Source organism: Agrobacterium tumefaciens (assembly GCF_013318015.2).
GTDB lineage: Bacteria > Pseudomonadota > Alphaproteobacteria > Rhizobiales > Rhizobiaceae > Agrobacterium > Agrobacterium tumefaciens.
In genome coordinates, this window is sequence record NZ_CP115842.1 from 2,056,431 (window position 1) to 2,107,500 (window position 51,070).

41 protein-coding genes and 1 pseudogene (1 of these 42 running past the window's edge) are annotated in these 51,070 nt (G+C 58.1%); 20 read left to right on the forward strand and 22 right to left on the reverse strand.

Annotated elements, in window-relative coordinates:
• The 3 genes from ehuR to G6L97_RS22800 all read right to left on the reverse strand — a co-directional run.
• Positions 1 to 460 carry the 5' portion of a MocR-like ectoine utilization transcription factor EhuR gene (gene ehuR, locus G6L97_RS22790; protein ID WP_174003851.1) on the reverse strand. 989 nt of this gene lie to the left of the window's left edge, so the window shows 460 of its 1,449 coding nt (coding positions 1–460); its start codon is at positions 458 to 460; its stop codon lies off the left edge, out of view.
• A gap of 159 nt (positions 461 to 619) precedes the next feature.
• Positions 620 to 2,023, reverse strand: coding sequence for an aspartate aminotransferase family protein (locus G6L97_RS22795; RefSeq protein ID WP_013761006.1), 1,404 nt, complete (start codon positions 2,021 to 2,023; stop codon positions 620 to 622).
• Positions 2,024 to 2,037: 14 nt separating this feature from the next.
• Positions 2,038 to 3,516, reverse strand: a complete 1,479-nt coding sequence (locus G6L97_RS22800; RefSeq protein ID WP_025594823.1) for an NAD-dependent succinate-semialdehyde dehydrogenase — start codon at positions 3,514 to 3,516, stop codon at positions 2,038 to 2,040.
• Between the two features lie 120 nt (positions 3,517 to 3,636).
• Here G6L97_RS22800 and G6L97_RS22805 point away from each other — a divergent pair, with 120 nt between their 5' ends.
• The 3 genes and pseudogenes from G6L97_RS22805 (at position 3,637) to G6L97_RS22815 (ending at position 6,692) form a co-directional block, all read left to right on the forward strand.
• On the forward strand, positions 3,637 to 4,104 hold the full coding sequence (locus G6L97_RS22805; protein ID WP_019566776.1) for an Lrp/AsnC family transcriptional regulator: 468 nt from the start codon (positions 3,637 to 3,639) through the stop codon (positions 4,102 to 4,104).
• Between the two features lie 305 nt (positions 4,105 to 4,409).
• Positions 4,410 to 4,983, forward strand: a pseudogene (locus G6L97_RS22810) (SRPBCC domain-containing protein); the annotation flags it as partial.
• Between the two features lie 572 nt (positions 4,984 to 5,555).
• Positions 5,556 to 6,692, forward strand: coding sequence for a polysaccharide biosynthesis/export family protein (locus G6L97_RS22815; RefSeq protein WP_174003853.1), 1,137 nt, complete (start codon positions 5,556 to 5,558; stop codon positions 6,690 to 6,692).
• Positions 6,693 to 6,703: 11 nt separating this feature from the next.
• Here G6L97_RS22815 and G6L97_RS22820 read toward each other — a convergent pair whose 3' ends face one another.
• The 14 genes from G6L97_RS22820 to tssA all read right to left on the reverse strand — a co-directional run bounded on the left by G6L97_RS22820 (position 6,704) and on the right by tssA (position 25,368).
• Positions 6,704 to 7,591: a protein kinase domain-containing protein gene (locus tag G6L97_RS22820; RefSeq protein ID WP_026331016.1), complete on the reverse strand. Its 888-nt coding sequence runs from the start codon at positions 7,589 to 7,591 to the stop codon at positions 6,704 to 6,706.
• The gene (tagF, locus tag G6L97_RS22825) at positions 7,581 to 8,993 is read right to left on the reverse strand and encodes a type VI secretion system-associated protein TagF (RefSeq protein WP_025594822.1); all 1,413 of its coding nucleotides are present in this window, start codon (positions 8,991 to 8,993) and stop codon (positions 7,581 to 7,583) included. Before tagF ends, G6L97_RS22820 begins: the two co-directional genes overlap by 11 nt.
• An 82-nt stretch (positions 8,994 to 9,075) precedes the next feature.
• On the reverse strand, positions 9,076 to 12,555 hold the full coding sequence (tssM, locus tag G6L97_RS22830) for a type VI secretion system membrane subunit TssM (protein WP_025594820.1): 3,480 nt from the start codon (positions 12,553 to 12,555) through the stop codon (positions 9,076 to 9,078).
• Entirely contained in the window at positions 12,552 to 14,063 is a 1,512-nt protein-coding gene (tssL, locus tag G6L97_RS22835; RefSeq protein WP_013760997.1) for a type VI secretion system protein TssL, long form, read from the reverse strand. The genes tssM and tssL overlap by 4 nt, the downstream gene beginning before the upstream one ends.
• Complete coding sequence (tssK, locus tag G6L97_RS22840) at positions 14,060 to 15,400, reverse strand: type VI secretion system baseplate subunit TssK (protein WP_013760996.1); 1,341 nt, start codon at positions 15,398 to 15,400, stop codon at positions 14,060 to 14,062. The genes tssL and tssK overlap by 4 nt, the downstream gene beginning before the upstream one ends.
• Positions 15,390 to 16,595, reverse strand: a complete 1,206-nt coding sequence (locus G6L97_RS22845; RefSeq protein WP_013760995.1) for a type VI secretion system-associated FHA domain protein — start codon at positions 16,593 to 16,595, stop codon at positions 15,390 to 15,392. Before G6L97_RS22845 ends, tssK begins: the two co-directional genes overlap by 11 nt.
• A 6-nt stretch (positions 16,596 to 16,601) precedes the next feature.
• Complete coding sequence (gene tssG, locus G6L97_RS22850) at positions 16,602 to 17,606, reverse strand: type VI secretion system baseplate subunit TssG (protein ID WP_174003855.1); 1,005 nt, start codon at positions 17,604 to 17,606, stop codon at positions 16,602 to 16,604.
• 9 nt (positions 17,607 to 17,615) lie between these two features.
• Positions 17,616 to 19,397 carry a type VI secretion system baseplate subunit TssF gene (gene tssF, locus G6L97_RS22855; protein ID WP_111783910.1) on the reverse strand — a complete coding sequence of 594 codons (1,782 nt, stop codon included), beginning with the start codon at positions 19,395 to 19,397 and terminating at the stop codon, positions 17,616 to 17,618.
• On the reverse strand, positions 19,390 to 19,899 hold the full coding sequence (gene tssE / locus G6L97_RS22860) for a type VI secretion system baseplate subunit TssE (protein ID WP_013760992.1): 510 nt from the start codon (positions 19,897 to 19,899) through the stop codon (positions 19,390 to 19,392). The genes tssF and tssE overlap by 8 nt, the downstream gene beginning before the upstream one ends.
• On the reverse strand, positions 19,892 to 20,713 hold the full coding sequence (locus G6L97_RS22865; RefSeq protein WP_019566786.1) for a type VI secretion system accessory protein TagJ: 822 nt from the start codon (positions 20,711 to 20,713) through the stop codon (positions 19,892 to 19,894). Before G6L97_RS22865 ends, tssE begins: the two co-directional genes overlap by 8 nt.
• Positions 20,710 to 22,104: a type VI secretion system contractile sheath large subunit gene (tssC, locus tag G6L97_RS22870; RefSeq protein ID WP_065661993.1), complete on the reverse strand. Its 1,395-nt coding sequence runs from the start codon at positions 22,102 to 22,104 to the stop codon at positions 20,710 to 20,712. Before tssC (G6L97_RS22870) ends, G6L97_RS22865 begins: the two co-directional genes overlap by 4 nt.
• A gap of 55 nt (positions 22,105 to 22,159) precedes the next feature.
• The gene (gene tssC, locus G6L97_RS22875) at positions 22,160 to 23,641 is read right to left on the reverse strand and encodes a type VI secretion system contractile sheath large subunit (protein ID WP_004431481.1); all 1,482 of its coding nucleotides are present in this window, start codon (positions 23,639 to 23,641) and stop codon (positions 22,160 to 22,162) included.
• Between the two features lie 96 nt (positions 23,642 to 23,737).
• Positions 23,738 to 24,247: a type VI secretion system contractile sheath small subunit gene (gene tssB, locus G6L97_RS22880; protein ID WP_111783908.1), complete on the reverse strand. Its 510-nt coding sequence runs from the start codon at positions 24,245 to 24,247 to the stop codon at positions 23,738 to 23,740.
• A 65-nt stretch (positions 24,248 to 24,312) separates the two neighbouring features.
• Positions 24,313 to 25,368 carry a type VI secretion system protein TssA gene (gene tssA, locus G6L97_RS22885; RefSeq protein ID WP_111783907.1) on the reverse strand — a complete coding sequence of 352 codons (1,056 nt, stop codon included), beginning with the start codon at positions 25,366 to 25,368 and terminating at the stop codon, positions 24,313 to 24,315.
• A gap of 220 nt (positions 25,369 to 25,588) precedes the next feature.
• On the opposite strand from tssA, the gene tssH reads away from it, so the two are divergent.
• The 12 genes from tssH (at position 25,589) to G6L97_RS22945 (ending at position 36,554) form a co-directional block, all read left to right on the forward strand.
• The gene (gene tssH, locus G6L97_RS22890) at positions 25,589 to 28,258 is read left to right on the forward strand and encodes a type VI secretion system ATPase TssH (RefSeq protein WP_174003857.1); all 2,670 of its coding nucleotides are present in this window, start codon (positions 25,589 to 25,591) and stop codon (positions 28,256 to 28,258) included.
• Positions 28,259 to 28,315: 57 nt separating this feature from the next.
• Entirely contained in the window at positions 28,316 to 28,792 is a 477-nt protein-coding gene (locus G6L97_RS22895) for an Hcp family type VI secretion system effector (RefSeq protein ID WP_004431488.1), read from the forward strand.
• 108 nt (positions 28,793 to 28,900) lie between these two features.
• Positions 28,901 to 29,290, forward strand: coding sequence for a Rap1a/Tai family immunity protein (locus tag G6L97_RS22900; RefSeq protein ID WP_013760986.1), 390 nt, complete (start codon positions 28,901 to 28,903; stop codon positions 29,288 to 29,290).
• Positions 29,291 to 29,301: 11 nt separating this feature from the next.
• Positions 29,302 to 29,802, forward strand: a complete 501-nt coding sequence (locus G6L97_RS22905; protein ID WP_013760985.1) for a type VI secretion system amidase effector protein Tae4 — start codon at positions 29,302 to 29,304, stop codon at positions 29,800 to 29,802.
• Between the two features lie 13 nt (positions 29,803 to 29,815).
• On the forward strand, positions 29,816 to 31,969 hold the full coding sequence (gene tssI, locus G6L97_RS22910; RefSeq protein WP_127966610.1) for a type VI secretion system tip protein TssI/VgrG: 2,154 nt from the start codon (positions 29,816 to 29,818) through the stop codon (positions 31,967 to 31,969).
• Positions 31,966 to 32,442: a hypothetical protein gene (locus tag G6L97_RS22915; protein WP_139104368.1), complete on the forward strand. Its 477-nt coding sequence runs from the start codon at positions 31,966 to 31,968 to the stop codon at positions 32,440 to 32,442. Before tssI ends, G6L97_RS22915 begins: the two co-directional genes overlap by 4 nt.
• Positions 32,439 to 33,404 (forward strand): hypothetical protein, encoded by a 966-nt coding sequence (locus tag G6L97_RS22920; RefSeq protein ID WP_019566792.1) that lies wholly within the window; start codon positions 32,439 to 32,441, stop codon positions 33,402 to 33,404. The genes G6L97_RS22915 and G6L97_RS22920 overlap by 4 nt, the downstream gene beginning before the upstream one ends.
• A gap of 6 nt (positions 33,405 to 33,410) precedes the next feature.
• Positions 33,411 to 33,944, forward strand: a complete 534-nt coding sequence (locus G6L97_RS22925; RefSeq protein ID WP_174003859.1) for a hypothetical protein — start codon at positions 33,411 to 33,413, stop codon at positions 33,942 to 33,944.
• A gap of 127 nt (positions 33,945 to 34,071) precedes the next feature.
• Positions 34,072 to 34,338, forward strand: coding sequence for a PAAR domain-containing protein (locus tag G6L97_RS22930; RefSeq protein WP_020700639.1), 267 nt, complete (start codon positions 34,072 to 34,074; stop codon positions 34,336 to 34,338).
• Between the two features lies 1 nt (position 34,339).
• Entirely contained in the window at positions 34,340 to 35,557 is a 1,218-nt protein-coding gene (locus tag G6L97_RS22935; RefSeq protein ID WP_019566794.1) for a hypothetical protein, read from the forward strand.
• Positions 35,554 to 36,102, forward strand: coding sequence for a hypothetical protein (locus tag G6L97_RS22940; protein WP_013760978.1), 549 nt, complete (start codon positions 35,554 to 35,556; stop codon positions 36,100 to 36,102). Before G6L97_RS22935 ends, G6L97_RS22940 begins: the two co-directional genes overlap by 4 nt.
• A 2-nt stretch (positions 36,103 to 36,104) precedes the next feature.
• Positions 36,105 to 36,554: a hypothetical protein gene (locus G6L97_RS22945; protein WP_013760977.1), complete on the forward strand. Its 450-nt coding sequence runs from the start codon at positions 36,105 to 36,107 to the stop codon at positions 36,552 to 36,554.
• Between the two features lie 429 nt (positions 36,555 to 36,983).
• Here the strand turns inward: G6L97_RS22945 and G6L97_RS22950 are convergent, their stop codons facing one another.
• The gene (locus G6L97_RS22950) at positions 36,984 to 37,262 is read right to left on the reverse strand and encodes a hypothetical protein (protein ID WP_013760976.1); all 279 of its coding nucleotides are present in this window, start codon (positions 37,260 to 37,262) and stop codon (positions 36,984 to 36,986) included.
• Between the two features lie 397 nt (positions 37,263 to 37,659).
• Between G6L97_RS22950 and G6L97_RS22955 the strand changes: the two genes are divergently transcribed.
• Positions 37,660 to 38,460 carry a hypothetical protein gene (locus G6L97_RS22955; protein ID WP_233284974.1) on the forward strand — a complete coding sequence of 267 codons (801 nt, stop codon included), beginning with the start codon at positions 37,660 to 37,662 and terminating at the stop codon, positions 38,458 to 38,460.
• Between the two features lie 39 nt (positions 38,461 to 38,499).
• On the opposite strand, the gene G6L97_RS22960 is transcribed toward G6L97_RS22955, so the two are convergent.
• Positions 38,500 to 40,485, reverse strand: a complete 1,986-nt coding sequence (locus tag G6L97_RS22960) for a DKNYY domain-containing protein (protein WP_174003863.1) — start codon at positions 40,483 to 40,485, stop codon at positions 38,500 to 38,502.
• Positions 40,486 to 40,627: 142 nt separating this feature from the next.
• Positions 40,628 to 41,725: a hypothetical protein gene (locus G6L97_RS22965; protein ID WP_233284975.1), complete on the reverse strand. Its 1,098-nt coding sequence runs from the start codon at positions 41,723 to 41,725 to the stop codon at positions 40,628 to 40,630.
• Between the two features lie 658 nt (positions 41,726 to 42,383).
• Here G6L97_RS22965 and istA point away from each other — a divergent pair.
• A complete protein-coding gene (istA, locus tag G6L97_RS22970; RefSeq protein ID WP_174004805.1) occupies positions 42,384 to 43,937 on the forward strand; it encodes an IS21 family transposase in 1,554 nt (517 codons plus the stop codon).
• Positions 43,938 to 43,954: 17 nt separating this feature from the next.
• A complete protein-coding gene (gene istB, locus G6L97_RS22975) occupies positions 43,955 to 44,731 on the forward strand; it encodes an IS21-like element helper ATPase IstB (protein ID WP_174004807.1) in 777 nt (258 codons plus the stop codon).
• Positions 44,732 to 44,777: 46 nt separating this feature from the next.
• Here istB and G6L97_RS22980 read toward each other — a convergent pair whose 3' ends face one another.
• Positions 44,778 to 45,371 carry an MgtC/SapB family protein gene (locus tag G6L97_RS22980; protein ID WP_272438507.1) on the reverse strand — a complete coding sequence of 198 codons (594 nt, stop codon included), beginning with the start codon at positions 45,369 to 45,371 and terminating at the stop codon, positions 44,778 to 44,780.
• Positions 45,372 to 45,452: 81 nt separating this feature from the next.
• Positions 45,453 to 49,202: a Ti-type conjugative transfer relaxase TraA gene (traA, locus tag G6L97_RS22985; RefSeq protein WP_174003880.1), complete on the reverse strand. Its 3,750-nt coding sequence runs from the start codon at positions 49,200 to 49,202 to the stop codon at positions 45,453 to 45,455.
• Between the two features lie 408 nt (positions 49,203 to 49,610).
• Between traA and G6L97_RS22990 the strand changes: the two genes are divergently transcribed.
• Positions 49,611 to 50,537 (forward strand): nucleotidyltransferase and HEPN domain-containing protein, encoded by a 927-nt coding sequence (locus tag G6L97_RS22990; RefSeq protein WP_065705535.1) that lies wholly within the window; start codon positions 49,611 to 49,613, stop codon positions 50,535 to 50,537.
• 187 nt (positions 50,538 to 50,724) lie between these two features.
• Positions 50,725 to 51,033, forward strand: coding sequence for an anti-sigma factor antagonist (locus G6L97_RS22995; protein ID WP_065688621.1), 309 nt, complete (start codon positions 50,725 to 50,727; stop codon positions 51,031 to 51,033).
• Positions 51,034 to 51,070 lie beyond the last annotated feature (37 nt).

Consider the following 51,070-nt stretch of genomic DNA (forward strand, 5'->3'; position numbering starts at 1 on the left):
GGCAGGGGCGCATGAAGCCAGAATTGTCACCATCGGCCATCTCGCGAAGAATGGCGCGCGAGGCATTTTCATGGTCATCGAGGTAAACGCCGCGGATGATGGATAGATCGAGCACCTCGGTTGGGCTGTGATCAAGCATCATACGACCTGCCCGCTCCGTCACCCGCGTCTTCACGAAGGTTCCGCGGCCAATTTCGCCGCTGAGATAACCAAGCCGCTCCGCCTCCTTGTAGGAAAGGCTGACCGTCTGGACAGAAAGGCCGAGTTCGCGGGCCAGATCGCGGTGTGTCGGCATGCGGTCCATCGGCTTCAGAACGCCAGCGTCGATATCAGCTATGATGCGTTCCGTCAGTGCGGAATGTTTCGTTTCGCCTTTCTGCTTGGCTAGCGTCGGTCGCCATGCCACCGGTCTCATTGGGGAAACTGGATCTGGGCTGGGTGAATTGGCTTGACGACGCATGAAATTGTCTCGTTTTCGACGAAGGTAATTTCATGACATTATGCATGCTTCTATGAAAAGATGAAGCCTTATGCAGCGTAGACAGCAACTGCGCTGCAAAGAGGCGCAGTTGCTGTCGAAATGAGCAGCATTTGCGACGTTGAAAACTGAAGCTGCCGATCAGATTTTCTCGCCGGCCTGGACCAGATCATCCATGACACTGCGGACAGCGGCTTCAGCAATGGCGATGATCTCGTCGACTTCCTCCCGGGTCGTAACGAGCGGCGGTGCAAAGCCCAGAATATCGCCATGCGGCATGGCGCGTGCTATGAGACCGCCGTTGCGCGCTGCCTTGGAAACGCGTGCACCCACCGTGAGTTGAGGGGCAAAACGCGTCTTTTTTTCCCGGTCCGCCACGAATTCGATAGCGCCCATCAGTCCCACGCCGCGCACCTCGCCGACGATCGGAAGCTGGGCGAACTTCGCCTTCAGTTGTTCCTGGAAATAGCTGCCAACGGCTCGTGCATTGCCTGGCAGGTCTTCCTTTTCGACGATGTCGAGCACGGCGTTTGCAGCCGCCGCTCCGATAGGATGGCCGGAATAGGTGTAGCCGTGGGAGAAGGCGCCGACGCGATCCGCGCCTTCTTCCATCACCTTGTAGACTTTCTCCCCGACGATAGCGCCGGAAAGCGGGAAATAGGCCGAGGTCAGGCCTTTAGCGACGGTGATCAGATCCGGCTCAATGCCATAATGCTGTGAACCAAACATCGAACCCGTGCGGCCGAAGCCGGTAATAACCTCATCGGCAATCAACAGGATATCGTATTTTTTGAGAACCTCCTGAATGGCCGGCCAATAACCTTCCGGCGGCGGTGTGATACCGCCCGTTCCGAGCACCGGCTCGGCGATGAATGCACCAATCGTGTCCGGTCCTTCGCGCAGAATAAGCGCGTCCAGCTCTTCCGCGCGCCGCCTCGAAAATTCCAGCTCCGTCTCACCGGCTTCTGCGCCCCAATAGTGATGCGGAACGCCTGTATGCAGGATGCCGGCCCGTGGAAGGTCCATATGGTCGTGATAAAAACTCATGCCGGTCATTGAGCCGGAAACCACGGTGCAGCCGTGATATCCCCGTTCGCGGGAGATGATTTTCTTCTTTTGCGGCTTGCCGCGCAGATTGTTGTAATACCAAACGAGCTTGGCCTGTGTCTCGTTGGCGTCTGACCCTGACATGCCGTAGAAGACCTTGCTCATTTTGCCTGGTGCCATTCTGACGAGGCGATCGGAAAGGATGGCCAGCTCATCCGTCGTGTGGGCGGCATAGGAATGATAATAGGCAAGGCGGTAGGCCTGGCGTGAAATCGCCTCAGCCACCTCGGTACGTCCATAACCGACATTAACGCAATAAAGACCGGCGAAACCGTCGATCAACTGCTTGCCGTGCGCGTCCTGAATGCGGATGCCCTTGCCGGTTTCGACAATGGTGGGCTCGCCGAGTTTGCCGCTGGCAAAATCCTTGAGCTGCGTGAAAGGGTGCAAAACGGCGTTTCGATCCATTTCCGCAATATTCTTGACGTCGATTGTCATAGGCGAGTTCCTTTTCACGCAGCTAAGTTGCCGAAGCAGACATATTTGGGTTCGAGATATTCCATGAGACCATGACGCGAGCCCTCACGACCAAGGCCGGACTGTTTCCAGCCGCCGAAGGGAACGGGCGCGCCGGTAAATTTCGGCGTGTTGACGGCTACCATGCCATATTCCAGTTGATGCGTCAGACGCATCGCCCGGCCGAGATCGTTGGTGTAGAGATAGGCCGCAAGCCCCATCTCCGTCGAGTTGGCGCGTCGCACGACCTCCCGCTCGTCATCGAATGGCAAGATCGCGGCCACAGGACCGAAGGTCTCCTCCCGCGCGATCAGCATGTCGTCCGTGACATCGGCCAGCACGGTCGGGGTGACAAAATTGCCGCCGAGCGGACTGTCCTGCCCGCCGCAGATGAGCTGTGCACCGGCAGAGAGGGCCTGCGCGATTTGCTTGCGGCACTTTTCAGCGACGGAGGGGCGTGTCATCGGCCCTATATCGATGCCAGCCTCGAAACCGTGGCCGACCTTGAGTTCGGCACTTGCCTTGCCGAACTGACTGACGAAGCGGTCATAAATACCTCGCTGGACGTAAATCCGGTTGGCAGCGAGGCAGTCCTGCCCCGATGTTGCGAATTTCGCCCCGATGCAACCTTTTACGGCTTTGGAGACATCGGCGTCGTCGAACAGGATGAAGGGCGCGTGACCTCCAAGTTCCAGCGAGGCCTTCTTGATGGTCGCCGCCGATTGCGCCAGCAAAATACGACCGATTTCAGTCGAGCCGGTAAAGGAAAATGCGCGCACATCGGTGTGTTGCAACAGGCGATGCGCAAGTGGTGCGGCGTGACCAGTGATGACCTGGAATACGCCGGCGGGCATTTCAGCTTCCTCAGCGAGCTTTGCCAAAGCGAGCGCCGAGAGGGGTGTTTCAGGCGCCGGTTTGACGATCATTGTGCAGCCAGCGGCAAGCGCTGCGCCCGCTTTGCGGGTGATCATAGCAGAGGGAAAGTTCCACGGCGTGATGGCCACGGTGACGCCTAGCGGCTGCATCTGGACCGAGACACGGCTGTCGGGCAAATGGCTCGGTATCGTCTCGCCGTAGGCGCGCTCGCCTTCGCCGGCAAACCAATCAAGGAAATTGGCAGCGTAAGCAATTTCACCAAGCGATTCCGAGAGTGGTTTGCCCTGTTCGGCCGTCATTATGACGGCGAGATCATGCGCGTTGTTGCGCATCAACTTGCCCCATTCGCGCAAGATCTGCCCGCGTTCGGTTGGAAGTTTGTCGCGCCAATCTGGAAAGGCATTTTTCGCGGTACTGACGGCATCATCCGCATCCTCAAGCGAACATGCCGCCACACCGATGAGATCTTCTCCGGTCGCCGGATCAATGACACTGAGCGTTTCATCGCGAGCAGCCCAACTGCCATGGAGAAAAGCGCGTCGCTCGATCAAATCGGGCCGCCGCAGGTTTTTTAATGCAGTGCTTGCAATACTTCTCATATGGAGCTCCCGGTAGATTTACAGGGAGACTAATCAAGCGCATTGAGCGGTTGACTGCGTTAATTATATCGTTCAAGCCGGAATTTCGCTTATTTTAGGTTCCGTACGCAGGATTTGTGCATGAATACTCTCGATAGAGCGGACAAGGCGTTGCTTGAGGCCGTTCAAAAAAACAATCGCCTTACGTCGGAAGAGCTGGCGCAACTCGTCAATCTTTCACCGACCGCATGCCAGCGGCGCCTCAAACGTCTGCGCGAAGATGGCGTCATCGAAGCGGATGTCGCCATCGTGTCGCCGAAGGCCGTTGGGCGCGGCATTACCATGATCGTGCTCGTTTCACTGGAGCGCGAACGCGCCGATATTGTCGATCGCTTCAAGGCGGCCATCCGCGCGACCCGGGAAGTGATGATCGGATATTATGTGACGGGAGATGCCGACTTCATTCTGGTCATCACCGCCAAGGACATGGAGGACTATGAGGCCTTTACCCGGCGGTTCTTTTACGAAAACCACGATATCAAGGGCTTCAAGACCATGGTCGTCATGGACCGGGTAAAGGCCGGATTTTCCTTTCCGATCGAGGTTTGACGACTTGCGGTTCACAGATCTCGCCACTAGACGTCCGGGGTGGTTGAAAAGGCTGATGAGTGTTTCCTGAGACCTCTCTACCCATCCAGACCTCGCAGTTAACCCTTCGCCGTTTTGAGCCTACGGATTTCGACGCCTATGCCACGTATCACAGGCGCGGCGACGTCTATCGTTTCCTGTACGCCTCGCGGAAAAATTGACCCTGGTTGGGGCAGGTTAACACGCTGATCAATTTGCCGTTTCTTCGGCGTGGCGGGGGTCAGCCTCTCGCGCCATGGAGGGGTCAAATCCCACGCTGAAACACATTTCAGGCTGTTAAAGAGCGTAGCCGCTTGACCGTAACGGAGCGGCTTTCCTCGCTGGCGGAGGATATGCGCGATGGCTATCAACAAGGTTTCAGTGCCGGTCTCAGCAATCTGGCCAGCGTGGCCGGGCGAACCATGGTGCTGGAGCGAACGATGAAGGTGCCGCGAAACATCGTCTGGAAAGGCTGGATGAACAAAGAGGCGCTGCCACAATGGCGGGGTCCTGACGGCTTTTCCCGCCGCATGAAGAGCATTGACCGGCGGACCGGCGGCGCATGGGTCTTTGACATGATCGGCCCTGGCGGAACAGTCTTTCCGAACCATCATCGTTATGTCGAGGTCCGGTCCGAAGAGAGGATCGCCTATACGCTGCTATGGGGCGAAAACGGGCCACAACATGCCGATGCGTGGGCCTGAAGATCAGGATGGCACGACGAAAGTTGTGCTGGGCATGGTGTTCAGCACGGAAGCCGAGTTCCAGCGAGCGAAGGGTTTCGGTGCCGTGGAACTGGGTCAGCAAACGCTGGCCAGGCTGGAGCGCTTTGACTCCTCTGCAGCGATCCTATCGCCTTGAAAAAGTTGTTCCGCGCTGTACACAGCAACTGGACCCGTTTGAGCCGCGCCAGGGAAGCTCGATAAAATCATCAGAACCAGTGCGGGGTGGCGGAGATCGTGGGAAAGCCACACGAACGCCAAAACAAGCGGCTGCAATTAGAGGCGAGTTCCTTGATAAGGAAACGGCTTCCATCGGCTCAACGGGTTTTTGTCAACTGTGTATAGGGGAGCAAGTTTGCTGCGGCAGACAGTCTTTTTCTGTCGGTGATGGCATTCCAACGATGTAAACAGGAAACAAGTGCTCGGGATCGTTTTGAGGGCGGGCTGATTTCGGCGCTGCGGGATTGTTGAAAGCCTTGGCTCCTGCATGCGGTTTGGAGAAGCCAATTGCCGCCACCGGAGTCGTTGTCCTGCTTATTTCTCATCGGTGCATTCTAGGAGTTTGCTTCGGCCGGATCCAAAAAGGTTGCGGAATGGTCACACCCTTTCTTTCGACAGAAGGTTTTCCATAAATTGCAACCGCTAAAGTTGTTGCGATGACGTGTCGGGATGATATCTCTGCGTCAGGTTGAATCATTGAGGGGACGAGGGATGAAAAAGTTGGGGGCGATTTTGCTGATGGCTCTTCTGAGCGCATGTGCAAAGCCATCTGACGGACCGACCGCAGGCAATATCCGGTCTGCGACTTTACCGCGAACCAACGAGAAAATCCCCGTCATCGAGCTGGCTAACGCATCGGCAGCCACGGTTTCCGCCGCAAGCACACAGAACGCCTCCGGGCCCGGCCTTACCGCGCTTCGCAACACCGGTTACAACTCCCAGAGATTGCGGCGCGGCGACGTTATCGACATTACCGTGCTGGATACGGGAGAAGACGGACTTTTCTCCCCGACACAGAGCAAGACGCTTAATCTCGGCCGCTTTACAGTGGATCAGAGCGGCGCGGTGAATATTCCATTTGTTGGCAAACAGAGAGTTGTTGATTCCACACCGGAAGGGCTGCAATCGCAGGTCGTTGCCGGCCTCAAGGGGTCGGCCGTGAATCCGCAGGCCGTCGTTACTGTCGTTGATAAGCCGACGAGCGCCGTCATGCTCAGCGGCGCGGTGAAAAATCCCGGAAAGATCGTGCTCACCGCCCGGCAGGAGCGGGTGCTCGATGCGCTCAATCAAGCAGGTGGCCCTACTGTCGCTGCGGGCGCGGCCACGGTCACCGTCGTTCGCGGCTCGCAAAGGGCCAGCGTGCCTCTTGACCGCGTCATGCGAGAAGACCGTCAGAACATCCGCCTGTCACCGGATGATCAGATCATGATCGATGGCGACGCGGCGAGCTACACCGCACTCGGTGCCTTCAAGAGTGCCGGTGAATTCCAGTTTGAAGCCGGAAAGCTGACCCTTGCGCAGGCCGTCGGCCGCGCCGGTGGCTTGCTGGATGACCGCGCAGACGCGCGCAATGTCTATGTCTTCCGCAATGAGATTGTTCAGGTTCCAGCCGCAAGGATACCGGGCGCGAAAGGCCCGGTCGCGACGGCCACGACCATGCGGCCTGTGATATATCACGTCAACATGCGCGACGCTTCCAGCATCGCACTCATGCAGCTCTTCCAGATGCAGAAGGGCGATGTGCTCTATGCCAGCAACGCGCCGCTGGTGGATTCGGCCAAGCTGCTGACCGTGTTCCAGAAGAGTGTGCCGACTGCGGCGGCGCCGCTTCCCGGCGGCGGCAACTGACCAATGAGGCGTTACAGAAGCTGTAAAGCTTCCATTGCCGATTGTGGGCGCAAAGCGGGATCATAATGGCAACAGGCGTCCGCAAGATCTGCGAGGCATTGCGGTGATTGTGCCTTATCCGTCTCGATTAGCCGCCTGGCGAGCCTTCCCACGGCATATATATCCTGATCCGGCTTTGCAGGTGCGCCTTGCATTTGTTCCGGCGGCGAAAATTCAGTTGAGGCAGCAAAGCGCAGGCCCTGTCCGGCGTGTTTACGACCAATCTGCAGGGCGATGCCGAAGTCGCCCAGTCTTGCCGTTTCGAACTTACCATCCGACAGCAGAATATTGGCGGGCGTGACGTCGCAGTGCACATATCCAAATGCATGCACTGCACTCAGCGCTTGCAGCACGCGGCGAAGGATCACGATCGCCTCCGAGGCGGCAATCGGTTGCGCAGATATGATCGATGCCAGTGAGTGCGCAAACCACGGCTGCAACAGACCCGGCCGACCATCGGGTAACCGCAAAAGGGCGGACGTTTCCACAAGGCAGGGATGGCGCAGCGCGAGCCCGATCTCGGCCTCGTCCCATAAACGGTGCAGCAAAACGGTGTCGTCCCTGCGGGCAGGTGGCGCGGTTTTAAGCGCGTGCAGCGAGCCGAGATCGCGGTGGCGCAATTGGAGCAAAAGTGTCGTCTCGCTCTGGTAAGCTGTGAAATTCACGGCAAAGCTGTCCGCAATCCAGTCCGGTTTTTCGCCAGAAATATCTGGTAATTTTCGATCCAGCGCATTTCGGATCTGGTCGATCAGGTCTTGCTGCTCCTGATAGCTTCTTTGCCGCGTGCCCTCATGGCGGATGCTTCGCCAAAGGTCGGAAAAGCGTGCGGCTACCTCCGGATAGGCAAGTTCATTGTTCACGCCGGTTTCCAATCACAATAGCGCTTATATTCTCGCGGGCGTTTTCGATGAGAGCTTCCTGGACCAGGGCATTGGCGCAATCCTTGACCGGGGTGTTGAAGACGATCTCGGCGATGGCGCGGTCCCGGAGGATCTGCACCAGCGGGTAACTGCACAGCAGGACCCTGTCCTGCAAACCCCACTCCTCGAAAACGATGTCCGGCCGGAACTGCTGGGAAAGCCCGACACATTGCGAGAGTTGCTTTTTCATGCCGACAACGACGTGATCGCGCGAAAGCTGGTGCATGGTGCCGTTTTTCAGGAGATAGGCGCGCGCATCACCAGACCACAGGACGCTCAGCCTGCGCGAGATGATCGAAGCTATGACGACGCTGGCCATCGGCCTGACATCGGCACCGGTCGTCTGGCGGGAGAGGAGCAGGCTGTTGATGGTGCCAAGCCTTCCCCTGATCTGTTGCGCCATCATCTCCGGGTTTTCGGCATCTGGCGTTTCCGCAAGAATATTCGTGGCGAGACGGGCGGCCTCTGCAGCGCTGTGCGAATCACCTTGGCCATCCGCTATGGCGAAGAGGGAAGGTGTCTGGGAAACGAAAAGAGCGTCCGCATTCAGGGAAAGCCGCGTTCCAGGGTGTGTGGCATAGCTGTAGGTCACAGATGACGGCTGTTCCGCTGCCGGCGCAGGCGCTGGCGCCACGGGCGGCATTTGCTGTTTTGTTTCCTCCGGCGCCGTTGCTGGAATTGGCGCTGGCGTTGAACGGTCCTCGCCGCCTTTGCCCGGCATGTCGCTAAAGAGGCGCACGAAATCGGAGGCTTTGGGTTTGCCGTCAAATTTGAGGCCGCGGGCACGACGGCTGACCGGGTCGATATACCACCAGAGGCTCGTCGGCATACGGCCGCGCACCATTTCCGGCACATCCTCCTCTTCCCGCGATTTTGGCAGACGTAGTTTTTTGATCGAAGTAATAAACCGGGAGATGTCGAAATCGCGGGTCATCGATGTCTCCGCCAGCGCCTCCGCGGCCATGAACCAGGTGTCGTCGAGATAGAGGCTTCGTGGATGTTCGCGGAAGCCATTGAGCTGCGCGATGATGGCGAGCGGATATTTGCGTCCCACCCGGTCCGCACTCGGCACCAGTACACCGACATAGGCGCAGTTTCCCCATATGCCGCGCTCAATGATGAAGCGTATGGGTGGCGACGAAGAGAATATTTCGGGCCATCGGCCCGTAAACATATCCGCACCGGCGTACATGCCGGATCGCATCCAGCCGTCAAAGGTACCGATCAATTCCCGCTCGAGCCCATCGGAGATGAAATCGCCATGACTTGGGACCTTGCCGAAGAAACCGATGCGATCGCTTTCCGTCGCTGTTTGCGTGGACCTTGATGCCTGATCGGCCATCAGTTGCGATGACCCGCTGTCTTTATCGTGCCTGCCTTCATTCTAATCCCCTCCTTTGAAACATCAGCATTCCGGTCCGTCACTAGAACTGCGCGGGGCAGGCGAAGCTGGCAATTGCATCCAGCTTGAACGGGTTGAGAACCGAGCCGAACTGAATATCGAATTCGGCAGCCTGTCCGCCATTCTCAAACCGCACCCTCAGCAGATCATCCGACTGGTTCTCGATATCGGCACCGTCAAACAGCCGGAAGGGCGACCAGTCGCCATTTTCGGTTTTGGCCTGCTGCCAGCCGCCGGGCTGGAAGGCGATGCGCGACAGGCTTGCCGTGTTTTCGCGCGAAGGCCAGGTGATCGATTTCGCCTGGACCGGACCATGATAATAAACGACCCGCTCGCCCTCAATCTCCAGCATTACCGCGCTGGATGCATTGGTAAGGGAGACGGGTTTGACATTGATCGAAACCGCCGGCGTTTCGCTACCATTCGGGAAAAAGGCGCGCGAGATCTTGTCGGCATTTTCGAACTGGGCGACGGCGCTGCTGGGAAGGCCGGCCGCGCCAAAGGTACCCTTCCAGCTCCATGGGGTCGTCGTCTTGTCGACAAACGGTTCCATGCGCTGTTTGAAGAAACTCTGGAAAACCCCTGCCGGCCCGAAGAGACGCGTGAAATCCGCAATGGCGACATCGCGCGCGGAAGTCCGGTCGAAGGGATAACGACCGGTGACGATCGAAGAGCACAGGGAGGCTGAATCTGATGCCCAGAGTTCGGCAATGCGGCTGCGAGCGGACTTCACCGCGAGCGAGCCGACATCCGCTGCCACGCCTGCCACCCAGACGTCGAGCGGTGCCGGCAGTTCGCGGGCCTGCTGCAGCAGGTCCTGATTGGCCTTGGTGAGCTGGCTGTCCACGTCGAACACCTTGGCGACTTCATCGGAGGTTGTTGCCGAGCGGGCAAGCTGTTCGTTCAGCAGCTTGAAATGCGCGAGCAACTGTTCCGATGGCGAACCGCCGGTCTTGTCGCCATTGGCCTGCTCGCCCGTTGTGGCTGCGTCTTTCGTCGCCAGGATGTCGCGCAGTCTCGCATAGGGATCGGACGCATTCACCGAGGCCGCCAGAACGGCTGTGGTTGCGTCGCCTTCCGCAGCGGAGGCGAGGGTGTTGGGGTTTGCTCCGGGGCGGAGATCGGTCGCCTTCGCGATCGATCTGGCAGCCTCCATCACGATATTGCGCTCATTGGCAAGCGCGCGGGTCGTTTCCACTGCGTCGCCGAGGGTCTGGGACGGTTTGACCCGAAGGTCGGCCAGCATATCAACCCATTTTTTCTCAAAACGGTCGAAATAGATTTGTAGCGTGGCCTGCGCCACCTGCTCCACAGTCGCGCCCTTGATGGCATCATCAGAACCACGCACCCAGCCTTCGGAAAGTGCGATGCGGGCGGCATGAGCGACTTGCGGAATGACGACACGGTGATATCCATCCGCAGTGAATAGGCCCTCTATGCCCTCCACCATAGGCGCTTTGCTGCGACGCTCGAAAGCACGCTCTCCAAGAGGACCGAAAGCCGTCGCGGGTGTCCATTCCATCAGTTCGCGCACCTGTGGAAGACCCGCGAGAATATCATAGGCGCGTGTGCCGATCGCTTGATCGCGGACCGTTTCGCGGGCGGTAGCGATGAGCCGCGCATCGAGCTCGATCGGGGCAAGCACGCCGTCGGCCAGTGCCATTGCGTGCTGGTCAAGCGCTTCTCGCACCGCTGCCCGTCCATCACCAGGGTAAAGCGATGCGAACATCAGATGCGTCTGCACGGTCAGGAAATCGCGGTCCAGTGCACCCATCCCGCCCAGCATTCCATAGAGTTTCAGCGAATTGAACGTGCGGGTGACATCCTTTTCTTCCTTTAGCTGCTTTTGCAGCTGCACGATCATGCGCGGCAGCAGCAGGGCGTTGAGCGCGCGCTGATAGGCATCACGCTGGCGCCCGGCAATCTTGTCTTCCTGATCGAGACCGAAGCTGACATTCCACATGCGTTCGCGGGCAAAGCCGGAATTGGCATCGCGCAGATTGTCGAGCGCGGGGAGGATGCGCAGGAAATCGGCATCTGCGACCTCTCGTACGGGAATTCCCTGAACGAGTTGCTCATAAGCGCCAAGTTTGCGATCCGCTTCGGCGAGCGCCTGTGTATTGGCGAAATAGGTGAAAATCCAGCCAGTAAAGACAATGGCGACCGCGGCGGCGGATGCGCCATAGGCAATGCGCCGCACCAGCAATTGCCGCCCGGAAAGGCGTTTGTCGCGCATCACCAGTGCGGCTTCGGGGAAGATGACGTCCTTGAACAGCCGCGAGAGGAAGTAGCTCCGGCGGGTTCTGGGGGATGCGGGAGATCTTTCCGTTTCCGGCTGCGTTCCCGACGCGAGATAAACGCCGCGCAGAAGCGGCGCCTCAATGAGCGGCGAACTTGCGCAAAGCTCGGCAAGGGCTTCGTGCAGCCGGTCTTTCAGCCGCGCCAGCTCGGCCGGAAAACGGAAGATGCGTCCGCGTATCTCCGCATTCTGTTCCTGCTGCAGGCGTTCAATCAGCATGGCATCGACCCGCTGCTGCAGCAGCTCGAATTCTTCCGTCAGGCGCTGCGGCAGGTTCTCGGCGGAGTAGCTCTCATCCAGCTTGAAGGTTGTGCCCCAAACCTGCTGGCGATCGGTCTTGTTGAAACCGTCGAAAAACTCCACGAAACCATGCAGCAGGTCGGCCTTCGTCAGAACGATATAGACCGGGACCCGAGCGCGCAGATATTCGTCGAGTTCCGAAAGCCGCTGACGGATGGAGCGCAGTTCCTGCCGCTGTTCTTCGGGATCACGGTTGAGCAGATCGGGGATGGAGAGGGTAACCAATGCGCCGTTGATCGGCTGCGAACGGCGATATCGCCTCAGGAGGCTGAGAAAACCTTCCCAGCCGGCCTTTGAGGATCCGTCGAGATCGTCCTGCGTGGTATAGCGGCCGGCGGTGTCTATCAGGATCGCCTCATCGGCGAACCACCAGTTGCAGTTGCGCGTGCCGCCAATGCCCTTCACCGCATTTTCGCCGAGCGCATCGCCAAGCGGAAATTGCAGGCCGGAATTGGTGAGTGCCGTCGTCTTGCCGGAACCGGGGGCGCCGAAGATCACATACCAGGGCAGGTCGTAAATATAACCGAAGCGCTTTTTCGTGACGCGTCGCAAGAGAGCGAGCGCTTCCTTCAGGCGTGTCTGGATTTCGCCGATTTCCGCCTGCCGATTGGCCAGCGCCTCGCGCTCGATACTGTCGACGAGTTCCTTGTCCTGCTTGCGTCCGCGGTAGATCGTGACGACGATGTAGACCAGCCAGATGGCGACGATGATGCCGATGGCGATGAGCCGGGCCTGCACCGTTCCAAGCGGCTTGAAATTGCCGAGCGCAATCAGATAGCCGTAGAACCAGATGACGACGCAGAGCGCTATCACCCATAAAAGCGACAGGAAACGTCGTCCGACGAGGGCCGCATAGCTCTCGACATAGGAGCGGATCGTATAAAAATAGCTCAATGGATTCATGGCTGGGTCTCTCCCGGCTGCTGTCCCGGACTGTTCTGTATGGGCGGCGAGAGAATGCCGGCATCGCTCAGTTTTTCATCGGGATTGGTCAGGACCATGATTTCTGTTCTGCGGTTTATCTGACGGCCTTCTTCCGTCTTGTTGTCGGCGATCGGGTCGCTGTCGGCCCGGCCTTCGGTCAGGATTGCCTCAGGACCGGTGAATTGGGAAAGAATGTCTCCAACGGCCTTGGCGCGCGCCTCGGAAAGGTGCCAGTTCGATGGAAACTCCACCGTCTTGATCGGCACGGTGTCGGTATAACCGATGACCACCGCACGAAATTTCTCAGCCGCAAGCGCGCCGCCGATACGCTGGATGAGATCGCGGAACTGCGGGCTGACATCGGCGCTGCCTGTCGTGAACAGGCCCGAATTGTTGATGCGAACCCGCAGCCGCCCGTTCACATCCGCAAGGGTCACGAGCTTCCTGTCGACTTCTGGCTGCAGGAAGGCCATCAGCTTTTCAAGCCGGGAGGGTTGTCTCGGCTCCACGATTTTGGGTGGATCAACGACGCGGGGAGTTTCCACTCTAGTTGGCGGCGGCGTTGGTGCAGGAGGGCTTGCGATCAACACGCTCGGTGTTTCGTTCGGCGGCAGATGAGCAAGTCTTTCGAAGGTGACATCGGATGCGCTGTTGAGCGACAGCGTGAAGAAGAGATAACCGAGCGCGAAGGCGAGCGCCATCAGCGACAGCATGGTCCAGAGCGCCGCCATCGCGCGCAATGGCGTATGTCGGGCATCGACACCTTTCCAATGCGGAGAAAGCTCCCGTTCGAAGGCGCCATATTGGCCGATCAGCGTTTTGTAGAGGCTGTCGCGGATGCGTGAAAGCTCGAGCGCTCCTTTCGGTGAAACGCGGGTTCGTCCTTCGAAAGCCAGCGACAAGCACAGATAGATCAGAAGCAGCAGATCCTTGTTGGTGCCGGGCGACTGGTGGAAATGGTCGAGAATGTCGAAAACCCGGTCGCCGCCAGTGACGTCATTGTGGAACGTGGAAACGAGCCCGGAGCGCGCCCAGCCTGCCCGCACACCCCAAGGCTTGCTGAGAACGACGTCATCGACCGTCGCGCAGACGACATAATGCGCAGCCCTTGCCCGCTCGGGGCTAATGCGGGCGGAGGCGAGGTCGCGTTCATAGCGTGTAATTGCTTCAACGCAGGCGCGGCGAAGCTGGTCGGGATCCGGCTCGGCATCGCTGAAGCGCAGCAGATGTGCGAGGTTGAGAAGGGGAGCTGCCGATTGCACAAGTGTCGGAACCTCCTCGCCGCCGAAGTGGAAACCGGTCAGCAGCTGTTCGACCGGCATGGCAGTCGCCTTTGCCCTGCTGGGGCCTGCCGGCTCGTCGGTCTCGACGATGTCCTCCAGGATTGCCGCCATGTTGCGGGCGTTCTGGTTGCGCCGGCGACTTTCCTCGGTGATCTCGACCACCGTTGGCAAGTCTTGCCAGGAAGAGGGGTTTTCCGTGCTCATTCGCGTAATGCCCACATTTCCATTTCAAGCCCGGGAAATTCTCCCGCCAGATGCAGGGCAATCGCCCCTGAAGTATCGAGCTGTTTCCAGAGCGGCGACTGCGTGTCGATCTCGAAATAAACGGTGCCGGATCGATAGGGTAGTTGCCGCGGCAGAACCGGCAGGGACCGCACGGGAATACCCGGCAGTGCCACATTAACCAGTTCGGAAATCCGTTCCACCGGACCGACCTTGATCTGTGCCGGCAGGCGGCGGCGAATATCCTCGGCAGCCATATCCGCCCGCACGGCAAGCACGAAGCCGGCGTCGCGCAGAAGCGTGCGGTCGTGGATAGTGCCGACGCGGACGCCATGACGGCGTTCCACCAGTTCGATTGCGACGGCCGCCTGTTCCAGAACCGCAGACAGCGAGGTACGCAGATCATCAAACACAGCGCCGAAGGTGGCTTTCAGATCGTCGTGTCGATAGGGCGGGAAATCTGTCGCCCGCTTTCTATCCGTGGTGAAGGTGGCGAGCTCGCCGGCAAGCTGGATGCAGTCTTCGTAAAAGCGGATGGGATGAAAACGCGTAGCGTTGGCACAGCGATGCGCCAGTAGCGGATCGGCCCGGTTGAGGATCTGCAGCAGGAAATAATCGCCCACTTCCGCCGTCCCCCGGATCGTCGGATCACCGATGCGTTCGGCGATCGCCTGGGCGCGGTGGCGCACGATCCCAAGAAGCTCCGTCAGCAATTCGTTGAGACGGGGCGCTGCCGCGCAGCTGAGGCTTGGAGGGATGAAATCAGGATCGAGAATGACCGCACGGTCGGAGCGGACTTCGATTACCCGCGCCAGCCCGATGAGTTCATAACCGGAAAGATCGTCACCGGTCTTGAGGAACTTCAGGCTCAGGCGGCCGACATCAATCGGGGCCACGAAATCCGTCTCCATATTGGTATCGGAGACTTCATAGGTGGATGCGGTGAAACGCACATTGTTGGTGTCGTTGTGGCCGCTGGCGGACATGTCGGCCTTACCCGGCTGCCGGGCCGGCAGGGCGAGATAGATGATGGCATTTTTGACGCTTTCGTCGAGATCGAGCGGCGGCGGCAGGTCGGAATCCTCAGGCGCCTCGAAGGGCGTGCCGTCGGGAAGGATGCCGCGCAGGTTCGACAGAGCGAATTGCCCTATCGACAAGGCGCTGCGATCGACCCCGATCTCAACGATCCCCCACGGATAGGGCGAAAGGTTGCGTGTGGTGTTGCGCACCAGGCGTTCGGTCCAACGGTCGGACTGCTGAAAATGCTGGACGCGAAGAAACATGCCCTCGCTCCAGGCTACACGGTTCTCATGTCTCATCGTGGTCATTTACCCCCTTGGCATCGGCTGTGGCCGCGTCAGTCTGCCGTACCGGCGCGGCTTCACCACGCGCTGCGCGCTGCAGGAACTGCCTGACCGGCAATGGACGGCCGTTTTCTTCGAATTGCTTTTTGTAGGCGGACCAGTAGTCTGTTTTGATGATCAGCCCCTGCCAGTCCCGGCGGCCGATCTTTGCCCGGAAATCGTTGCCGGCATCGACAGACGCCTCGATAAACCTCGGCTCGAGCCTTTGCGTGCAACCATGGATCAAAGTTTCGAGCGCGTAGGCAAGTTGCCGCTGCTGGCGGATGAGCCTTTCCATCCGCTCGCTCAGGGAGGCTGACGAACCTTGGCCAGCGTGCTCGCTCTCGAGGTCGAGAACGGCTAGACAATCGGCGCTTTCCTGCTCCAGCGTGGTTAGAAGATCACCAATCTCCGGCGCGGTAGAAACGCCTGCAGCCGATGCGTTTTCCACTCGTAAGTTTTCTTCTGTCTCCGGGAAAACATTGTCGAAATCTTCGCTGCGGGCGGCCGAAACCGGGCGAGAGATCATGACGGGCGTGTTTAGCGCGTCGGTATGTTCGTGCTCGCTGCTTGCAACCGGCTCCTCATCCCAGTTATCAGGAAGAATGGCACTTATTCCATGCGCCGCGGGCGGTTCGCTCCAGCCGATCTCGACATTTCGCGAAATGGATTTCGCCTTCCGTTTGGCGCCCTCCCGCCATGTTTCGGACCAGTCGTCGACAGAGGCAGTGTTGCCCATCATGCCGCCGGCCGAACGGCCGTTCGGGGCGATGTCCGCAAGGATCGCCGAAATGGTCAGCGGCTCGTCGCTTATTCGCAGGGATGCGTCGGGGTCGGAAAAATCCAGTTCGGCATCGCCGCTGATGGCGACCTGAAAAACCTGCCCGCCAATGTTGATTTGCGAACCGTCGCGGAGACGTGCGCTTTCGCCTTCGAGCAGAAGGCGGCCATCGACCAGCGTGCCATTCGCGCTCTGGTCCATTATCGTGAAGCCTTCGCCATCGCGGTTGAGTGTACAGTGCAGCTTGGAAACGCGCCGTTCATTGTCGTCGATCTGCCAGTCGCATTCCCGCGAACGGCCAATGACGCGGCGGCCGCGCTCGAAGGTCCACTGACTGGCTCTTGCTGCTCCGATATTGCGTGTGTCCTTGAGTGCAAGCTTCATATCCATGCCCCCTCACGCGGAAATCGCCGAGCCTTCCCGCTCGGTCACCACAGCGTCAGCGCTGTCTTGTTGGGCGGGTGCCACGCGAGCCCAGCTGTTCCAGCCGAGACGGGCGGGAGCATCGGACTGGCCGAGGCGGCAAAAGGGAATGTCCTCCTTTTTCAGGATCACCTGCACATCGAAGTGCAATGCGCTTCCGACGAACAGGCGTGTCAGAGAAAATATTTCCGCAAGCCGTTTCGAACCGGGCGTGAGGGCAAGGTAATCCGCATATGCGACAGGGCCGATCACGACCCGGAAGCCGCCGCTCATATCTTCGACAGCGCTTCCCGCTGTCGAGTTCTGTCCGAGCCTCAGTCCTGATGCCTGCCCCAGCTGGCTTTGTTCGTGAAGCGGTAAAGCCACCCAACGCCGGCGAAACTGTTCGATATGGACCGGAAGTCCCGTGAATTCGCAAAGCATTGATGTCAGGGCCGAAACATTGCGGTTGCGGCCGGCCAGAAGACCGCTGAAACGCAGGAGCGCGTCTTCGCTCACGCCTGCTTTCTCGACCAGACCGGCAGTGCGGAACCCGATGAGGGCGAGCAGTGTTTTGCGGAAACCGTTGTCCCTCTGATCGGCCGACCAGCGCAAACCCCTTGCAAGACGGTATTTTTCCGTCGCGGATACAAACAGCTCGCTGAGCCTTGCCGCAAAAAGGTTGAAGAAGCTGGCCAGCGCGCCCGAACGATTGCGTTCTTCCCGTTGCAGCAGTTCGCCGTATGCCGGCGGTAGCGAACCAAGCGGGCCGACGATGGGCGCGAAAGCTGATTTCAGTTCGGCATGACCGCGCTTGCGGCTGAAACCGCTGACTGCAAGCGGTGTCGGCTGTATTCCACCATGGGCGCCGATGACGATCCCGTCATCCGCCGAAACGAACTGGGCGACGCGAAACGCGGTTGCAGGGTCAAAACGGCCGGGATCGTTGCTGAGAAGCGCCGCCTGTCTGTCTTTGATGGTTGGCGTCTGCTGTTCCATACCCGTCTCCTAAAGCAGCGGCCGGTCGGCCGCGCGGGCTGGCCAGCGGGCAATCGGTTTGGAGTGGCCTCGCATCGTCGCCGTCAGTCGCGTGAAACTGTTGATCGAGGTGTAGAGCCCGAAGAAATGGTTGAGGACGCCGGCGAAAACAAATGCGGCAGGTCGCGCGATCAGTGCCGGGTCAAACTCCACCGTGATATCTGTTCCCGGTACCATGGCCGAGCCAATCCGGGCATGAGAATTCTGCGCCTCGACATGGCTGATCGCCTCCACGATCTGTCGGGTTTCCGGGCTGTCCCTGAAGGAATACAGTGACAGAATGTCCTTCAGCGGTGCGCCGCCGTTGTCGCTGAGCGAGAGATGGTTGAGGAGAAGATGTGAGATCAGCCGCCACTCGCGTGCCGAACGCTCGTTGACGCGGATCGCCTCCGTCGGCGGCATCAGTGCATGGATGGATTTCACCGCCTCGTTGCCGGTAGAAAGCTGCAGGAATGGGTGCCCGCCGCCAAAGGGAAGCTGGCTTGGCAGTTCGCGGTTGAGGCAAAGTGTATCGATGCTTGCCACCATGTCGAGCGGCCCAAGCGGGCCGCGCTTCTGATCCACGAAGGCGATGTCCGTATCGGAAGAGCCGTCATCATCGAACCGGCGCTGTATCTGCCAGTAAACGTTTGCGCCATTATTGCGCTGTGTGCGACCAAAAAACGGAGACGTCTTCTCGGTCTGTCCGGAACGGCTGGTCAGTTGAACGTTTTCAACGGCATAGATCTCGCGCGTCCGCTGCCGCCGTGCATCCGGCAGCAACCTGTATTCCGTCCGCGTACCATCAAGACTGAGCGGTTCGCAACTTTGTTTGAACAGGTTGATCACCGGCGAGGCGTTCAACACAAAATCTCTGACCGACACCATGCGCTCAAGCCGCGTGTCCGCCGCATCCAGATAAATGTATAGCTCGCAGTCGCCGCCGCCCCATTTCTGCAGGCCGTCAATATCGAGAAACAGAAATTTCTGCGGCAGCGCGAAGAATTCGGTGAGAAGCCGGTATCCATCAAAACTGTTGGCTGGATATGGCAGCATGGCTTTATCGCGAGAGTACCCGGACGGCGTAAGACTTCCGGCGGGCAGGAAAACGGCTTCCTTGTCCTCGGCGTGACGCGCAAGCGCCATGCCGACGCAATGGTTGGTCAAAAGCTCGTAAAGCGCTGTCGCCTGCTGCCATGCGGCGGACAGGAAAATCTGGAGTTTCGTCAGTCCCATTTCCGGGAAAGTACCGCTGCGCGGGGCCGTGCTGCGTAGCGAAAGCCTCAAACAGCTGGCCGTGCCGGCAAAGGACGCCGAAAAAGGGGCATCGATCGGCTGACCGGTGAGTGTGGCAGCTGCGATCTCCAGTGGAACGATCTCGACGTCCTGCGTGGTGCGGAAACGGCAGCTTTCGCCGCCAACCGGTTCGGCGAGAATTTCGCTGTGGCGGGGAAGCGTCTGCACGGTTGCCAGCGCCGGGCTCGGAGCGAATTGCACGACGCTCATCGAAGGGATCGGGGCAAGATAATGCGGATAGAGCGTTTCCAGCAGACTGTCCGACAGTTCGGGGAATTCGTCATCCAGCTTCTGGCGCACCCGGGCGGCGGAATAGGCGAAACTCTGGATCAGACGCTCGACATGCGGATCGTCGGCAACGTCGCCCGTCATCCGCAGCCTTCCGGCGATCTTCGGAAACGCCGCCGCGAAACGAGATGCGCGCTTTCGCAGCGCAAAAAGCTCGTCATTGTACTTTTCGAGGAAGCCTTCAGCCATTCGTCGCCTCCACCAGGAATTGCTGCGTGGAAGGATCGATCCGGGATTCAAAGCTGATCGGCGGCATGCCTTCCTGTAGGCGGAAGCTTGCCTGTATGCGCATGCGAAGCGCCCGGTCACCATCCGTGCGGTTTTTCAGGATCGTCACATGCACGTCGGCAAGGCGTGTTTCGAACAGGGAAATCCGCCGCTCGATGCTGCGAGCGAGTCGCGCCTTGGAGGCATCCGTCACCAGATTGGCCGAAAGAATGCCGTCCACGCCGTAGCTTACGAGGGCATCGGACAGTTCCTTCAACGCAGCCGGCGGGCCGGCCGGGTTGCGGCGAGTATTGAGCAATGCCTCGAGGTCGCGGCGGATCACCTCGCGCATCTCGCGGGCCTGATCCTTCAGGCTGACGAGCATATCCGTTTCCGCATCCGGCGCGTCATCGAGCAGCCGGTCCAGAACCGAGCGCGACAGCGTCCTTTGCCGTGCGCGATATTGCTCCAGCGGATCAACCACGGGCGATCTGCCTTTCTTCGTCGGACAGGGCGGAAAGCGCGCCGATTTCGTGGAACGGCACAACATCGTCGCCAATCAGCAGGCAGCGTTGGCCGAGACCGGTTATCAGTGGTTCACCCTCACTCCAGTGCGTTTCTCGACCGAGAAGGAGGCCGACATCGTCACCCGCACCGTGATAGATCGCAGGAAGCAGTACGGATGCGACTGCCCCGTCGCGCAACGTCAGTTCGGCGCCGCGAAAGGCGAGGTCGCGCGGGCGGCTCATGGGGTCGATGCTGAGGCTCTCGATGCGTCCGTAATCGATCCAGAGATAACGTCCGCCGTTGGTCAGGACTTCCAGCGCATGCGGAACCCGATCGTCCAGATCGCGGATGTCGCCGGCGCTCTTGCCGTCGTGGCCGATTGGCACATTGCCGCGTTTTTCGTCGAGTTCATTCAACGCGTCTTTCGCGCCCTCGACATCGCCGCTCCGCTCGGCAATGTTCGCCCGGATGGCCAATTGGTCAAGTTCGGAGGGGCCGCCGGGGAAATCCGGTACGGCGCCGCTTTCAAACCACGCATTGCGTGCGGCCATGGCGCGCAGCTGGTGGCGGAAGAGGGAAAAACCGACGCTGTCCTGCGGTGAGAATGTTGCGGCCAGATTGCATTGCGCATCGGCCTTTTCATAGTCGCCGGCGAGGACGAGCAGATCGATGTAGAAATGGCGGCCATCCTTGTCGGTCGGCCTGGTTTTCACATGGTCCCGCGCGAGCCCGATTGCGTCTTGCAGCTGGTTGTCGTCCAGGAGGCGGGAAATTTCGTCGCGCAGCGTCATGCGGATATCCTTTGCGGCTCGGCCGAAGGCCGGGATGCGGCGGTGGCCGGCATCATGGTTTCGGCAATGAGGTGGAAGCTCGTGGAGACGTCATCGAGCTGGAAATGCGGCTGAAGGCGGACGGTACATGAGAATGTTCCGGGCTTGCCGGGAACCTCGAAGACATTGATCCCTGCAGAGCGCAGCGGATAGCGAGTGCGCAACGCCGCCTCCGCATCGTCGTTGCCGAGCGTATAGGAGGAAAGCCAGCTTTCCAGTTTACGCTCGATGGTCGTGGCATCGCTGAGCTGGCCGATGTCATCGCGCATGATGACCTTGAGGTAATGCGAGAACCGGGAGGCACACAGCACATATTGCAGCATGGCAGCGAGGCGGGCGTTCTGCCTCGCCGCTTCGGTGGAGTAATGGCCGGGTGCATGCAGGGATTGGTTGGCGTTGAAGATCGCCATGCCGGAAAGATAGGTTGTGGAGACGGGTACGATGCCCAGATCGGAAAATTGCTGTTCCTGCCCAGTCGTCAGTTGCACTTCCACGGGCGGCTGGGCGGACAGGCCGTTGCTCTCGATGCCGAGATCAAGCGGTGGCAATTGTCGGGCAGAGAGCATGCCGCCATCCACGGCGTCCTGTGTCACACCGCGCAGATCCGCAAACCAGCCGGAATCGACGAAATTGCGCACCACAACCGTTGCGAAGGCAAAGGCGGCGTTGCCCCACAGCAGGGTCTCGCCGCTTTCCGCCACATGCTCGCGGAATGGAAATCCGTCATCCCGCCCGCGCGCATAGGGCCTGTAGGGGGAACGTAGCAAAACGCGCGGTGCGACAAGGCCTACGAAGCGTGAATCGTCGCGTGCGCGAAGCGCATTCCACCGCAGCCGCGATTTCTCCTGTTTCAGCCAGGAAAAGTCATGGACCCGGCTGAGCTCCGAAAAGTCCTGCAGCCCAACGGTGGAGGGCGAAGCCGCCGCTACGAAAGGGCAGAAGGCGGCCGCAGCCACCATGCCGATCTGTGACAGCGTTGTGATGGAATCGGCACCATCAAGATCATCAGGGGAAAAGGCGTAGTCACCGATCAGAAGGCCTACCGGTTCGCCGCCCGGCATGCCAAATTCGCGGTTATAGACGACCTCGAAAAGATGGCTCTGGTCGAAGTCGGTGGCGCGTTCCGTGTTGCGGGCAAGGTCGCGCCAGCTGGCGTTCAGCAGTTTCACCTTCACGTCGGTGCTGCGGCCCGCCTCGCGCACGACCATGGCAAGCCCGCGCCATCTCGCCTCCATCGCCTGAAAATCGGGATGGTGGAGAATAGCGTTCACCTGGCCGGTCAGCGCATCGTCGATGAGGGCGATGAGCTGGTCGGCGAAAATACGGGCGTCCGTGAAGGACTGATGCGCCATGAGTGTGCTCCGGATGATGAACGGGGCCGGGGTGGCTGAGCACCCCGCACCAGGCTCAGTTCTTCGACGGAATACGGGCGACCATGCGCAGCGAGGTCGTCAGTTCTTCCATCTGCAACCAGGGCCGCATCCATGCGACCGCATTGTAGGCGCCGGGTTTGCCGGGCACTTCCTGCACGGTCACCTTGGCATCGCGCAGCGGATATTTGGCGCGGCTTTCCTCACCCGCCTCGTCATTGGCGTTGACGTAGTTGGCGATCCAGCGATTGAGCCAGACTTCGCAATCGGACGCTTCCATGAAGGAGCCGATCTTGTCGCGCCCCATGACCTTGAGATAATGCGCGAAACGCGACGTGGCCATGATGTAGGGCAGACGTGCCGAAACGGCGGCGTTGGCCGTTGCTTCCGGCTTGTCGTAGAGCTTCGGCTTGTGCGCGGTCTGGGCGCCGAAGAACACCGCATAGTCCGTGTTCTTATAGTGGCACAGCGGCAGAAAGCCGAGTTTGCCGAGTTCGGCGTCGCGGCGGTCGGTAATGCCGACTTCGGTCGGGCATTTCAGATCCAGGTCGCCGTCATCGCTGGAGAAGACATGCATGGGCAGGTTTTCCACCTTGCCGCCGTTTTCAGCCCCTCGGATAGCCGTACACCAACCGCTTTTTGCGAAGGCATCGGTCAGCTTGGTGCCCATCACGTATGCAGCGTTCATCCAGCAATATTCGTCATGCTCAAGGTCACCATTCACCGCACCCTTGGTTTCGTCATAGGCGAAGTCATCGATCGGGTTGGTTTTCGGGCCGTAGGGCATACGCGCCAGCACACGCGGAAGAGCGAGCGTGACGAAACGGGAATCGTCACTTTCGCGGAAGCTGCGCCACTTGGCATATTCGACCGTGTCGAAAATCTTTTCCAGATCGCGCGGACGGGCGAGATCGCGATAGTCCTCGAAACCGAACATGTGCGGGCTGGCAGCAGAGATGAATGGCGCGAAGGCTGCCGCCGCGATCGATGAGACGCCTTGCAGCAGCTGGACGTCATCGAAGGAATTGTCGAATTCGTAATCGCCGATAATGGCGCCGAGCGGTTCGCCGCCGGGGGTGCCGAATTCGTCTTCATAGATCGCCTTGAAGAGGCGGGACTGATCGAATTCGACGGCTTTTTCGAGATCGCGCGCCAGTTCACGCTTGCCGGCATTCATGACGCGGATCTTGAGGTTGACGCTCGTTTCGGAGTTCTTGACGAGATAGTTCAACCCGCGCCAAGTGCCCTCAAGCTTGGCGAATTCGGGCGCCTGCATGATAGCGGCGAGCTGTTCGGAAATCGTGCGGTCCAGCTCCGCGATCGCGTGGTTAAGGGTGACGGTGAGGTTGCGATCATATTTTACCGTCCCCTTCAGTGCTTGATCGGTCAGCGTACGCAGGAGGTTCTGCGCGCGGTCCGGTTCGGTTTGACGGGTAGCGGCAACCACCTTGGACAGCAGTCCCTGATCTTCGGCGGTCGTTGCCTGTGCTTCATTTTTCAGCAGGCTCTCAGCGCTCATGTTTCAGTCCTTCCACATGCGGCTTTGAAAATGCCGCTTGAACAGTTAGAAGCCCCAAGCGGGGCCGTTCGAGGAGATTTTCCTCCACACAGGCGATTATTCGTTCGCGCCGGTCTTTTCCTTGAGTTCGGAAACCAGCGTTGCGAGGTCGGTCTTGTTTTGCAGAATATCCTCCAGCATCCGCTCCAGATCTTCCGAACGGTCGGCCTTGGAAAGAAGGTCGCGCAGTTCGTTGCGGGCATCCAAAAGCGCCTTGAGCGCCGGAACCTGCTGCACGACAGCGCCGGGTTCGAAATCATCCATACTTTCGAACTTCAGGTTGACCTGCATGTCCGTGCCATCCTTTTGCAGCGTATTGGCAACGGAAATATTGAGGCCGGGCGTCATGCGCCGCATGACTTCGTCGAAATTGTCGCGGTCGATCTGAACGAATTTACGCTCCCCGAACGGCTTGAGCGGCTGGGTGGGATTGCCGGAGAAATCACCGAGCACACCGACCACGAAAGGCAGTTCCTTGACTACCATCGCGCCTTCGGTTTCGACTTCGTATTTGATGTGAACGCGTGGTTTGCGAACACGCTCCAGCTTCTCATGTACACTTGCCATTTCAACCTCCTTGGTGCCCCTTGGCACAGACGACTGTTACGGAGCGGCGTCGCGCTCCGCGCTTTCTATTTTCCGTTGCTCTCTCCGCTTGGCTTGATGCCGGCGGCGGTTAAGACTGCGTTGCGAACCTGGGCTTCCGGCAAAAGCTCGGCCAGCAGTTCCGAAAAATCCATGCGTCCCCTGCGCACCAGTGTCTCTATGGCAAGGGAGATCGGTGAATGCGGCTCGGTACGGCGGAAGTAACGCGCAACCGAGAGAAGAGTTTCAAATGCTTCGTCGCGCGATAATATGCCTTCCGGTGCGGTCACGGCGGGCCGCGCGGCCGCCGGCCCGCTCTCGTCTGAACCGCTGATGCCCACAGGTTCCTGTTCGACGGATGCCGGCTCCTGGTCACGCCCGCCGAGCGAGCGAATTGCAGACGCTGCTTCGACCAGCGTGTTGCGGATATGGGAACTCGGTGGTGCGGATTGCCCGCAGCGCTCGGCAAGGATGGCCATGATGGCATCAAACGAGGAGAGGCACGCAGTCACCTCTGTCAACTGGGATGACATGGCGGCAACGCCAGTTTCAGACGCAAGCCGATATAGCTCTTCGCGACGTTTGCTCTCATTTGGGCGCTGCGCGAGTTGAAAGTCCCATAGGCTGTGTTCGCCAAATTTGCCGCCTGGGATCAATGAGGCGAGGCGCAAAGGCTGAACAAGCGTTCCTTCGCTGCCGACACCGTTCAATCCCGCTAAAGGTGCAAATTTTTCTTCGTCATTATCGTCGCTGATTGACCGCAGCGAGTCCCAGTGGTTGTAAAACAGCTCTTTGCCGAGGTCGTAGATTTCGCGCAGACCATGAAAGCCGCGCAGGCGCAGCGATGCTTCCGCAAGCCACGCCAATATTTCAACATCCTTGCTTTCGGAATATATAATCTGCAATCCAAGATTGCTGACATTATCCCAGCTACTGGATATTTTCAGGTTATCCTGCGGAGAAGCGGCGCGCTCTTCTGTACGAGCTTGGTTTCTTTCATCCTTAATTCTATAGTATATTTCACGCGTTCTTGCGTTGACCCGGATATTTTCTCCGCAGTCATTCAGAAATTCTACATCTGTTTTAACGTTCGGCGCGTTCAATGGCAGTCTATCTCCGAGAAATAGTAATGGATTTTTTGTAGTTACTTCCCTTACGTAAGGCTATTCATGAGACAGACTTATTCTAAATGTGTCTAAATTGTGGCGTCTAGTGGATAATCTCATCTGACAAAAAATCAACTTCGGGGTGGACAAGTTGGTTTCATCATCATATTTACTCCACGTCACGTTGTGGAATGAACCCGGGCAGGAGGCTCATTGCATGTCGCATATCGATCTCAACCGCCTTGTTGGAGCGCTTGAGCCAGACCTGCGTGTTACCCTTGAAGCTGCGGCTTCTGTTGCGGTGCGCATGGGGCACAGATACGTGGATATCCCGCATTGGCTGCTTGCGGTTGTGGACTCCGGCATCTATGCGAAAACATTCGAGGAATTAAAAATTCCACTTCCGGTATTGCAGGCTGAAATCAGCCGCAGTCTGGAGGAGTCCATCATCGGCGACGGAGAGGCATTGTCGCTCTCCCAGAACATCCTCACGGCAGCCCGGGAGGCATGGATTCTCGCATCGCTGGAGGCTGGCCGCGACCGTGTTACGCTTTGCGATCTTCTGTTGGCGATGGATGAGGAAACATCACTTCGCTCTTTCGTCCGCTCGGCATTTCCTTCTCTCAAGGCGATGGATCGCACCGCGCTTGAGCGTCTTCGCAACTCGACTGAAAATGGCGCAGGCGTGGATGTTCCTTCCGCGCTGGCAGGCTCAGGGCATGCAGGGACAGGACAGTCTGCAGGCCAGAATGATTTCTTGCGCCTTTACACCCAGGACATGACCGCAGATGCCCGCAATGGCAAGGTTGATCCTGTTATCGGCCGCGATGATGAGTTACGCCAGCTCGTTGATATTCTAACGCGCCGCCGACAGAACAATCCCATCCTGGTAGGTGAGGCGGGGGTTGGCAAAACGGCGGTTGCCGAGGCGCTGGCGCTGGAAATCGCGTCTGGCAACGTTCCGGAAAAGTTGCGCAATGTCCGCCTGCTGAACCTCGATATTTCGCTACTTCAGGCCGGTGCCGGCGTTAAGGGTGAGTTTGAGCGCCGCCTTCATGGCGTAATCGATGCGGTCAAACGTTCTACCGAACCGGTCATCCTGTTTATCGATGAGGCCCACGGTCTCGTTGGTGCGGGTGGTGCGGCCGGGCAGGGCGATGCGGCCAATATTCTCAAGCCCGCTCTGGCGCGGGGTGAAGTGCGTACCGTCGCGGCGACGACCTGGAGCGAATACAAGAAGTATTTCGAAAAGGATGCGGCGCTGACCCGTCGTTTCCAGCCTGTACATGTGCGCGAGCCGGATGAGACGACCGCCATACGTATGTTGCGCGGTGTCGCTGACAGCTTCGTCAGCCATCACAACGTTGTCGTTCGTGACGAGGCGGTCGTGGCCGCGGTGCAATTATCCGCACGCTACATGCCCGCGCGGCAGTTGCCGGACAAGGCCGTCAGCCTTCTCGATACGGCCGCGGCTGCCGTCTCACTGGCACGGCAGACCGAGCCGGAGCGGCTGCGCGCTATGGAAAGCGAGCGGCGCCTTCTCACCGATGAGTTGAACTGGCTTCTGCGTGAACCGCAGGATGGCGAGATTGACAGCCGTATCCAGTCGATACGGGGCGAAGTCGAAAAGCTTGAGAGTGGGATCGATGATCTGCGCAGCCGTTACGACGCGGAGATGGCTGAGCTAAGCGAAGAGCAGCCGGTTGAAGGCGATGTTTCCAATGTCTCTCCCCTGCGGCCTGCGGTTGAGGCAAAACCGGCAAATGCCGAGAGACTTGTCCCGACGGTCGTTGATCGTGAGGCGATCGCCGCCGTCGTTTCGCGATGGACCGGAATTCCACTTGGCAAACTTCTGGCGGACCAGATCGAAAGTGCCCGGACACTCGATGCGCGTATGCGGCAGCGGGTGGTGGGGCAGGATGCTGCAATTGCACGGATTGCCGATGCCATGCGCACTGCGCGGGCCGGATTATCCGATCCGCGCCGCCCGCCGGCCGTTTTTTTCCTTGTTGGCATGTCCGGAACAGGAAAGACCGAAACCGCGCTGTCGCTCGCCGATATGCTCTACGGCGGCAACAGCCATTTGACGACGATCAACATGTCGGAGTTCAAGGAAGAGCATAAGGTTTCGCTGCTTCTCGGTTCGCCGCCCGGCTATGTCGGTTTCGGCGAAGGCGGCGTGTTGACGGAAGCGGTGCGCCGTCGGCCGTTCGGCGTTCTGCTCTTGGATGAGATCGACAAGGCTCACCCCGGCGTCCAGGACATTTTCTATCAGGTGTTTGACAAGGGCGTGTTGCGTGATGGCGAAGGCCGCGACGTGGATTTCAAGAACACCACTATCTTCATGACGGCCAATACAGGCTCGGAGTTGCTCTCGGCGCTGTCGGCCGATCCCGACACGATGCCGGAAGGCGAAGCGCTGGAAGCGCTTCTGATGCCGGAGCTTACCAAACAGTTCAAGCCCGCGTTCCTCGGGCGCACGATCATTCTTCCCTTCATGCCGCTTGGTACGGAGGCGCTTGCAAGGATCGTGGATATGCAGATTGGCAAGATCAGGGAACGTGTGCTCGCAACATATGGCACCGGCCTGACCCTGTCCAATGTGGCGCGAGATGCCTTGGTGGCGCGCGCCGGTGCAAGTGAGATTGGCGCACGCGCCATTGAAATCATGATCGGCAAGGACCTCCTGCCGCCTCTTTCCAGCTTTTTCCTCGAAAAGGTAATCGCGGGAGAGCGTGTCGGGAACATTGTTGTCGATTTTGGTGAAAACGGGTTCGGCATTCGTGCCGAAGAGGCTGGGGAAGCAGATGAATTCGCCGTAACCGAAGAGGTTGGGGTGGATAAAGTTGCCGCGTCGGATGGGGCTACCCGACGCATGCGGCATTAAACGAAGGGTAACTCGGCCTCGGAGCAAGAGGTCATTTTAGCTATAGGAGCTTACAGCATGCCAATTTATCTGCAGATTGACGGTATCCAGGGCGACGCCACCCATGAAGAACATCGCAAGTGGATGGATATTGAAGCCATTCACTGGAACGTGGCCCGCAACATGAACACCTCTGCTGGTTCTGCTGCAAACCGCGAGGCATCCGAACCGACCATTTCGGAAGTCATTCTGACCAAGGTTAGCGATTCTTCTTCCACCAAGCTTTTCCAGGAAGCCTGCGCCGGCCGGACCGGCAAGCTCGCAACCATTCATCTGGTGACCACGGGTAATCCCGGCAACACCTATATCGAGTATCTGCTGACAAACACGCTTATCGCCAGCTACTCGGTGGATTCCAGCGGTGACCGTCCGGTGGAAACCGTCAAGCTCAACTTCACGAAGATGGAAGTGAAGTACACGCCGTTCGACGACAACAACTCGCCGCAGTCTCCGATGATCGCCTCCTACGATCTGGCGACGACGAAGGCTGCCTGATCGTGACGCGACCCGGTGCCGGCGTTGCCGGCACCGGAACGTTTTCAATGCAGTTTTGCAGCTCACGTCGTGATGTTTCACGTCGAGTTTGGTCTAGGTGGTTTTTTGATGCGCTCCCTATATGCGTTTTTTGTTTCCGTGCCGGTTGTTCTGGCATCTTCCGGTCTTTCGCCGGTCGGTGCGGCGGAGCGGACATGGATATTCTCTGGTGCCGAACTCAAGCAGGCCATCGAGGGTAAGCTTGCCCCGGAGGTGTCCGATCCGGAAATGCGGCGGCTGGTTTCCGTTGCAAAGTCAAGCGCCTATATCGCTGGCGTGGCCGATCTGACGAGCGGATCGGACTGGTGTGGTGCAGGCGCCGTGGCGCCCCATGAACTCAACGACCGGATCTACACCTATCTCGGCGATCTTCCTGCGGAAAAACTGGATGAACAGGCAGCCACTCTCGTGCGGGAGGCGCTCAAGGTCTCCTTTCCCTGTGAGCAGAAAAGTAACTAGTGGGACGAACCATGCGCGTTAACTTTGACACTCTTTATAAGAATTATCCGAGCAGCGACCCGTCGCACCCGAACTATGTCAGCCAGCGTGATCTTTTCACGGAAATAGGCTGGGATGATTTTATCGGTAACCCGAACTATCACAATACCTGTGCCATCCGCGTTAGCATCGCTTTCGTGAAATCGGGGATCAACATCGTGCCAGCCTCGCATCGCATCCAGAAAGGTCCATATGCGGGCAAGGGCATTGAGGTGAACATGCGCCGCCTCGCAAATCTGGTGAAACGGACGAGCTATCTAGGCGAGCCCGAACCGTTTACCCCCGCGACAGCGCGTAATGGCATCGGTGCCCGTAACGGTGTTGTGGCGTTCAACAATATCCCTGGTTACACCGGAGGCGGCCATATCGATCTTGTGCGGGGTGGCTCAGAGGCCACCCAATGCGCGTCGGCCTGCTACTACAATTCGGAAACGATCTGGTTCTGGCCACTTCAGTCCAGCCGCGGGTCCTGATTAGGAGTGTTCCATGAACGACCAGTCGTCACTTTCTGATTTCGTTCAGGCAAGCCGCGTCCTCAAGGTCAAGTCGCCTTTGGGAGAGGATCAGCTTTTGCCGGAGCGTCTGACGGTCGAGGAAGGCGTATCGCAGCTCTTTGATATTTGCCTGACGGTGCGTGCCAAGAAGGAGGCGGTTAAGCCCGAGGAACTGATCGGGCGGCTGGTCGATGTTTCGCTCGAGATCAGCCAGGGCGAGGGTGAGGGCGGCGGTGTTCGCCGTCCCTTTAACGGCCTTGTAACAGAGCTCCATGAAGGTCCTCCGATCACGCGTGGATTGCGCTCTTACTCGATGACCATCCGGCCACAGATGTGGTTGCTTTCGCGGCGTTCCGATTGCCGCATCTGGATGGACAAGACGGCGGTCGATATCGTTGAGACGCTGTTTTCCGAACACGGAATTCCTGCTCCCGATACGTCAGGCATCATCTCGCCGCCGCCTGCACAGCACTACAGCGTGCAGTTTAACGAGACCGATCTGGATTATCTCACCCGCCGTTTCGAAGAGGATGGCCTGTTCTACTGGTTCAGCCACGAGGACGGTTCCCATAAGCTGCATGTTGCCGATAGCGCCAGCGGCTGGCTCGGGCCGTCTCCGGCTGCCCAGGGGGAGGGAACGGTGCGGCTGGCGCAGGGCTCGTCGGACCGCAACCACATCAATGACTGGGCACGGCGGTTCTCCTATGTCTCCGGCCAGCGGGCGGGCGCGGACTGGAATTTCGAGACGCCGGGCATGGTGCCTGGCACGATGACGCCGTCTCTGGTGCAAATGCCGGACGCGACGAAGCGCGAGCTCTACGAATATCCGGCCCGCATCAAGACGGTGGAAGAAGCGGAACGGGCGCAGAAACTGCGCACCCAGGCGATCGAGGCCGATCACGACCGGGTATTCGGATCGTCCACCTCACGCATTCTCGAACCCGGCCGTCGCTTTACGCCTTACGAGGTCGCCCATCCCGAACATGCCTATGAAGAGCATGTGATCATCAGGGCAAGCCACAGCATCGTTGATCTCTCCTATGAGACAAACAGCAACGAACCGGAATATCGCAATCACTTCGAGGCAATTCCGGCCCGCGTGCCGCTGACGCCCCATCGGTCAACAAAACGCCCGCGCATCGAAGGCACCCAGGTGGCGATCGTCGCTGGCCCGGAGGGTGAGGAAATCCACCCGGATCAGTATGGCCGCATCAAGCTGTGGTTCCCTTGGGATCGCAAGGCAAAGAAGGATGGTACGGATACGTGCTGGGTGCGGGTTGCGCAGAACTGGGCGGGCTCCACTTGGGGCGGCCAGATCATCCCGCGCATCGGCATGGAAGTGATGGTTGCATTTGTGGATGGCGATCCGGACCGGCCCCTGGTCACCGGCGTGGTGCCGAATGCGCGTCAGACAGTGCCTTATGAGCTGCCTGCCAACAAAACCAAGAGCACGTTCCGGACTAACACGCACAAAGGTTCGGGCTTCAACGAACTGACTTTCGAAGACGAGAATGGCCGCGAGGAAATTTACATTCACGCCCAGAAAGACCGCAACGAAAAAATCCGAAACAATCACAGCGAACGGATTGATAATAACTGGGTCCAGTCGGTTGGCCACAATAAGTCGATAGAGGTGCGCAACAACCACCACGAGGTTGTTGGTGGCAATATGATGGTTACAGTTGGGCCGAGCGGGATAGGAAGGGTCGTGAATTCGGTGCTGAATTCGCTTGTGAGCGGGATTGGCGACGTTGCAAAGAACCTCGGTTTTCCAGGGCTTCTCAATCCTGGCGAGGGCAATATGTCCGTCATCGTCGAGAAGAACAATACTGAGAGCGTGGGTGTGTTCAAAGCCGTCAACGTGGGGGCCGGAATGGCTACCAATGTCGGTATGTCCTACAGCGTCAACGCAGGAACACGTGTCAATCTCATGAGCAACGACACGATGTCGCTGTCTGCGCAAAACAGCGCGACCGTACATAGCGGGGGCGAATTGCACCTGACTTGCGGAAAGGCCAATGTTTTGATGCATGAGGATGGAACTGTCACGCTGAGCGGTACGAAGCTCTTTCTCGACTTTGAAGAGATCGAGATCAATGGCGAACAGCGTGTTGTCGTCAATGGCGGAAGGATAGATTTGAATTGAGAAGCAATATGACGAGAATCCTGGCCCCGGCATGTGTGATCCTTATGGCCTCCAGCTCTTTTTCCTTCGCAATTGAATGCGAAACCGATCCGGCCAAATTCGCCTTCACATCGGATACGCCATCCACCTTCAACATCGGAGAGAAGCAGGATGTTGACCGAGCCTATGCAGGGCTTGCGGCCGTTCTTGGGCCGTTAGACAGCTATACGAAAACGCGCATTTTCTATTCTAAAGGTTATGAGGACATCAGGGACTACGACTGTAGGGAAGAAAAGTGCCGAGCGATGGAGGTTCTCGAGGGGCTCCAGCAATGTGGCGCGGGCGGCATGGCCAAGAAGGACGCGTGTTATCCACTGGCGGTCGTTTACAAACAGAAGCTCTATTGCCTTCTTTATCCGGGACAGCAGAACTTCGATCCGTCGAAACCATTCGTACCCTATGTGCCATTCAAATACGGTCAGGCGGAGCAATGAGCGACAGCGCATTTCCCTATGGCAACGACCTGAAAACTCCCGACTCCTGGGCTGGATTGGCACATACCAAATCCCAGTCATGGCTGATTGGTTATGACAGTGGCGCATCTCTGATTCTTGGTGCGCACACCTTTCTGTTGTTCGGCCGGGAGAACTTGTGCGCCTGTGTCGCCTCGTTCTACGGGGCCGGCCTGTCAGCAGGTTACGGCATGTCCAATGCCGCCAAGCGCGTTGAACGCGGCGGCGGGCAGTCGATGAGGATCGGTCAGGGCGGCGGGGCTTCCGAACAACTCAAGACGATAGAGGATATGAAAACCGCAAAGGACATATCGGACATCCCGACAGCGGGAGACCAGTATGATTCCGCTGAAAAAATTTACCGTTTTCTTGCTGCGCAACAGAACGGAATGAGCGCTCTCAAACCGTTTTGTATCAACGATCTGGATTACACCATGGGGTGGGTCTCAGGGGCTTCTGTTGATGCGGCAATAGGGGTCGGGACATATTATCTTGCCGACGCCCGCAATCTTTTCAAAGGGGCGACGGCCCTCAATGTCAAGACCGAAGCCACCCTGGTTGGCGCGTCCCTGGGTTCCATGATTGGCTTTTGGCGAGTTAAAAAATGGTACTCGCTCTGGAACGAGTTGTCCCGGTCAAAACGCGAGGAATACCCATTCCAAGCCTACAACGTTCATCCATATTTCCGTGAATGGAAGTCGGAAGAATATACCTATCAAAAGCAGCTTGATCGTATCGCGGAACAGGACCGTATCATCAACTCGATCACTAGGGACATGCAGGTCAATCCCGCTAAATACGGTTTCCCTGATTCCGGCTATGCACTGCAGAGGTCGGTAGAAATGACCGAGAAATTCTATTCGGGTGCGCGTTCCCCTGACAGTAACCCGTTCATGCCTTGGGTGCCTATGGACAAGCAACATATATTCTATGAGGGGAGGTGAGGCCGGATGTTATCAAAGCCAGTGAAATTTGACGACGGATCTACGCCGGCGGGAATTTGGCTAGAGCTCCATTCCACCGAGCGCCAGTGGAAAAATACCTATGTACGCATGCTCAATGCGGGTGGCTCAAGCCGTGACATCGCGCTGAAAGCGATAAGAACCCAACATGAGCTGTTGACAAATCTATCACAATTCTCGGCCGACAGATGGAGAATGCTGTGCGATGGCCAAGGCTGGACACCGCTGGGCTGCTCCGCTCTGTCGTGGTGTCAGGGGGATGTGACCTTTTCCGAGGTCGCAGGACGCGGCAAAAGTTTGCATTGGAAGATCGACCCTGAAATCGGCAGCGATTTTGCTGCGCTTATGCTCAATCCCGCTATTGTTCCTGTAGATCTGAGTGCGCTTCTGCGCACCGAGGATGACGATTTTGCCGTTGCTCTTGCCTTGGCCTCGAAGCCCGAATGGCTCCCTGGATCGTTTGTCCCGCCGCAGGGAGCATGGCTTGGGTTACTGACACGCGCCATGCTTCAGGCGCGCTGAAAAGGGGATATAGCCGATGCCCAAAGCTCATCGCCGTGCCGATATAGGTTCATCCCATTCCTGCCATTTTCCACCCACACCGGCGACCGGGGGTAGTAATAATGTCTATGTGAATGGTCGGCCGCTGATGCGCGTCGGGGATGCCTATTTGCCGCATGGCTGCCCGTCTTGCCCGAAGCCCTCACATCCGCGGGCTCTGGCGGCTGGAGCATCCACCGTCTTCATCAACGGCAAGCGGGCCGGTCGAGTAGGCGATGCGATTGACTGTGGCGGCAATGCGCAAACCGGTTCGACCGACGTCTACATCGGCGACCGTGAGCCAAAGGGCGGCAGTGATGCAACCTCCTGCCAGGCAAGCATGGCCGCGCGGTCCGTTCCAACGGTTCGAGGATAAGATGCAGAGCCAGCTTAACGGCGGAGCGGAGGTGCCAGCGGTCGGTCAGGTTTATCTGAAACGCCTCTCCCGGATTGCGGACAGTTGCGACAGGCGAATCTATGCGGTGCTGGACGGAGCTCTCTTCGGTAACCTAACAGCGGATCTTTCGGCGGCTGGTTTGTGCCACAGGCCGCTCTATCGGTCGGCGGGTTCCAATTCGGCAATTGTGCTCGGCGGGCCGTGGCTCGTTTCACTTAGTCTTTCGCCGCCGGCCTCAAGTGCGCCGGATAGCTTGGTCGAGACGGCGGAGCCAAGCGACGAGGAACTGCAGGCGCTGGCAGCGAAACTGTCGAATGACATGGCGAAAGCAGTCGCCAATGGTGATGAAAGTGGCGGCGGCTTGATGCCAGCCGACGAGATCGATTTGCCTGGGCGGGTAAAGAGCAGAATAGAGGCCCTGCTCAAGCTTATCGCAGACAGGCCGGCTGTGGTATTCTGGGTCGGTGATCGCGGCCTTTCTGAGGAAACAATCTACAGGCATCTTCGTGGTATTAACCGCATCTTTCTGCCGCTTGAGCGAGACGCGCTCGCGGGATTGAGCGGTTCGGTTTCTGGAGAAGCCGGTGATATCTCCTTGGCGGCCGGCGATGCGCAAGAAGGGGCATCGTTCGCCCTTGATCTTGAAGAGGCGCGGGGTCGTAGCGAAATTGTTGTTTTCCGCCATGCCGACCCGAATGTCATGATGCAGGTGTTGCCGGCGCTTTCGCCGGAACAGGTGGTGCGCCTTATGGGCCCGGCCGAAGAAATCTACTTCGCTCCGGCCGAGGCATGGGGTGGGAACATCAAGCGCGCTCATCGACCGGTTGATGTCGTCGCGCAGGGCGGCATGTTGCGCCTGACTCCTGAGAATATCGAGGTCATCAGTGCATCGCGAATGCTCGCCGCGCGTCGCCGCCGAGTGACGGCCTTTCAAAGGTCCGCGCCGCACTTGCTACAAGGCATGGACGAGCGCGAAGCGCTCATATTCATGGAACGATATGAAACACAGGCACGAATTTACGGATTGAAAACCGAGCGCGGATTCTTTCAGTGGACCTACCTTATGAGCGCAAGCAACGGGCGCTTCATCGAAGCACCTGATATTCGCCAGAACCTCAGAGGCCGCAATCCTGACGCTCGGCTGGATGAAATGATGCGGCTGATGGCGAATGCGGCGAAAGAACGGGGGGGTGCATGACTGCCGTGGCTGCTGCTGGCGGGGAGGTTCTGCTTGGCCGTGCGGCTGCAGGCGTGGCAACGAGGCTCGGTGCCCGCGCCGCGCTCGGTTTTCTTGGGCCAGTTGGTGCAGCAATCGGCCTCGCCATGCTGGCCTATGAAGGTTACGAACTCTACAAAATGTACAATGAGAGCCATTCTGAACCCGCCGATGGCGAGGCGGGAAGCTGCACTGGGAACTGCGATTCGGCAAAGGCGGAAGAACAGAAGAAGCGGCAAGAGGAACTGGAGGATGAAGCGGGCGTCAGTCAACAGACAAAGGGTAAGACAAAACACGGCGAAAAGGATGGCGGTATGGCGGAAGCTGAACGCGACTTCGATTCCTTGAAACCGGGCAAGGAGAAAGGTATCGAAACACAATACGGGCCGGGCCGCACGGGGGAACTGGAAGACGGCAGCAAGGTTACCGTCCGTCCGGGAAGCTCTGACGGTCGTCCGACGTTGCAAATACGTAGGCCAAACGGTCGTCAGACCGAGATACGCTATAATGACGGACCTGGGGTTTAATTATGGACTTCATTGGAAAAGACTGCACGCTGGATCATCAGGCCATTCGAAACAGAAATTTCGCGGCGAGGATTTACCCCGAATTTCCAAGCGAGGAGGAAATCGCTCTCGTCGCCGCGCGTATCGGTAGTAACGAGATTGATTTCGCTGCTTACGAGTTCGGTCAGCCTCCGCGCCATTTTGCACCGCAACCGGTCGGGTTGGTGCTTGATGCACTGTTTGAAAATTCGCCCTATGGCCTTCTGATCCATTTTTCAGCTCATGATCTCTGGATCTGGGCGCCGGAGGATCACGAATACCTCGTTGTCTTTGGTGATACCAATCTGGTCAAGGCGATAGAACGAAGTGACATATTCTCATTCAGCTTTGCTGATTATCTGGGCAGTGGTGTTTTGTCGCAAGCGACGGTCACACATCTTCGCGGCGTAGCATCGAACTATACGATCGGGTAATGGCGGACGACCCCACTGAGGACTGATCACGGGTGTGCGGGAAGGGTCTGGGAATGTATTCGCTGGCCGGCACCTAGGTCGTCTACACGAAGAGCGGAACGAATGCGATCGCGAAGGTCAACGATTTGGACCTCGAGTTCAGCGTTTAAGCGCATCTTGCGGATTTGCGCAGCCAGAAGAGGCATTTGTATCCGCTTAACGTCGAGGTGGCTTTGAACAGCCCGCATGGCCACACGCAATCGCAGCGCTATACGCAGGCACGTCAAATTTAAACCTCGGCCTAAACCGAATGACTAAGATTGCCATTGCCTCCGCCCGCTTGCCGAACAAAATCGCATTGTCTTGGCACCGGTGAGGTGCTGCAGGGGGCTTGCCGAAACAGTCTGGTCGACGAGCAATGCCAAGGGCAACCTAAGCCTGGCGTTTCAGTTAAAGCAAAGAGACTACCATCATAGCCCAAACAAAGACGAGCATCGCGATGCAGGCTGGGCGGAACAGATAAAATCGCTGCCAGTTCGTGAGGCGGAGGTCGTTGTAGTGCATGGATCTGTCAAGTTTGACGTGATCCATGTTGCTGTCGACAGAAAAATCACCACCATTCTTCTTGTAGAAATTATACTCCCGAACCTGCGCGATAATCTGCTGCACAGCCAGAAGGCCAACCGCGATAAGAGCCGCAGAAAAAATGACGATCTCAAGTATCAGCAAGCGTTTCTCCTGTGCGATCGGTTGAAACGGCGACGTATCCGGGTTTGGATCAAATCGTGGGAGACGAAGTTTCAAATCGCTTCAATGGATGCAGTTGTTGTTTAAAACTACGCAATGTCGATTTTTTCGTCCAGTATCTGATAATGGTGTTGCGCGGTATTTCGGAGAGGTGAGAGATGGAAGTCCGCAAGCTCGATGCGGACACAGGGATAAACTGTCATGTGACGTCCTACATGACGGCATCAGATAGTGCCGGAAGAAAGTTGCTCAGGTGGTTGTAGAGAAAGGCAAGCAGACTGTAGATCCTTCTCGGAAGGCACTTGCACCGAGGCTGTATGCGATCCTGGCACGGTCAGCGAGAACAGGTGTCATATTTCGGCGCGGCCCGAGCCGGCTGGTGCAGCTCATTCGCTGGGACTTGCGCACCGACACTTTTGAACATGGTCAATGGTTGAAGGGACGGGTCTACGAGAGACGCTGCGATCTTTCTCCGTCCGGAGAACTTCTGGTCTACTTCGCGGCCACAAATCGCCCGCCCTACGCGAGCTGGACGGCCATATCGAAGCCGCCATTCTTCACCGCACTGACGCTTTGGCCAAAAGGAGACGCGTGGGGAGGAGGCGGTGTTTTCGAGGACGAGAACAAACTGCTTCTCAACCATCCGTTTGACGATAACCGCGTCTCGTTCGCTCCAGGTTTTCGATTGAAGCGAGGCATGCAAGTGGACCCGTGCGGTATATTGTCGGGACGTGGAGAGGACGAGCCCATCAGCGGCTACATACTTGCGCGTGACGGTTGGCGTGTGATCGACGCCGGTGAGGGGCAAACCAATGGCCTGAAGGCCTCGACCTTTTACAGCTTCAACAAGCCGCGTGTCCTGCAAAAACCGGGTGCAAACGGCCGGAGCCTTCAGATGGTTCTTCATTCGATCGGTCGCAGTCAAAAGGCGTGGTACGGACTGGACTACCGCGTGTTTGACCGGGACGGAACATTGCTTGTCGACCTTCCGGAAACGGATTGGGCAGACTGGGATGGCGGCGATCTGGTGTTTGCACGCGGCGGGTGCCTCTATAGGCTGGCAAAAAGCGACTTCCGATCCGGTAATGTCATGCCTATTGAGTCTTCCTCGCGCCTGCATGACTTCAACGGCGCAGGTTTCACCGCCCTGGCACCTCCGCACGCCGCTCGTCACTACTGACGCACCCAGCCTCGGGGGAGCTTTGATATCAGGCATTACTCATCCACTTGTATCTTCGGGTCGTAACCGCCTTACGATGCCACCGGAAACGTGGAGCTGTGTGTCGCCCACCCGGACCGCGTAGAGGCCGGCTAGCTCGACTTCGCCCGGTTCAATATCCTCAATGAGCAGCAGTCCTGTATCGGTCATCGCGTAAACATGCCGTGCGTCAACTGCGAATACACGGTTGAGGAAATGCAAAATGGCTGGATCGATTCCAGGAATCTTTTTGCGATAACTGCCTCCGAACAGCATCTCGCCGTTCGCATCAATCAGAAGCTGATCGTTGACACCACGCGCTGTGGCGGGATTGACCTTGCCGGGCCGGCTGATGGGCTTCCCGCGATAAAGCAGGGTATCGCCCATCCGTGCAAAGGAAAAGCCGAGCGATTCCACCGCTGCGGGATTGTCGATGCCGCGCTTGCGCACACCTTCAACGATCAGCCCTTTTGCGTCACGAGCATAGGCGCCGCCCAAAACCTCGAAGCTCGCCATGTCGATTTTGACGACAGCAAGCTCTGGTAAAGGTGCTGTACTGTCGATGTAATAGGCCTGCTGCTTGTCTTTGAACCATGGGCCGTCGAGCTTTTCGAAGCTAGCGGGATCGGCTTTCTCAATGGGCTCCATCCCGTAATGTTCGAGGCCGGGCAAGAAGTAGCGCAGGCCGTGCCGATCCTGCCCGAACACATCAACGATGTGTCGGAAGCTGTCGTGGTCGAAATGATCGAGTGAGACCCATTCGGCTTCCTGCGGACGCTGTGGCCTAACCAGAATCCGGCGTCCATCGCTGTAATAGAGACCGCCGATCGGTACTGGCTCATTCCCCACAGACGCGCTTACCGCACGGCGTGCCTTCTCCCGGTGCCACCAGCTGTCGGCAATCTCGGGATGGTTCTCGAAATAGCCGCTCCAAGACCCAAATTCTGCCGAGACTGATTGAGGTTGCCCTGCATAGTACGGCCGCTCGCTGTCATAAGCGCGATACTGACCTGCTTCTGATGCGCAGACAAAACTCTCTCGGTCCGCGTCGGGAATCAGGCTCTTCTCCCAATAGACATGCTTCCTGTCAGCGAAATATCTGCCTTCGTCGCCGATGGAATGGAAACTGGCCGCATCCGCGCCTTCAATCGCGACCCCGTAAGCATAGACTTTGCGACTGTCCTTTGCGTAGTGACTCTCTTCGATACGGATGCCCGGTTTCTGGCCGCTGCCGTAATAATAGCTGACGATCCCGAATGTACCCGGCTCCTCGGTGGGAAGGCGCAAGTTGGTAATGTAATAACCGGCGGCCTTGTCGACACCATAACGTTGATTCAGAACGGTGAAGCTGTCTGGATCGGCGCCGCGCGCTGAGAACCAGAAAAGCTTCGTTGGTGTCTCGCCCTGGCCGTAGACATGTCTATCGTCGCAAAACCAGCGGTCACCAAGCTGTCGAAAGGTGAAGGGGTCTACCCCGGACAACGGGACGCCCTTGCGGTCGCGGATTGGTGCGCCGTCCACATAGACCTGATGGCCATTGTGGATATAGCGGATGGTCGGGAATCGTCTTTCTCCGATGTAATGCGCGACCCAGTCGACATTGGCGAAGGGGCCGATACGAGGATTAGCTTCGACTGCCCGCCGCAAAGCCGCAAGCTCTGTGCGCATGCTGAAGGGTTCTGTTACCGATAGGCCGATGCCGTCATTCCCCGTCAGACGCTGGAAAAGCGCCCGATCCTGCTCGGGTTCGGGAAGTCCGTCCCGCCTGAACGCGGCCGCAACCCAATTTGTATTGGCGTAATGAAGTTGGCTGTAGCGCTCTTGGAACCGTTGCCAGCGCGCGGGATCTATGTTGAGACGCTCGAATATCTGTGACGCAGCATATCCGGCCTCGGCAAAAAGAGTGGCCGCATACCAATGGGCATAGGGTAGTGGGAAAAGTTCAGTCAGCTTAGTTCCGCCCAAGTCCGCTCCGATCTGTGGTGTCAATGCCAGCCGTGGTTCCAAGCCGGTTTACCTGTCTATCTTGCGCCATTTTTTGCGGCTCAAAATACCAGAAGGAAACAGGCTTTTTTTACTTTAAGAAAATACCCTATTTTGATGTTTTTTCTACATTTTGTGCGCTTTGGTTCTTTATCTGCGCGGGACCTTATTGCTGCGTTGTTACCATGGCTTGTCGGACGATATCGTAGACAGTAAGAGCTGGAAGACGGGAAAAGAAGTTGCTGTTATCGGCGGCGGAGGGCCACGCTGACCAAAGGGTGAGTACATGCAGGCGCCCATTCCGCCATATGACGGTCGCATCTATATCGCCGCTGTCCTGACCTTTTTTGTCTGTCACTGAAAACCGGAAGGTGCGTGCGGGGATTCCCTGTTTTGCAAGCAGACTGTCTTCCTCACTCGATATCAGTGCGGGTGGCCGGGCATCAGGTGTCTGCCTGACAAAGTAATCCCTCACGATCGTGGCTCCGGCCATTTCCAGGTCCGGTTTTTCCTTCATGTCCTGAACGAGCAGCCATATCAGGCCAACATCTCTTCCGCCCTTGCGCCTGATCATGTGCAACTCGGCCGGCAAAGCGCCATGAAAATCGTTGATCGGTATTTCCCACTGGTCCGGGATGCGGAGTGCGATCCGCTCGTTGGCTATCCGAACAGGAACCGATTGCAGCTCCTCCCCAAAGCTTGATTCTTCTCCATTTTCCCATGAGAGGCTGTCAATGAACGCAACGGCATACTTGTCAGCCCGAACTACCAGATCATAAGCCGCGTCAGCATCCGCCGCGTTGCTGACATCTGCAACGAAATTTATGCCCAGCGCCTGCTTCCCGCGAGAGAAGCAATAGCTGATAAGGGCGCTATGTGGTTCGCCGCTCTGATCCTTGGTGCCCAGAAGCATAGCTTCTGTCAGGTCCGATGCAACTTTTGAGACGCGCGTTGTGTATCCAGCAGTGTCTGCCTGGTAAGTGCAGATCCGGAACGCTGCCGATGGCGCCTGCAGATTGTACCCGATAAAGGTCGTCTCGATTTTCGGACTGGACGAATCTGAAGTTATTTTTCCGATGACTTTCACATTACCGATTGTGCCAGGCTCCGTCGGACTCATTGGTACGGTTTCGACCGTAGCATTTGGGGAAAGCGTCCCTTCAAGATTGAGGGCTGGCGCTGAGAAATCGAATTTTCTCATCACCGGTACGGCATTTTGAACGGCACTATCGTTATCCTGTGCAAAACCGGTTCCGGCGAACATCGTAACGGCGACCGAAGTTGCGACAAGCACACATGCAAAAGACCGGCATTTCTCTCCGTGTACCATCCGCTCCCCGGTCAACATCAAAAATTATAATTGTGCCTAACCGTGCAATGAAAAGTACAGCGACACAACCTCTGAGTTTAGACTGGTGAAGACTCTCATGGAAACAGCATTGGAAAAAGCGCCAGACGGCCGAAATCGTGACAGCTCTCAAAAATCTCCGAGAACAGATGTCAAGGGAATGTGATGTTCGTGTGCGCGAACATGGCGGCTATGGCGTTGTCGTTGAACCGGCCCTGGCGTCTCCAAACTACGTGAAGGTGCAGTAAAGAATGTTTGGCGACAAGCTAAGAGATTGCGCAAGAACGCTCATGACTTCGTCGTTAACGTCGTCACCTGAAATAGTGACATCAATGGTGATGGTCCTATCCAGTGAATTGACGCGCGGTGCGAGTGATGTGACTGCTAGTTGATGGTCACGCTGCGTGTTTCACTAATCTCGGGACAGCGCTTCCGGTAATTCGCGGACAGCGATTTCAGTAAATACGGGACAGCGATTCCGCTAATTCCGAGACAGTCTCGGATGCAGATTTAGGTCGATTTTCGCAAGCGCCGTTCTGGCAGATTGCCTCCTCATCATCGGTTGAGAGGGGCCATGCCAAGACGGAAGCAAGCGAGACGAACGACAGTGAAAGACATTCGATCGATACTGCGGCTGACGCATGAACAGGGCCTTTCGGTTCGCGCCGTTTCGGAACGCCTGAAGATCAGCAAAACCTCTGTGGCGACGTATCTGCTGCGAGCGAAGGAGACCGGCCTTTCGGTCTGGCCGTTACCTGCGGGTCTCGATGACGATGCCGCGCTGGAGCGACATCTCTTCCGGCGGGTTGGTCGACCGCCACAAGACCTGGTCGAGCCGGATTGGCGGTCCGTTTCTGCCGAGCTGAAGCGCAAGGGTGTGACGCTGACGCTGCTGTGGCAGGAATACAGGGCGAGCCATCCCGACGGCTACGGCTACACATGGTTCTGCGACCGTTTTGCCGCCTTCGAACGCCGCGCTCACGCAACCTTCCGCAACCGCCATGAGGCGGGCGCGGTGATGCAGACGGATTACGCCGGCCACACCATCCCCATCACCGACCCTTCGACCGGCGTCATCCACTCTGCGCAAATCTTCGTGGCGATGCTTCCCGCCTCGTCACTGACATTCGCTTATGCCAGCTTCAGCCAGAAACTGCCGGACTGGATCGAGGGTCAGGAACGCGCACTGAGCTTCTTCGGCGGCGTCCCGAAGGCGATCGTGTGCGACAATCTGAAGGCAGGCGTTGCCAAGGCTCTGTGGTTCGAGCCCACGCTCAACGCCACCTTCGCTGCCATGGCCGAACATTATGATACGACCATCCTGCCGACCAGAAGCCGCAAGCCGCGTGACAAAGCCAAGGTCGAAGGCGCCGTGCTGATCGTCGAGCGTTGGATACTGGCTCGCCTCAGAAACCGGCGCTTCTTCAGCGTGTCTGATCTAAACGCCGCGATCTCGGTTCTGCTTGACGACTTGAACAACCGCCCGATGCGCCATATCGGCAAGTCGCGCCGAGATCTGTTCGAGGAGGTGGAGAGAAAGGCGCTTGCGCCGCTGCCAGCGACGCCATTCGACTATGCGGAATGGAAATCGGCAAAGGTCCATCCCGATTACCACGTCGAAGTCGACAAGACATTCTACTCTGTGCCGCATCGCTTGATCGGCCGACAAGTTGATGTGCGTCTTACCCATCGGGTGGTCGAGATATTCCTCGATCACAAGCGGATTGCCAGCCATATCAGGCGTTCTCAGCGATCCGGGCATGTCACAATCAACGAGCACATGCCCAAATCCCACCAGCGTTATGCCAACACGACGCCGGCATCACTTTTGAACCAAGCCGCAAGGATCGGGGTGAACACTGCCATTCTGGTCGAGCGGGTGATGCGCGATCGTCCTCATCCCGAACAGGGATATCGCTCGGCTTTCGGCATTCTGTCCCTTGCCCGCCGTTATGAGACGGATCGCCTGGAAGCGGCTTGTGAGCGGGCGCTGGTCATAAACTCCATCACCTATTCCTCTGTCGCCGCCATTCTCAAATCCGGTCTCGATCGGACCAAACCCCAGATCGATTCGGCAAAACCCACCCCGCCGCACACCAACATCCGCGGTGGCTCCTATTACCAGTGAAGGAAAAGGAAAGACCCATGCTGACACATCCAACTCTTGAACAGATGCAGGCCCTTGGCCTTGCCGGAATGGCAACGGCCTATCGCGAACTTGCCGCTCAGAACAACAGCAGCGATCTCAGCCGTGACGAGTGGCTTGGCCTGATGCTTGATCGGGAAACGGCTCTGCGATCCGACAAGCGCCTGACCAACCGGCTTGCAGCTTCAAAGCTCCGCTTTCCCGATGCCTGCATCGAGAACATCGACTTTGCCGCTCATCGTGGTCTCGACCGCCGCAACACTTTGTCGCTTGCGCAAGGGGCATGGCTGAAGGCGCATGAGAATATGATCATCACAGGCCAGACCGGCACGGGAAAAACCTGGCTTGCCTGCGCCTTCGGTCGCCAAGCTGCCCGGCTCGATCATTCCATCCTGTATCTGCGCATGCCGCGTCTGTTCGAAGACCTTAGCCTTGCCAGGCTCGACGGTCGCTTTCCACGGCTGGTCGATAAACTCGCCCGCGTCCCGTTGCTGATCCTCGACGACTGGGGAACGCACACGCTCACCGATCAACAGCGCCTCGACTTGTTGGAAATCTTCGAGGAACGCTATCGCCGGAAATCGACGCTCATCACCGCGCAGCTTCCCGTCGCCCAGTGGCACGACATGATAGGAGAACCGACAATAGCAGACGCAATCCTCGATCGGATCATCCACAATGCGCACCGCATTGCCCTTGAAGGCGACAGCATGCGACGGCAAAAAACACCATCCCACTTGACCGGCGCTGAAAACGGAGAAATCAATCTCTCATGACTTCAACCAGGCAGGCGAAAATCGACCACATCATGCTGTCCCGGAATTAGTGAAACCACTGTCCGCGATTTACTGAAACGACTGTCCCGTTCTCCCGAAATACGCAGTCACGCGTTTGGCTCATCAAACTCGACCGGACCTCGGTTTCGCTTTCCGTGGTCGTGCGGACCTCAACCCTACGACGTTGTGACTCGACTGGGTGTTGTGGAACAAAGCGCTCGATGAGCCGAACAACTCTGGGGGAGGTTATGTTGATCAGCAAGATCAGAAGCGTTGCCTCAGCAGCCTCGAAAATTTCTCCATAACCCGCAAGGACGCCGATCGCTCCCGTAGCCCATATTGTCGCCGACGTGCTCAACCCGCGAATGTTGAGGCCGGTGCGCATGATCAGTCCTGCGCCAAGGAAGCCTATCCCCGTCACCACCTGGCCGCCCATGCGGATATCCTCGTTAACTTCGAGGATGGCGGGCAGGGCGCAGGCCGCTGGGCTACTTGGGCTTCGTGTGACCCAATTTCGTGGGGGCCCTCTGTAGGCAGGCTGGAGTGTACCCCGTTTCGCCGGACAGCTCGGCTTGTTTGATTCAGTCCTGATGAACTGCTGAGGGAAGCCGTCTCGAGCGCTGACCGGTGATAGGTGCATCGGGACGCCTAGGAAATCTGGAAGCGTGGCGCACTTTTGGGGTGACCTATTAAAGGACGCCAATGTTGTCGTCGGCACGCACTATCGGCTCAATCCAAGCCCCTGAGACCGGTTCAGCTGCTGTCTCAACGCGTGGTCATGGCTAAGCTCGGCATGGCGTGTACGATGCACCATGCGGGCGATTGTGTTGATCTGCTCGGCCTGCTTTGCGAGCTCCGTGCGTGCCTCGAGTTCCTTGGCGAACCTGCGGGGATCAGAACTACCAAACCGCCGCGTGAGCGCGTTAGCGACCAGCTTTGCCTCATCGAGCGCGGCACGGCCCTCAGCTGACGAGCGCAGCTCCGCTATAAACTGGCTCCGCTTCTCGACCGGCATCTTTTCCACGTTGGCACTGATTTCGGCGCTGCGCGGCGTGAGGCCGGGCACCTCGATTACATCACGCTGCTCACGCTGCCATTGTTCGCTCTGACGTTCTTCGCCAAGCCGGCGCTGCCATGCCTCGGAGACATAGCCGATATGGGCAGAGAGAGATCTGGCGTATTGTAGTGCCTCTTTCCGCTCCGTGTTGTTTCCGAACAGACCTGACTTGCCGCGCAGCTCTCCGAAGCGCTCAGGCTGCTCGGCCATGGCCTTTGCCATGATTTTTCCGTTGCCTTCCTTCTCGGTCATCGCGGTGCGCAGTCTTGCCGCGACTTCGACCGGATCACGGAACACGTGCCGCGCGAGAGATTCTACCGTATCGAATCTGTGATCGATGACTGACATCGCTTTTTCCCGGGCTACCTCTTCGATGCTGCGGTCGTGACGCGTGATCGCTGGCACCAGCGGAGCTTGCTTACCGGGTTCCATCAGCGATTGTTGGACTACAGTTTCTGTGGGGGCAGGGACGGTGCCGTCTTGCGACATGAGCTCGGACCACCGGATGCGGCGATAGCCTTTGTTGTTCTCAGCCCTGGGCTGATCTTCGCGGTGAACAGGGCCGGCCAGATCGCCGGCACGTTCCTCGTAAACCTGCTGACGTTCTGATGGCCGGCCCTGCTGCTCCCGTTGCAGATGGGCCGCACGGGACAAGACCTCTTGACGCCCATCTTTGGCGGAAGCAAGTTCAATCTCGCTTCTCACCCCAAACTCTTGCCCGATCCGTTGGTCGCTTAAGATCCATGGGTCGCTTGCGATCCCCGGGTCGCTTGCGATCCCGCGCCGCTCGGCAAAGTCGCTGATGTAATCCAGGGTGGTTTCCTTCGCGCCGGAACGCGACAGGCGGTTTGCCAGCTCCTGGTAGGCGAGTTCATCACCCCTTACGACACGCCACGTATTGCACTCGGCCTTTGTGCCGTCCGGAAGCGTGACAGGCGTGGCGCCTTCATGCCGGAGGCCAATCCTGTCCCCGATCTTTGGCGATGCATCTCGCATGGCCCGCTCGAGATCGACGCCCCACACGGTATGCCGCTCGCCCTTGTCATTCTCCAGCGTCACAAAATAGCTGTCGCGTGATTGCGGATTATGTTCGTAGGACGCAATGCCGTGATCAACCAGCCGGCCCGCCTTGGCGAACTCCTTGATGTCGGCATAGAGTTGCACGCTGTCGCGGTGCCTGGTCATGGCAACATAGGTCAGATGCCGGTCCATGGTACTCGACGCCAGCACAAAAGCGCGATCGACCGTCGCCCCCTGGTTTTTATGGATCGTTGTCGCATAGCCGTGGTCGATCGCCTGGTAGCTGTCCGTGGGAATGCTGACACTGTCGCCGCCTCGGCCATCGAGCCGGGCGATGATCTTGTTTGGCTCCACATGCTCGACCGTGCCGAGCATGCCGTTTTTGACGCCGAGGTCGCGGTTGTTTTCGAGAAAGATGATCCGGTCACCGGGGCCGAAGGCGCGTTTGCCGTTATTGGTCTGGAAGGTGAGTTCGCGACCGGCCTCACCATCCCCACGGTCAACATCGTCGCCCAGCCCGTGGCTGCGCTCCAGCCTTTGTCTGTTCTGAAGCTCGGAGCGGATGGCGGCATTGAGGGCTCGCACATCGGCTCGGCGATGCGCCATGGCAACCCGGGTGCCGTCGGTAGGCTTCTCACTGTCGGCAAGATAATCACGCACGATCTTTGCCATCGCCTTGTCGCGGCTGTCCGCAAAGTGGATGGCGCCGTGATCGCGATAGGCGGCGAGGCCCTCGGCTGTCTTGTGGGTCGCAAAGGCAACCGATGCCTGTCTCTGCCAATCCTGGCGCTGGCGGCGTATCCCGGAAAGTTCGACGTGGCCGATCTGCTCGGCGATCGCCCTGAAGGGTGCACCGGCCCCGATGGCCTGGAGCTGCTCATGGTCGCCGACAAGAACGATCTTTGCGCCGCGCTCTTCCACTTCTCCGATGGACCGGGCAAGCTGACGGCTCCCGACCATGCCGGCCTCGTCAATGACAAACACGTCACCGCGTCCGATCAGATCCCGGCCATGGTCCCAACTGTAAGACCATGACGCCAGGGTGCGGCTCGGGATACCGGAACTTTCCTCAAGACCCTCGGCTGCCTTTCCGGCCAGCGCTGCACCATGGACCTGATAGCCTTGAGCCTCCCACGCCTCGCGAGCGGCTGCAAGCATGGTGGACTTTCCAGCACCGGCAAACCCGACCACAGCGGCGATGCATTCTGGACCTGTAATATGCTCGATCGCATGACGCTGTTCGTCGGACAATCCCGCTGACGGATCGCTCGCAGCCGACGGTCCGCCGGAGCTTCTCCGGAGAGCGTTATCCTGCCTCTCCATCGCACGCTCGACATGGCGAGGATCGACACCATGGGACTGCGCCTGATGCAACCGTTCCGCCGATCGCGCCATGCGCAGTTCCAGATCGATCATGTCGCGCGTCGAATAGCGCGCTTTGGAAACTTCGCCTGTCTCGGCATCGATGCGCTCAGCCTGAAGTTCCACGAGCGCTGGTGATGCCATGACAGCCGCAAAGGCGTTCTGGAATGTCTGTGCGTCATTATTGATGTAGCGATGCAAGGTTTTGGCGATATCGTGTCGATCGAACACGCTCTTCTCATGGCTGATCAGTGTCAGAACCTGTTCGGGTTTTTGGCGGATCAGCTCGGCATTTTGCCGTGCTGCCTCGTCATCCAGCCGCCCGCGCTCGACGGCCATTCCTTGCTGCTGCATCTGCGACGCATGCACGCCCATATGTTCGGTCGGCGACAACTCAAGGCCGCGCTGCGCATGCGAGCGATGATCGATGCGAACATCCAGACCTTCGCGTTGAAGCTGACGGTTGGCAATGCCTTCCCATGACTGCCGGATATCGCGAAGCTGCATGTCGGTCGTCGCCATGCCGTTTGCCAGCAGCCGTGCGTTGTTGTGCTCAAGAACAGTCTTCTCGCCAAGGCCGGCTTTGCCAACCTGTCGCGTCGTCATCAGAACATGCGCATGGTAGTTCCTGATATCACCATGCTCGCTTGGCGAATGGATTGCAAAATCCACGGCCGCGCCATAGCGGTTTGCCAGATCCTGGGCAAAGGCGCGTGCAGCCTTAAGTCGCCCCTCTGGTGAAAGCTCATGCGGAAGCGCGATTTCGAATTCGCGGGCGACGCGGGCGTCCTTTCGCTTTTCTGCAAACTCGGCAGCATTCCACAATTTCGAGCGATCCAAAGCCCAGTCGGCAGACACGCCTTGCGGCAGCACGATCTCACTATGCGCCACACCCTCTTTCCGGGTGAAGTCATGCACAAGGCCATCGCGTTGATTGACGAGAAGAACAGCACAACGGTAGGCGGCAGATGCCACAGCGCTGCGACCGGATGAGCGCGAGACAGGTTTCGTGCTGAGATGATAAATCGCCAAACGAAATCTCCGATACGCAAACGGGGAGACCAAACGCTCAAACGCGCCGCAAGTCGTAAGTGCGCCCTTGTCTGTTTACCGGTGGCGAGGCTAGCAACATCGAACGGGCATTTCGACTACTAAAAGTAGTAGTCGCCAACTGGCAATTGCTCGTGTTTGAATAGGCATGCAAACGCATCATTCCGGGGAGGGCGATAGGCGCAGGTCGATCGCACGACTGATCGGGGAGAAGGGAGGAGTGGAGGAAGACATTGCAGGCGCGGCTCGACATAGAGGAGTGCGCGCAGGCAACCCGCCGGAAGAATTTGCGTGCAGGAGACAGGCATTTGATTGGCGGCTGCCAAAAATCGGAGTTTCAAAGAAGTTTACAATGGACCATACAGGATACCGCCCAGAAACGGAGCAGACATGAAGACCAGCCTTGAACATTTGCCGGAACGAAAGCAACGCGAGCTTGCGCGCGTCGTCGGAATTATCCAGGAAGAGTTTGCTGATCTGGTGGAACGCTCGAAGTCCGACGCCAAGAAGGATGGACGGATTTTCAAAATCATTCTGTTCGGTTCTTATGCGCGCGGCACCTGGGTGGATGAGCCGCATACGTCGAAAGGCTACCGCTCGGATTTCGACATTCTCGTCATCGTCAGCAACAAGGAACTTGCCGATCCCAAATACTGGGACAAGACAACAGACCGGCTGATGTGGGACAAGGAGATCGAGACACCCGTCGGCCTTATCGTGCATGGCGCCCGCGAGATCAGCAACTTTTTGAATGATGGCCAACCCTTCTTTGTCGATCTCGCACGTGAAGGCATCGTGCTTTACGAATTCGACGATAGGCCGCTGGCTGAACCGAAACCGCTCAGACCTGCCGATGCACTAAGGGTGGCAGAGGAGCATTTTGAAAAGCAGTTCAAAAATGCAGCGGGATTTCTCGAAGGCGTCGGTTTTTACCTGAAGTCAGGATACCTCAATCTAGCAGCCTTTACGCTCCATCAGGCAGTGGAGACCGCCTACAACTGCTACCTCCTGACACTGACAAACTATTCGCCTGCGTCGCACAATCTCAAATTCCTGCGTGGACTTTCCGAAGGTCGTGATCACCGTTTGATCGACATCTGGCCGCGCGATCGTCAGCGATTTACCACATGGTACAACATCCTCAATGAGGCCTACGTCAAGGCACGCTATTCGAAGCGTTTCGAGGTTTCCGAAGAGGCGCTCACCTGGCTTCAGGAGCGGACCGGGGAACTTCATAAGCTGGTTGAGACGCTCTGCCGCGAGCACATCGAAAAGCTCGAACAGACCGCAGGACAAGCCGCAAATTCCAGCGACTGAGATTCACGGGTTAGCACAAAGTCTCCTGTGCTCAGGTGACGGCGACTACAGCCTCATGAACCATAAGGTCCAACCTACTCTCGCAATCGCTATGTCGATCTCCTCATAGAAACTGGTCTGTCTTCCAGGAGCAAAGCCGCGGTCAACAGCGGCAGTTCCGGTGCGACCGCAATCGAAAGGAACAATCGTGGCAAGGAAAACAATCGAACAGCGCCTGGCTGAACTGGATGCGCAACGTTCCGCCCTCAAGGCCCGTCTCTCGAAAACCGAGCGCAACAACGATATGCGCCGCAAGGTCCTGATCGGCTCGCTCGTTCTGCATCACCTGGAGACCGCGAATGATCAGGAGTTTAAGCAACAGCTCGATGACTGGCTGCGCCGCGAACTGCCGGGCTTTCTGACGCGCGACAATGACAAGGCGCTGTTTGACGATCTGATCGGACAAGGACTGCCGGGCACGGGAGTGGGTGGCGACAGCGGGCAGGGCGCTCCATGAACCGGTTGCGACTTTCTCGGGACGCATTCAAGAACAT

What these genes read in the sequence shown, in the direction of transcription:
- tssG (WP_174003855.1), bottom strand. Translation starts at nt 17,606, where the DNA reads ATGGAACAGCAGACGCCAACCATCAAAGACAGACAGGCGGCGCTTCTC.
- G6L97_RS22940 (WP_013760978.1), top strand. Translation starts at nt 35,554, where the DNA reads ATGACTGCCGTGGCTGCTGCTGGCGGGGAGGTTCTGCTTGGCCGTGCG.
- istA (WP_174004805.1), top strand. Translation starts at nt 42,384, where the DNA reads ATGCCAAGACGGAAGCAAGCGAGACGAACGACAGTGAAAGACATTCGA.
- istB (WP_174004807.1), top strand. Translation starts at nt 43,955, where the DNA reads ATGCTGACACATCCAACTCTTGAACAGATGCAGGCCCTTGGCCTTGCC.
- G6L97_RS22815 (WP_174003853.1), top strand. Translation starts at nt 5,556, where the DNA reads ATGAAAAAGTTGGGGGCGATTTTGCTGATGGCTCTTCTGAGCGCATGT.
- tssK (WP_013760996.1), bottom strand. Translation starts at nt 15,400, where the DNA reads ATGAGACATGAGAACCGTGTAGCCTGGAGCGAGGGCATGTTTCTTCGC.
- G6L97_RS22945 (WP_013760977.1), top strand. Translation starts at nt 36,105, where the DNA reads ATGGACTTCATTGGAAAAGACTGCACGCTGGATCATCAGGCCATTCGA.
- G6L97_RS22900 (WP_013760986.1), top strand. Translation starts at nt 28,901, where the DNA reads ATGCGCTCCCTATATGCGTTTTTTGTTTCCGTGCCGGTTGTTCTGGCA.
- tssB (WP_111783908.1), bottom strand. Translation starts at nt 24,247, where the DNA reads ATGGCAAGTGTACATGAGAAGCTGGAGCGTGTTCGCAAACCACGCGTT.
- G6L97_RS22865 (WP_019566786.1), bottom strand. Translation starts at nt 20,713, where the DNA reads ATGACGCTGCGCGACGAAATTTCCCGCCTCCTGGACGACAACCAGCTG.
- tssM (WP_025594820.1), bottom strand. Translation starts at nt 12,555, where the DNA reads ATGAATCCATTGAGCTATTTTTATACGATCCGCTCCTATGTCGAGAGC.
- tssI (WP_127966610.1), top strand. Translation starts at nt 29,816, where the DNA reads ATGAACGACCAGTCGTCACTTTCTGATTTCGTTCAGGCAAGCCGCGTC.
- tssF (WP_111783910.1), bottom strand. Translation starts at nt 19,397, where the DNA reads ATGGCTGAAGGCTTCCTCGAAAAGTACAATGACGAGCTTTTTGCGCTG.
- tssC (WP_065661993.1), bottom strand. Translation starts at nt 22,104, where the DNA reads ATGGCGCATCAGTCCTTCACGGACGCCCGTATTTTCGCCGACCAGCTC.
- G6L97_RS22905 (WP_013760985.1), top strand. Translation starts at nt 29,302, where the DNA reads ATGCGCGTTAACTTTGACACTCTTTATAAGAATTATCCGAGCAGCGAC.
- G6L97_RS22800 (WP_025594823.1), bottom strand. Translation starts at nt 3,516, where the DNA reads ATGAGAAGTATTGCAAGCACTGCATTAAAAAACCTGCGGCGGCCCGAT.
- G6L97_RS22925 (WP_174003859.1), top strand. Translation starts at nt 33,411, where the DNA reads ATGTTATCAAAGCCAGTGAAATTTGACGACGGATCTACGCCGGCGGGA.
- G6L97_RS22845 (WP_013760995.1), bottom strand. Translation starts at nt 16,595, where the DNA reads ATGGATATGAAGCTTGCACTCAAGGACACACGCAATATCGGAGCAGCA.
- G6L97_RS22935 (WP_019566794.1), top strand. Translation starts at nt 34,340, where the DNA reads ATGCAGAGCCAGCTTAACGGCGGAGCGGAGGTGCCAGCGGTCGGTCAG.
- G6L97_RS22965 (WP_233284975.1), bottom strand. Translation starts at nt 41,725, where the DNA reads ATGTTCGCCGGAACCGGTTTTGCACAGGATAACGATAGTGCCGTTCAA.
- G6L97_RS22930 (WP_020700639.1), top strand. Translation starts at nt 34,072, where the DNA reads ATGCGCGTCGGGGATGCCTATTTGCCGCATGGCTGCCCGTCTTGCCCG.
- G6L97_RS22795 (WP_013761006.1), bottom strand. Translation starts at nt 2,023, where the DNA reads ATGACAATCGACGTCAAGAATATTGCGGAAATGGATCGAAACGCCGTT.
- G6L97_RS22920 (WP_019566792.1), top strand. Translation starts at nt 32,439, where the DNA reads ATGAGCGACAGCGCATTTCCCTATGGCAACGACCTGAAAACTCCCGAC.
- G6L97_RS22990 (WP_065705535.1), top strand. Translation starts at nt 49,611, where the DNA reads ATGAAGACCAGCCTTGAACATTTGCCGGAACGAAAGCAACGCGAGCTT.
- tssH (WP_174003857.1), top strand. Translation starts at nt 25,589, where the DNA reads ATGTCGCATATCGATCTCAACCGCCTTGTTGGAGCGCTTGAGCCAGAC.
- tssL (WP_013760997.1), bottom strand. Translation starts at nt 14,063, where the DNA reads ATGAGCACGGAAAACCCCTCTTCCTGGCAAGACTTGCCAACGGTGGTC.
- G6L97_RS22895 (WP_004431488.1), top strand. Translation starts at nt 28,316, where the DNA reads ATGCCAATTTATCTGCAGATTGACGGTATCCAGGGCGACGCCACCCAT.
- G6L97_RS22980 (WP_272438507.1), bottom strand. Translation starts at nt 45,371, where the DNA reads ATGCACCTATCACCGGTCAGCGCTCGAGACGGCTTCCCTCAGCAGTTC.
- tagF (WP_025594822.1), bottom strand. Translation starts at nt 8,993, where the DNA reads ATGGCCGATCAGGCATCAAGGTCCACGCAAACAGCGACGGAAAGCGAT.
- G6L97_RS22805 (WP_019566776.1), top strand. Translation starts at nt 3,637, where the DNA reads ATGAATACTCTCGATAGAGCGGACAAGGCGTTGCTTGAGGCCGTTCAA.
- tssC (WP_004431481.1), bottom strand. Translation starts at nt 23,641, where the DNA reads ATGAGCGCTGAGAGCCTGCTGAAAAATGAAGCACAGGCAACGACCGCC.